General features: G+C 47.1%; 32 protein-coding genes and 8 pseudogenes (1 of these 40 running past the window's edge). 33 read left to right on the top strand and 7 right to left on the bottom strand.

The genetic code is table 11. From position 1 onward, the window contains the following. From aspS to DXA20_RS11700, 6 genes and pseudogenes are all read left to right on the top strand, one after another. A protein-coding gene (gene aspS, locus DXA20_RS11725) for an aspartate--tRNA ligase (RefSeq protein ID WP_022305751.1) crosses the window boundary here: on the top strand, window positions 1-1,580 show its 3' portion. It extends 217 nt beyond the left edge of the window; only the last 1,580 of its 1,797 coding nucleotides appear in the window; its start codon lies beyond the left edge, outside the window; it ends in the stop codon at window positions 1,578-1,580. Then, entirely contained in the window at window positions 1,567-2,058 is a 492-nt protein-coding gene (locus tag DXA20_RS11720; RefSeq protein WP_118560980.1) for a phosphatase PAP2 family protein, read from the top strand. Before aspS ends, DXA20_RS11720 begins: the two co-directional genes overlap by 14 nt. 49 nt (window positions 2,059-2,107) lie before the next feature. Continuing rightward, window positions 2,108-4,526 (top strand): annotated as a pseudogene (leuS, locus tag DXA20_RS11715) (leucine--tRNA ligase). A 273-nt stretch (window positions 4,527-4,799) separates the two neighbouring features. Beyond that, a complete protein-coding gene (locus tag DXA20_RS11710; protein ID WP_158577224.1) occupies window positions 4,800-5,171 on the top strand; it encodes a MarR family winged helix-turn-helix transcriptional regulator in 372 nt (123 codons plus the stop codon). A gap of 2 nt (window positions 5,172-5,173) precedes the next feature. Beyond that, window positions 5,174-6,913 (top strand): ABC transporter ATP-binding protein, encoded by a 1,740-nt coding sequence (locus tag DXA20_RS11705; protein WP_118560976.1) that lies wholly within the window; start codon window positions 5,174-5,176, stop codon window positions 6,911-6,913. A gap of 65 nt (window positions 6,914-6,978) precedes the next feature. Continuing rightward, complete coding sequence (locus DXA20_RS11700) at window positions 6,979-8,928, top strand: ABC transporter ATP-binding protein (protein ID WP_022305756.1); 1,950 nt, start codon at window positions 6,979-6,981, stop codon at window positions 8,926-8,928. Window positions 8,929-9,143: 215 nt separating this feature from the next. Here the strand turns inward: DXA20_RS11700 and argH are convergent. From argH to DXA20_RS11680, 4 genes and pseudogenes are all read right to left on the bottom strand, one after another. Continuing rightward, window positions 9,144-10,516, bottom strand: a pseudogene (argH, locus tag DXA20_RS11695) (argininosuccinate lyase). Between the two features lie 156 nt (window positions 10,517-10,672). After that, complete coding sequence (locus tag DXA20_RS11690) at window positions 10,673-10,939, bottom strand: hypothetical protein (protein WP_334294593.1); 267 nt, start codon at window positions 10,937-10,939, stop codon at window positions 10,673-10,675. 46 nt (window positions 10,940-10,985) lie between these two features. Continuing rightward, complete coding sequence (locus DXA20_RS11685; RefSeq protein ID WP_118560974.1) at window positions 10,986-13,442, bottom strand: ATP-dependent helicase; 2,457 nt, start codon at window positions 13,440-13,442, stop codon at window positions 10,986-10,988. A gap of 56 nt (window positions 13,443-13,498) precedes the next feature. Continuing rightward, entirely contained in the window at window positions 13,499-14,389 is an 891-nt protein-coding gene (locus tag DXA20_RS11680; protein WP_118560972.1) for a prephenate dehydrogenase, read from the bottom strand. Window positions 14,390-14,551: 162 nt separating this feature from the next. Here DXA20_RS11680 and DXA20_RS11675 point away from each other — a divergent pair, with 162 nt between their 5' ends. The 10 genes from DXA20_RS11675 (at window position 14,552) to DXA20_RS11630 (ending at window position 29,970) form a co-directional block, all read left to right on the top strand. Beyond that, complete coding sequence (locus DXA20_RS11675; RefSeq protein ID WP_022307099.1) at window positions 14,552-17,302, top strand: transglycosylase domain-containing protein; 2,751 nt, start codon at window positions 14,552-14,554, stop codon at window positions 17,300-17,302. A 35-nt stretch (window positions 17,303-17,337) separates the two neighbouring features. Then, complete coding sequence (locus DXA20_RS11670) at window positions 17,338-17,844, top strand: hypothetical protein (protein WP_022307100.1); 507 nt, start codon at window positions 17,338-17,340, stop codon at window positions 17,842-17,844. An 87-nt stretch (window positions 17,845-17,931) separates the two neighbouring features. Continuing rightward, entirely contained in the window at window positions 17,932-19,131 is a 1,200-nt protein-coding gene (locus tag DXA20_RS11665; RefSeq protein WP_158577223.1) for a recombinase family protein, read from the top strand. 95 nt (window positions 19,132-19,226) lie between these two features. Then, window positions 19,227-22,541, top strand: a complete 3,315-nt coding sequence (locus tag DXA20_RS11660; RefSeq protein ID WP_118560968.1) for a hypothetical protein — start codon at window positions 19,227-19,229, stop codon at window positions 22,539-22,541. Between the two features lie 63 nt (window positions 22,542-22,604). Next, entirely contained in the window at window positions 22,605-25,256 is a 2,652-nt protein-coding gene (locus DXA20_RS11655) for a putative Ig domain-containing protein (protein WP_118560966.1), read from the top strand. A 286-nt stretch (window positions 25,257-25,542) separates the two neighbouring features. After that, on the top strand, window positions 25,543-25,977 hold the full coding sequence (locus DXA20_RS11650; RefSeq protein ID WP_118560964.1) for an RrF2 family transcriptional regulator: 435 nt from the start codon (window positions 25,543-25,545) through the stop codon (window positions 25,975-25,977). 233 nt (window positions 25,978-26,210) lie between these two features. Continuing rightward, the gene (locus tag DXA20_RS11645) at window positions 26,211-26,591 is read left to right on the top strand and encodes a BlaI/MecI/CopY family transcriptional regulator (RefSeq protein WP_022307105.1); all 381 of its coding nucleotides are present in this window, start codon (window positions 26,211-26,213) and stop codon (window positions 26,589-26,591) included. Window positions 26,592-26,823: 232 nt separating this feature from the next. Further along, a complete protein-coding gene (locus tag DXA20_RS11640; RefSeq protein WP_158577222.1) occupies window positions 26,824-28,149 on the top strand; it encodes a tetratricopeptide repeat protein in 1,326 nt (441 codons plus the stop codon). Window positions 28,150-28,168: 19 nt separating this feature from the next. After that, window positions 28,169-29,470, top strand: coding sequence for a GTPase HflX (hflX, locus tag DXA20_RS11635; protein ID WP_330420859.1), 1,302 nt, complete (start codon window positions 28,169-28,171; stop codon window positions 29,468-29,470). Beyond that, the gene (locus DXA20_RS11630; RefSeq protein WP_022307108.1) at window positions 29,470-29,970 is read left to right on the top strand and encodes a dihydrofolate reductase; all 501 of its coding nucleotides are present in this window, start codon (window positions 29,470-29,472) and stop codon (window positions 29,968-29,970) included. The genes hflX and DXA20_RS11630 overlap by 1 nt, the downstream gene beginning before the upstream one ends. Window positions 29,971-30,175: 205 nt before the next feature. Here the strand turns inward: DXA20_RS11630 and DXA20_RS11625 are convergent, their stop codons facing one another. Next, a complete protein-coding gene (locus DXA20_RS11625) occupies window positions 30,176-30,676 on the bottom strand; it encodes a hypothetical protein (protein WP_118560960.1) in 501 nt (166 codons plus the stop codon). Between the two features lie 159 nt (window positions 30,677-30,835). Next, window positions 30,836-33,276, bottom strand: a pseudogene (locus DXA20_RS11620) (GH36-type glycosyl hydrolase domain-containing protein). Window positions 33,277-33,475: 199 nt separating this feature from the next. On the opposite strand from DXA20_RS11620, the gene DXA20_RS11615 reads away from it, so the two are divergent. Next, window positions 33,476-34,258: a polysaccharide deacetylase family protein gene (locus tag DXA20_RS11615; RefSeq protein ID WP_118560958.1), complete on the top strand. Its 783-nt coding sequence runs from the start codon at window positions 33,476-33,478 to the stop codon at window positions 34,256-34,258. Window positions 34,259-34,285: 27 nt separating this feature from the next. On the opposite strand, the gene DXA20_RS11610 is transcribed toward DXA20_RS11615, so the two are convergent. Further along, window positions 34,286-34,639, bottom strand: a complete 354-nt coding sequence (locus tag DXA20_RS11610) for a helix-turn-helix transcriptional regulator (RefSeq protein WP_118560956.1) — start codon at window positions 34,637-34,639, stop codon at window positions 34,286-34,288. A gap of 260 nt (window positions 34,640-34,899) precedes the next feature. On the opposite strand from DXA20_RS11610, the gene glmM reads away from it, so the two are divergent. The 16 genes and pseudogenes from glmM (at window position 34,900) to DXA20_RS11525 (ending at window position 57,483) form a co-directional block, all read left to right on the top strand. Beyond that, window positions 34,900-36,243, top strand: a complete 1,344-nt coding sequence (glmM, locus tag DXA20_RS11605) for a phosphoglucosamine mutase (protein ID WP_022307113.1) — start codon at window positions 34,900-34,902, stop codon at window positions 36,241-36,243. Window positions 36,244-36,345: 102 nt separating this feature from the next. Next, complete coding sequence (gene tig, locus DXA20_RS11600; RefSeq protein ID WP_118560952.1) at window positions 36,346-37,632, top strand: trigger factor; 1,287 nt, start codon at window positions 36,346-36,348, stop codon at window positions 37,630-37,632. Window positions 37,633-37,762: 130 nt separating this feature from the next. Further along, window positions 37,763-38,349 (top strand): annotated as a pseudogene (gene clpP / locus DXA20_RS18470) (ATP-dependent Clp endopeptidase proteolytic subunit ClpP). 37 nt (window positions 38,350-38,386) lie between these two features. After that, complete coding sequence (gene clpX, locus DXA20_RS11590; RefSeq protein WP_022307116.1) at window positions 38,387-39,676, top strand: ATP-dependent Clp protease ATP-binding subunit ClpX; 1,290 nt, start codon at window positions 38,387-38,389, stop codon at window positions 39,674-39,676. 97 nt (window positions 39,677-39,773) lie between these two features. Next, a pseudogene (gene lon / locus DXA20_RS11585) lies at window positions 39,774-42,121 on the top strand (endopeptidase La). A gap of 40 nt (window positions 42,122-42,161) precedes the next feature. After that, window positions 42,162-42,779, top strand: a complete 618-nt coding sequence (yihA, locus tag DXA20_RS11580) for a ribosome biogenesis GTP-binding protein YihA/YsxC (protein ID WP_022307118.1) — start codon at window positions 42,162-42,164, stop codon at window positions 42,777-42,779. A gap of 121 nt (window positions 42,780-42,900) precedes the next feature. Continuing rightward, window positions 42,901-43,953 (top strand): annotated as a pseudogene (locus DXA20_RS18465) (D-alanine--D-alanine ligase family protein). A gap of 63 nt (window positions 43,954-44,016) precedes the next feature. After that, window positions 44,017-45,422, top strand: a pseudogene (locus DXA20_RS18460) (UDP-N-acetylmuramoyl-tripeptide--D-alanyl-D-alanine ligase). A gap of 522 nt (window positions 45,423-45,944) precedes the next feature. Continuing rightward, window positions 45,945-46,962: pseudogene (pheS, locus tag DXA20_RS11560) on the top strand (phenylalanine--tRNA ligase subunit alpha). A 41-nt stretch (window positions 46,963-47,003) separates the two neighbouring features. Beyond that, window positions 47,004-49,442: a phenylalanine--tRNA ligase subunit beta gene (pheT, locus tag DXA20_RS11555; RefSeq protein ID WP_118560948.1), complete on the top strand. Its 2,439-nt coding sequence runs from the start codon at window positions 47,004-47,006 to the stop codon at window positions 49,440-49,442. Window positions 49,443-49,444: 2 nt separating this feature from the next. Then, window positions 49,445-49,921 (top strand): VanZ family protein, encoded by a 477-nt coding sequence (locus DXA20_RS11550; protein WP_118560946.1) that lies wholly within the window; start codon window positions 49,445-49,447, stop codon window positions 49,919-49,921. A 20-nt stretch (window positions 49,922-49,941) separates the two neighbouring features. Beyond that, window positions 49,942-50,271 (top strand): DUF6142 family protein, encoded by a 330-nt coding sequence (locus tag DXA20_RS11545; protein WP_022307124.1) that lies wholly within the window; start codon window positions 49,942-49,944, stop codon window positions 50,269-50,271. 193 nt (window positions 50,272-50,464) lie between these two features. Next, entirely contained in the window at window positions 50,465-51,256 is a 792-nt protein-coding gene (locus DXA20_RS11540) for a hypothetical protein (protein ID WP_022307125.1), read from the top strand. 232 nt (window positions 51,257-51,488) lie between these two features. Then, the gene (locus DXA20_RS11535) at window positions 51,489-53,249 is read left to right on the top strand and encodes an ammonium transporter (RefSeq protein WP_022307126.1); all 1,761 of its coding nucleotides are present in this window, start codon (window positions 51,489-51,491) and stop codon (window positions 53,247-53,249) included. 289 nt (window positions 53,250-53,538) lie between these two features. Beyond that, on the top strand, window positions 53,539-54,228 hold the full coding sequence (locus DXA20_RS11530; RefSeq protein WP_022307127.1) for a response regulator transcription factor: 690 nt from the start codon (window positions 53,539-53,541) through the stop codon (window positions 54,226-54,228). 39 nt (window positions 54,229-54,267) lie between these two features. Next, window positions 54,268-57,483, top strand: a complete 3,216-nt coding sequence (locus DXA20_RS11525; protein WP_118560944.1) for a sensor histidine kinase — start codon at window positions 54,268-54,270, stop codon at window positions 57,481-57,483. Window positions 57,484-57,671 lie beyond the last annotated feature (188 nt).

The following is a 57,671-nucleotide window of genomic DNA, read 5'->3' as shown; positions in this document are numbered from 1 at the left end:
TTCGAAGCGAGTTTGTGATCGCTGTCGTTGGTACTGTTGTGGCACGGGAGGGTGGCATCAACAAGAACCTTCCAACCGGTGCGATTGAGGTTGTGGCAACTAAGCTTCGTGTCCTTTCTGAGGCACAGACACCACCGTTTCCGATCGAGGAGGACATTAAGACCAAGGAGGATCTTCGTTTAAAGTACCGTTATCTGGATCTTCGTCGTCCGGATCTTCAGAGAAATCTGATCATGAGAAGTAAGATCGCGACATTGACAAGACAGTTTCTTGCGGATGAGGGATTCCTTGAGATCGAGACACCGATGCTCAATAAGAGTACGCCGGAGGGAGCCAGAGATTATCTGGTGCCGAGCCGTGTGCATCCGGGCTGCTTCTATGCACTTCCGCAGTCACCACAGCTGTTTAAGCAGCTTTTAATGTGCTCCGGATATGACCGTTATTTCCAGCTTGCAAGATGCTTCCGTGATGAGGATCTTCGTGCAGACAGACAGCCGGAGTTTACACAGATCGATATGGAGCTTTCCTTTGTCGATGAGGATGATGTTATGGATGTCAATGAGCGTCTTCTTCAGAAGCTGTTCAAGGAGATCCTTGATATTGACATTGAGCTGCCGATCCAGAGAATGACCTGGCAGGAGGCAATGGACCGCTTCGGAAGCGACAAGCCGGATCTTCGTTTTGGCATGGAGCTTACCGATGTGTCTGAGGTTGTGGCAGGCTGTGGCTTTGGTGTATTTACCGGAGCTTTGGAAAACGGTGGCTCCGTTCGTGGTATCAATGCAAAGGGACAGGGATCCATGCCTCGCAAGAAGATCGATGCTCTTGTGAAGTTTGCAAAGGATTTCGGTGCAAAGGGTCTGGCATATCTTTGTGTGAATGAGGATGGCACATATAAATCTTCCTTCGCCAAGTTTATGACAGAGGACGAGTTATCCGCACTTGTTCAGAAGATGGACGGACAGCCGGGAGATCTGCTCTTATTTGCAGCCGATAAGAATAAAGTCGTTTATGATGTACTCGGTAACCTGCGTCTGGAGCTTGCAAAGCAGCTTGATCTGCTGGACAAGAACGAGTACCGATTCCTCTGGGTAACAGAGTTCCCTCAGTTTGAGTATTCGGAGGAGGAACAGCGCTATGTGGCAATGCATCATCCGTTTACAATGCCGATGGAGGAGGATCTGGATCTTCTCGAGACAGAGCCAGGTAAGGTTCGTGCGAGAGCTTACGATATCGTGTTAAATGGTACCGAGATCGGTGGAGGTTCCATCCGTATCCATCAGGATGACATTCAGGAGAGAATGTTTGAGGCACTTGGATTTACCAAGGAGTCTGCGTATGAGCAGTTTGGTTTCCTGATGAATGCATTCAAGTATGGTGTACCGCCACATGCAGGACTGGCATATGGTCTGGATCGTCTTGTTATGCTGATGGCAAAGCAGGACAGCATCCGTGACGTGATCGCCTTCCCGAAGGTAAAGGATGCATCCTGCCTCATGACAGAGGCTCCATCCAGAGTCGATGAGAAGCAGTTAGAAGAGCTTTCTATTGGAATAAAGGAATCGAATGACGAAGAATAGTTATCAGAAATGTATGGATTGGACAGAGAGGAATATAGGAATTGGATCGGTACGGCTGATGGTTCGTGCACTGACAGCGGTGACGGCAGCCATATACTGTGTGATGGCGGCGTTTCTGTTGGTTGGACGGGACGGGCGGTTGATCCGGTTTATCCTGGTGCCGGCGGTTGGCTTTGTGATTGTCACACTGTTTCGAAAGGTGGTTGGTGCAAAACGTCCGTACGAAATTTATGACCTTACGCCGCTTTTGAATAAGGATACAAAGGCAAATTCCTTTCCGAGCCGTCATGTTTTTTCAAACATGATCATTGCAGCAGCCGTATTCTGGATCAATCTGCCGCTTGGCATTGCCACAGGATCTTGTGGCGTGGCACTGGCAGTTTTTCGGGTGATCACGGGAGTGCATTTTCCGAAGGATGTGGCAGCAGGAGCAGTCATAGCAGTTTTGTTTGGATGGATCGGCTTTTATCTGATCTGAGATACAGTACACATTAAGATTGTAATAAATGTAGAATTGGAGGATTATCATGGCAGAAATGTACAATCACCATACGGTGGAAAAGAAATGGCAGAAAATCTGGGAGGAGGAGAAAGCATTTAAGGTTTCTGAGGATTACTCAAAACCGAAATTTTATGCTTTGGTTGAGTTCCCATATCCATCCGGTCAGGGACTTCATGTAGGTCATCCAAGACCTTACACCGCTCTTGATATCGTTTCCCGTAAGAGAAGAATGCAGGGCTACAATGTATTATTCCCGATGGGCTGGGATGCGTTTGGTCTGCCGACAGAGAACTACGCGATCAAGAACCATATCCACCCGAAGATTGTTACAAAGAATAACGTAGCACGTTTTAAGGGACAGCTTCAGTCACTCGGATATTCCTTTGACTGGGATCGTGAGATCAATACGACGGATCCGGATTATTATAAGTGGACACAGTGGATCTTCTTAAAGCTGTTTAATGCAGGTCTTGCATATAAGAAGGAGATGCCGATCAACTGGTGTACCTCATGTAAGGTTGGTCTTGCCAACGAGGAGGTTGTCAACGGTGTCTGTGAGCGTTGTGGTGCACCGGTTGTCCGCAAGGTAAAGAGCGAGTGGATGTTAAAGATTACAGAATATGCAGATAAGCTGATCAAGGATCTGGACGATGTAGATTATATTGAGAAGGTTAAGGTTTCCCAGAAGAACTGGATCGGACGTTCTGAGGGAGCTGAGGTTGATTTTCGCCTGAAGGATAAGGACGAGAAGCTTCGTGTCTATACAACGCGTCCAGACACGCTGTTTGGAGCAACCTATATGGTTATCTCTCCGGAGCATCCGCTGATCGATAAGTATAAGGATGAGATCACAAACTGGGATGAGATCCAGAAGTACCGTGAGATGGCAGCAAGAAAGTCTGATTTTGAGCGTACTGAGCTTGCAAAGGATAAGACAGGTGTGATCCTTGGTGGTCTGAGTGCAGTCAATCCGGTAAACGGCAAGGAGATTCCGGTATGGATCTCCGATTATGTTCTGATGTCCTATGGTACCGGTGCGATCATGGCAGTACCTGCTCATGATACCCGTGACTGGGAGTTCGCAAAGAAGTTTGATCTTCCGATGATTCAGGTTGTAGAAGGCAAGGAGGGTCCTGTTGATATCAACGAGGCTGCATTTACGGATGTGGCAACCGGTAAGATGATCAACTCTGACTTCCTCGATGGTCTGGAAGTAACAGAAGCCAAAGAGAAAATGAAGGATTTCCTGGAGGAAAAGGGAATCGGTAACCGTAAAGTAAACTATAAGCTGCGTGACTGGGTATTCTCCAGACAGAGATACTGGGGTGAACCAATTCCAATTGTACATTGCGAGAAGTGTGGTTATGTGCCGCTCGATGAGAGCGAGCTTCCATTGCTGCTTCCTGAGGTGGACAGCTACATGCCGACCGATAATGGGGAGTCTCCACTCGCAGCTATGACAGAATGGGTCAACACAACATGTCCGTGTTGTGGCGGTCCGGCAAAGAGAGAGACAGATACCATGCCGCAGTGGGCCGGTTCCTCATGGTATTTCCTGCGCTACACCGATCCACACAATACGGAGGCACTGGCAAGCAAGGAAGCACTGAAATACTGGCTGCCGGTAGACTGGTATAACGGTGGTATGGAGCATACAACACTCCATCTTCTGTACTCCCGTTTCTGGCATAAGTTCCTGTACGATCAGGGAATCGTACCAACAAGGAGCCATATCAGCGTCGTACCTCCCATGGAATGATCCTCGGAGAGAACGGTGAGAAGATGAGTAAGTCCCGTGGAAACGTAGTAAATCCGGATGATATCGTTCAGGCATACGGTGCAGATACACTGCGTACCTATGAGATGTTTATCGGAGCCTTTGATCTGAGTGCATCCTGGTCAGAGGACGGAGTAAAGGCTGCCGCCGTTTTCTGGAGCGTGTATGGAAGCTGCAGACGATCATGACAGATGAGGAAGGATACTCTTCTGACATGGAGACAAAGATGCATCAGGCAATCAAGAAGGTAAGTCTTGATTTCGAGAATCTGAAATACAACACAGCAATCGCAGCAATGATGTCACTGATCAATGACTTCTACAAGAAGAATGCAGTGACAAAGGGCGAGTATAAGACACTTCTTACTCTGTTAAATCCGGTTGCACCTCATATCACAGAGGAGCTGTGGGAAATGATCGGCGGAGAGGGTCATGTATATCAGACTGCATGGCCGGAGTATGATGAGGCAAAGACAGTAGAGTCTACGGTTGAGATTGCTGTCCAGATCAATGGAAAGACCCGTGCAACATTGAGCATTGGCAAGGATGATGCCAAGGAAGATGTGCTTGCAAAGGCAAAAGAGACGATCGCAGACAAGCTTGAGGGCAAGAATATCATTAAGGAAATCTATGTTCCGGGCAGAATTGTTAATATCGTTGCGAAATAAATTGTGATCAGTATTTGACAATCCTTAAAAAAAGATAAAGTCTATTGACTTTATCTTTTTTTTGTCTATAATAAAAATCACGCCTATTGTTGAAATGGAAACAATCTACTTTTCAACAATGTATTTAAAACAGGAAAACAATACATACAGAAGGGAGGAAGAGCCGATGAAGAAGGATGGAGCGGTTGGTATGCAGATCAACTGTGTTTCTAATCTGATCCGGAGAAGCATTGATCTGCGTATCGCCGCATGCCGGGAGAGAAGCTCTCCAGAATGGACAGCTGGATCATCCATTATATGCTGGATCATCAGCAGGAGGATGTGTTTCAGAAGGATGTGGAGAAGGCTCTTGCCATGACCAGATCAAATGTATCAAAGGCAGTGGATCAGATGGTTTCCAAGGGTCTGATAATGCGTTCCCCGGTAGATTATGATGCCAGATTAAAGAAGCTGACGCTGACGCCGAAGGTTTTAGAGATACACCGGCAGATCGAAGGAGAGATCGCAGAGTTTGAGAAGCTTCTGGTGGAGGGGTTTACCACCCGGGAGCTGGAGCAGTTTAAGGACTATCTGGAACGCATTGCGCATAATATCAATGACAACACAAAGCGGCAGCAGGATGAGAGAAAAAGGAGGGATTTCTGACTATGATCAAGACATTAGCATCACAGATCAAGGAATACAAAAAGGTGTCGATTGCAACGCCGATCTTTATGATCCTCGAAGTCATCATGGAGACGATCATTCCGATGATGATGGCGTCGATCATTGACAACGGTGTTTCGGTAGGAGATGCCGGACACATTTATAAAATGGGAGCATTAATGCTGCTTGCAGCATGCTTCAGTCTTTTCTGTGGATTTATGGGCGGTAAGTACGGTGCAAAAGCCTCCACAGGCTTTGCGAAAAACCTGCGAAAAGCAATGTATGAAAACATTCAGACATTCAGCTTTTCCAATATTGATAAATTTAGCACAGCCGGTCTTGTTACGAGACTGACAACCGATGTCACCAATATTCAGAATGCATATCAGATGCTGTTGCGTATGTGTATGCGCGCACCGTTCAGTCTGATCTGCGCCATGGTGATGTCCTTTGCAGTAAACACAAGGATTGCCACCGTGTATCTCATTGCGGTTTTGATCCTGGGAGCAATTCTTGCTGTGCTTCTGACAAGAACAACCAAATATTTCAACAGTATTTTTAAGAAGTACGATGACTTAAATGAGAGTGTGCAGGAGAATGTATCTGCAATCCGTGTTGTAAAGGCATATGTCCGTGAGGACCATGAGAAAGAGAAGTTTACAAAAGCAAGTGGCAATGTATGCCGTCTGTTTACAAAGGCGGAGGCAATGATCTGCCTGAATATGCCGATCATGCAGTTCGCCGTATATACCTGTATCCTTGTGATCAGCTGGATGGGAGCACATATGATCGTCAGCAATACACTGACCACAGGTGATCTGTCAATGCTTCTTACTTATTGCATGAACATTTTGATGAACCTGATGATGCTCTCCATGATCTTTGTTATGGTTACCATGAGTGTGGCAAGTGCGAGACGTGTGGCTGAGGTATTAAATGAGAAGCCGGATATCACAAATCCGGAGGATCCGGTTATGGAAGTGGCAGATGGTTCCATTGAGTTTCGACATGTGGACTTCAGCTATAAGAAGGATGCTAGGGAGCCGGTACTTAAGGATATCAACTTATCGATCAAATCCGGAGAGACGATCGGTATTCTCGGAGGAACCGGAAGCGGTAAATCAAGTCTTGTTTCTTTGCTTAGCCGTCTTTATGATGTGACGGACGGAAGCGTTATAGTCGGCGGCAGAGATGTCCGTGAATATGATATCGACGTGATCCGGAATCAGGTTGCCGTTGTTTTACAGAATAATGTACTGTTCTCCGGAACAATCCTTGACAATCTCCGCTGGGGTGATAAGGAGGCAACGAGAGAGGAATGTATGCATGCCTGTGATCTTGCCTGCGCCAGCGAGTTTGTTGAGAAGCTGCCAAAGGGATATGACACTTATATCGAGCAGGGCGGTACGAATGTATCCGGTGGACAGAAGCAGAGACTTTGTATTGCAAGAGCACTCTTAAAGAAGCCGAAGGTTCTTGTCTTAGATGATTCCACAAGTGCGGTGGATACATCCACAGATGCAAAGATCCGCAAGGCATTTGCGGAGGAGATTCCGGGTACAACGAAGCTGATCATTGCACAGCGTGTTTCCAGCATTCAGAATGCTGATCATATTATTGTGATGGAAAACGGAACGATCAACGGATACGGAACACATGATGAGTTGATGGAGAATAATGAGATTTATCGTGATGTATACGAATCTCAGACCTCCGGCAGCGGAGATTTCGATGAAATGTAACAGATGGTTTCGTAAATCGGAAATGTACCTGTTGGGACAGGATAGATAGAAAGGTGGAATGAGAAATGGCAGAAAACCGTTCACAGAAACTGCGTGGACCAAAAGGACCCGGCGGACGAAGAGGGATGGGACCGAAGGTAAAGTTAGAGCATCCCGGACAGACAATAAAACGTCTTTTGAAATATATCGGTAAGAGTTATGGTGTGTACATGGTGCTGGTGCTGATCCTGATCATTGTCAGCGTGCTTGCAAATGTACAGGGGACTATGTTTACCAAATCGCTGATCGATGATTATATCACACCTCTGCTTCACGCAAAGGAGAAGAACTTTACGCCGCTTTTGCACAAGATTATTCAGGTCGCATGTATTTACGGCGTTGGTGTTTTTGCAACCTGGGCTTATAACAGATTGATGGTTAATGTCACACAGGGAACCTTAAGAAAGCTTCGTGATGAGCTTTTTGTTCATATGGAGTCCCTGCCGATCAAATACTTTGATACACATTCTCACGGTGATATCATGTCAATCTACACCAATGATATTGATACACTCCGTCAGATGATCAGTCAGAGTATGACACAGTTTTTCTCCAGTCTGATCACGATCATCAGTGTGCTTGCGGCAATGCTGATCATCAATGTTCCGTTGACCGTGGTTACGCTGGTTATGGTTGGAGTAACGCTGATCGTTACCAAGAAGGTGGCAGGTCTTTCCGGTGCATACTTCATCCAGCAGCAGAGAGATCTGGGTAAGGTAAACGGTCACATTGAGGAGATGATGAACGGACAGAAGGTTGTCAAGGTATTCTGCCGTGAGCAGGAGAGCATCGATGAGTTTAATGCATTGAACGATGAGCTTTTCCACAGCGCGGACAATGCCAATACCTTTGCCAACGTCATGGGACCGATCAACGCACAGCTTGGAAATGTCAGCTATGTACTCTGTACCATGATCGGAGGAATTTTAGCCTTCAATAAGATCGGCGGTTTTACCGTAGGTGGTCTTGTGGCATTCCTGAACTACAACAAATCCTTCAGTATGCCGATCAATCAGGTCAGCATGCAGTTAAACAGTATCGTTATGGCACTTGCCGGCGCAGATCGTATCTTTGAGCTGTTGGATGAGAAGCCGGAGGTTAATGACGGCTATGTCGAGCTTGTACGTGCCAACGAGGCAGCGGACGGAACGATCACGGAGAGCGAGAAGAGAACCGGTGTGTGGGCATGGAAGCATTATCATAAGGATAATGATACCGTGACCTATCAGAAGCTTCGCGGCGAGGTTGTCTTTGATCATGTGGATTTTGGTTATAATGATGATAAGATCATTCTGCACGATGTGGAAATGTATGCGAAGCCGGGACAAAAGATTGCATTTGTAGGAGCTACCGGAGCCGGTAAGACAACGATCACAAACCTGATCAACCGTTTTTATGATATTCAGGACGGAAAGATCCGTTTTGACGGGATCAATGTCAATAAGATCAAGAAAGAGGATCTTCGTCATTCTCTGGGAATCGTTCTGCAGGATACACACCTGTTTACCGGAACGGTCCGCGATAATATCCGCTACGGAAAGCTGGATGCAACCGATGAGGAGATTGTGGCAGCAGCAAAGCTTGCCAATGCAGATTCGTTTATCCGTCATCTGCCGCAGGGCTATGATACGGTTCTGACCGGTGACGGTGGCAATTTAAGTCAGGGACAGAGACAGCTTCTTGCGATTGCCAGAGCAGCGATCGCAGATCCGCCGGCACTGATCTTAGATGAGGCGACAAGCTCGATCGATACCCGTACCGAGAAGCTTGTCCAGGATGGTATGGACCGGCTGATGAAGGGAAGAACGACCTTTGTGATCGCACATCGTCTTTCCACAGTTAAGAACAGTGACTGTATCATGGTTCTGGAACAGGGAAGAATCATTGAGAGAGGAACGCACGACCAGTTGATCGAGCAGCAGGGCAAGTATTATCAGTTATATACCGGAAAGCTTGGAACAGGGCTTGCGGGATAAGAAATGCGGCAAGCTCCGGATCTTATTCCTATACTAAAAAAGGGCAAAACCAGCGTTTTGCCCTTGCATCCCACCATATTGCGAGCATTTTTGTATATACTAAAAAAGGGCAAAACCAGCGTTTTGCCCTTGCTTCCCACCACATTGCGAGCATTTTTCTATACCCTAAAAAGAGGTATGCTTTTTGAAAGCATACCTCTTTGCGTTAAACATTATTATTCTGCGAGATATTTCTCGTAGGTGTCGATCACCTTTGCCATGGCATCCGGACCCGGAGCGCCGATCGTATTTCTCTTGTTGACACAGGTCTCCATAGAGATCGCATCGTAGATATCCTCCTCGAATACCGGCTGATCGCCTTGTATTCATCAAGACTCATCTCGCCAAGAGAAATGCCCTTGTCGATGCAGTAGAGTACAAGCTGACCGATAATGCCGTGTGCATCACGGAATGGAACACCGTGGTTTACCAGATAGTCTGCGGCATCTGTTGCATTTGTAAAGCCGCCCTCTGCGCTGGCACGCATGCGGTCCTTACGGAAGGTCATGGTATCAAGCATACCGTGGAATAAAACGATACATCCCTTTGTCGTATCGATCGCATCAAAGACAAATTCCTTATCCTCCTGCATATCCTTGTTGTATGCGAGAGGCAGGCTCTTCATGGTGGTCAGAAGAGACATCAGTGCACCGTATACACGACCGGTCTTGCCACGGACAAGCTCGGCAATATCCGGGTTTTTCTTCTGTGGCATGATGCTGCTGCCGGTGGAGTAGGAGTCGTCGATATCGACAAACTGATATTCATTGGTATTCCAGGTGATGATCTCCTCGCAGAAGCGGGAAAGATGCATCATGATAATGGACATATCATTCAAAAACTCAATCAGATAATCGCGGTCGGAAACGGAATCCATACTGTTGAGTGTCGGACCGGTAAAGCCAAGCAGCTTTGCGGTCTCTTCACGGTCGAGTGGATATGTTGTGCCGGCAAGTGCACCGGAGCCGAGCGGGCAGTAGTTCATACGCTCTAAGGTATCGGAAAGACGGGAACGGTCTCTTTTGAACATCTCAAAATATGCACCCATATGATGTGCCAGAGTGATCGGCTGCGCCTTTTGCAGATGTGTAAATCCCGGCATGATCGTATGAAGGTTCTCCTTCATGATGCGCAGGATGCTTTCCAAAAGACCCTTTAACAGATCGTTCATTTCCTCAATCTCATGGCGTGTGTATAGCTTCATATCAAGCGCTACCTGATCATTACGGCTTCTGCCGGTATGAAGACGTTTGCCGGCGTCTCCGATGCGCTCGATCAGATGAGCTTCCACGAAGCTGTGAATGTCCTCATGCTCTGCCGTAAATTCAAGCTTTCCTTCGTCGAGATCCTTACGGATTCCCTCGAGCCCCTGAATAATGCTGTCCTTGTCCTCATGGGAGAGGATACCCTGATCGGCAAGCATAGTTACATGAGCGATGCTTCCCTGAATGTCCTCATGATAAAACTTCTGGTCAAAGGAAAGTGATGCGTTGAAATTGTGTACAAGTTGATTTGTTTCCTTGGTAAAACGTCCGCCCCAAAGCTTCATATTATCCTCATTTCTGTACTGCATGTATATTCGTTAGACGATGGGAGAGCAGGCAGTACACCGTCCCCTGTGTCTCATATGTTCGCAAAAACAAACCGAAATGGAGATCCATTTCGGTTTGGCATTGTCTGTCGTCTATTCCGACGCGTTGTCTGATTAGTTCTCAGCCTCCGGCTTGCTGTCGGAAAACTCGATATAATCATCATCAAAGTCATCCTCGTAATCATCGTCGAAGTCATCGAGATAATCCGGTGTAAAATAACGGTAAACTGCATAAGCGATCGCTGCGACTGCTGCAATTGCGCCGATGATGGCAAGTGCGATTATGATACCGTTTTTATTCTTCTCTTCTAATTCCTTTTTGTGAAGAAGTTCGTTGATACGTGCAGTGTTTAAAAGTTCTTCCAGTTTTGAATTATTCATCATAAAATACCTCCTGTTCGCTTGTTTTTCTTTGAGGATCATTATATCATACCTTTTTTAGCTTTGCAAACGAAGAAAGCATTTTTCGGGTGTTGCCATTGTCGAAGGCAACGGTCACTTCAAAGTCGGCTCCGCTCGGCGTGATCTTCTGTACACTGCCCTCGCCGAAGCGCATATGGCGGACACGGTCTCCTTCGCTGTAGGAGAGCGTCTGGGAGTTGCCTGCGGCAGAGGATGACTTGGCAGAAGGTGTTTTGTAAGAGCCTCCAAAGCCTTTGGAGATCATCGGGTTTCCGGCAAGCAGATCAAGTCCGCTCTTGCCGCGGGCATGACCTGCCTGCTTTGTGCGCTGTTCCATTGCAGGATTCCAGGTGCCGGTTCCGTAGCCTCCCGTATTGGAGCGTGTAGAACCGGATCTTCGCGTGGAAGAGCTGCCGGTCCCGGCACCGAAGGAGAAGGAGCCGCCCGGCTGATGCTTTAAAAACTCAGCGGCACTGACTCCGCCGGAGGAGGCGGTAGAAGAGTTGCTGCCTGCATGCAGCAGGTAACGAGGGATCTCGCTGATAAAGCGGGATGGACGGTTAAACTGATGCTCTCCGTTACGGAAACGGCTGCGGGCACAGCTTAGGGAGAGCTTTTTCATGGCACGGGTGATGCCGACGTAACACAGGCGTCGTTCCTCCTCCATCTCTTCGGCTGCCTGATCGGGATCCTCGCCGTACACGGCCATGGCACCCGGGAAGATGCCGTCCTCCATGCCGACCAGATAGACATACGGAAACTCAAGTCCCTTGGCGCTGTGGAGCGTCATGAGAAGGACGATATCCGTGCTGTCATCCACATTGTCGATATCTGCGACGAGGGCAACCTCCTCCAGAAAGCCGCCCAGAGTGGCACCTTCTTCCTCGTGATCCTCCTCGTAGGAGGCAGCCTTGTTAATAAGCTCCTCGATATTTTCCAGTCTCGCCTGGGATTCTTCGCTGTCATCCTCGGCAAGCATCGCTTCATAGCCGGACTGCTCAACAACGTCACGGATGAGCTGTTCGATCGAATAGTCCGGATCTTCCAGATTCGTGCGGAAGGATTCGATCAGACCAACGAAGCTGCCGAGCTTTGCGGCACTTCTGCCGATATTTTCGATGTATTCATAATCCTGCAGGGCACTGTAAAAGCTGGTGCCGTGTATGATCGCATAATTGCTGACGCGATCGATCGTGGTCAGACCGATGCCGCGCTTTGGCACGTTGATAATACGCTTTGCAGATATATCATCCATGCCGTTTTCAATTGTTCTGAGGTAGGCGAGGATATCCTTGATCTCCTTGCGCTGATAGAAATTAACGGCACCGACGATGCGGTATGGAATGTTATAGTTGATCAGCTTCTCCTCAAATACACGGGACTGTGCATTGGTGCGGTATAAGATGGCAAAGTCCTTATAATCAGCCTTGCCGTTACTGACGGCGTGGGCAATCGCAGAGGAAACGGATTCTGCCTCCTCGTATTCATTTTCAAACTGTGAATAGTAAATGGAATCGCCCTTGTCCTTCCTTGTCCAGAGAGCCTTCTCCTTACGCTTTGTATTGTTGTGGATCACGGCATTGGCGGCATCCAGAATATTCTGGGTGGAGCGGTAGTTTTCTTCCAGACGGATCACACGCGTGTCCGGATATTCCTGCTCGAAATTCAGGATGTTCATGATATTGGCACCACGGAATTTGTAGATCGACTGGTCATCGTCACCGACAACGCAGAGATTGTGTTCCACACCGCCATCGTCGGAAGGAGTACTTGCCAGAAGACTGATCAGCTTAAACTGTGCCGTGTTGGTATCCTGATACTCGTCCACCAGAATGTAGCGGAAACGGTTCCGGTAATAGGAGAGAATGTCTCTGTTCTCCTGGAACATCTGGATCGTTTTGCAGATGAGATCATCAAAGTCAAGTGCATTGGCATCGTGGAGACGCTTTTCGTATTCCTGATAGGCTCTGGCGTAGATCTCGCGCATACCGTCGCCCTGTGCGCGTGCGGCGTAATCTTCGGGACCGATCAGCTCGTCTTTGGCGTTGGAGATGACATTTAAGAAGGCACGTTCCTTATACTTCTTAGGGTCAAGATCAAGATACTTAATGATCTCACGCATCAGAGCACGCTGGTCATCGGCATCGTAGATCGTAAAGCTGCGTTTGTAGCCGAGCACCTCAATGTAGCGGCGCAGAATGCGGACGCAGGTAGAGTGGAAGGTGCTGACCCAGATATTTTCAGCACCGAAGCCTACGATCTGATCGACACGCTCGCGCATCTCGCCGGCAGCCTTGTTGGTGAAGGTCAGTGCCAGAATATGGTATGGGTTCACATCGTAGTGGTCAATCAGATATGCGATCCGGTGTGTCAGAACTCTTGTCTTACCGGAACCGGCACCTGCAAGAATCAGGAGAGGTCCCTTGAAATGTTCTACCGCTTCCTTCTGCTGGGGATTTAAACCCTCTAATATATTTTCCATAATCAATGAAAGATCCTTTCTATGTATAGCACACTGTGGCAGTCTGGTTCAAATGCTTATTTACTGTCATCCGAAAAGAGCTGATCGCGGTATTCCTTTGCAGTGGCAAAAAAATGCTCGATATCTTCCTCTTTGCCTTCGCGGATCGCCTGCTCCATGGTACCGAGAATATTCCGGTACTCCTGCAGAAATTCGAGAATGGCATCCCGGTTGGCAAGACAGATGCTTTTCCACATCTCAGGAGAGGAGGAAGAGATCCTTGTAATGTCCCGGAAGCCGCCTGCGGCAAGAAGCCGGTACATGCCTTTATCGTCTCTGGCGCGGACGGCATTGACTAAAGCGGCGGAGATCACATGCGGTGCGTGGCTGATGCCGGCAGTTGCCTCATCGTGTTCGTTTACATCGATCGTGACGCAGCGGGAATGTGTGACGCTGCGGACAAATTCCTGCATCCATGCGATGCTTTCCTCAGGAATTCTGTCCGTCGGTGTCAGAATATAGTAGCAGTCCCGCAGAAGCTCCGCAAAGGAGTATTCGTAACCGATGTGTTCTGTTCCTGCCATGGGATGACCGCCGATAAAGCAGTGGTCGAGTCCAACGTTACGGATCGCATGGTAGATCTCGCCCTTCACGCTTCCTACATCGGTCAGAATGCAGTCCGCTTTCAGGTATGGCTTTAATCTGGTAAGATATGCCACATTTGTGCGGACAGGAGCACAGAGAAAGATCACATCCCAGTCTGAAACGCGGGAAATATCTGTTGTAATATCTGTAAGTACGCCGTCTGCGAGTGCCTTTTCCAGACGGGGGTGTTTCTTTGTTTCGTAGTAATTATAAGCGCTGATCCGGGCATCCGGAAGCTCTCTGCGGATGCAGCGGGCAACCGAGCCGCCGATCAGACCAAGTCCGATAAAGCCAAAGTGGCTGCGCGAATGTAATAAATCCATGAATAATCAATGCCTTTCTGTATAGGTTTAAATAAATCACAAATTACATTCTAATCGACAGAAATTAGGGTGTCAACTTGATAATTTCGCCGGATGGCGGTATAATGAAAAGACGTTTGAGAAAAGAGATTTTACAAATCGCTTCAAAATGGAGGAGCACGAATGAAGAAGGGGTTAAGTCGTATTAAAATGGGGATCCGGGCACTCGTTGGAGTGGTCGGCGGATATCTTGGTGTAATATCAACTATTCTGGGGACAATTTTCGGAATCCTGGCATCGATCCTTGTCGTGGGTCTGATCGCGGGAATCTGTGTATATGTTAAGGTGATCCCGATGTTTACGGAGGCAAGGGAGGTCGTTTTTGACAACCTTGTGAATATGACCGAGGAAGATTTTGTCATGAATGAGGATACGCTGGTATTCGATGACAAGGGGAAGAAGATCGGTTCGGTCAATGCAGGACGGTTTACTTATACGAAGATCTCCAAGATCTCGCCGTATATTTATAATGGATATATTGCGGTGGAGGACAAGCGTTTCAAGACGCATGGAGGTGTGGATCTTTTAGCGACAATGCGTGCCAGTGTGGCACTGCTTAAGAACCGCGGAGAGATCACGCAGGGCGGAAGTACCATTACCCAGCAGGTGATCAAGAACAATCTGCTGTCTCAGGAGCAGACCTTTACGAGAAAGGTTGCGGAGATTTTGCTCGCACCGACGGTGGAGCAGAAGTTTGGCAAGGATAAGATCATGGAGTTTTACTGTAACAGCAACTATTACGGAAACCGCTGTTACGGTGTGGCAGCGGCCAGCAAGTATTACTTTGACAAGAAACCGGCGGATCTGGAGCCGGCGGAGGCGGCGATGCTGATCGGTCTGTCCAATTCGCCGTCCGCTTATAATCCGGTCGCCCATCCGAAGGCAGCGAAGCAGAAGCGTAACGAAGTGCTTCTGAAGATGTATGAGGGCGGTGCGATCACCAAAAAGGAATACAACAAGGCGGTCAAGACAAAGCCGAGTGCACTGCAGATTACCGAGAAAACCTCCAACGAAAGTTACCTGGTCAGCTATGCGGTACATTGTGCGGCGATCTCTCTGATGGAGAAGGAGAATTTTGAATTTAAATACACCTTTAAGACGAAAAAGGAGTATGAGAAATATCAGTCGCAGTATTCTTCCGTATACAGCACCAAATGTGACGATATCCGTTCCGGAGGTTATAAGCTGTATACCTCGTTAAATCAGGCAAAACAGAAAAAGCTTCAGAAGGCAATTGACAGCGGACTGGCTTACAACACGGAGAAGAACTCCGATAACGGCAAGTATGCATTGCAGGGGGCTGCTGTCTGTGTTGACAATAACACGAATTATGTCGTGGCGATCGTTGGAGGAAGAGGCACAAAGGATGCCTATAACAGGGCATATCTGTCAGCGCGTCAGTCCGGAAGCGCGATCAAGCCTTTGATCGATTACGCACCCGGCTTTGAGTCAGGTAAGTTTTCTCCGTCAACGGTAGTAAACGATCATCCGATCAGCAACGGGCCAAAGAACTCCGGCGGAGGATATCGTGGAAGCGTGCATATCCGTGAGGCGGTGGCGCGTTCCATTAATACGATCGCATGGCAGGTGCTTGAAGTGATCACACCGGAATATGGTCTTTCCTTTCTGGATAAGATGCATTTTCATAATCTCAGTTATGTGGACAACGGTAATATGGCACTGTCGCTCGGTGGTTTTACCGAGGGTGTCCGAGTTGTGGATATGGCAAAGGGGTATGCGACACTTGCCAATAATGGTGAGTACAGCGACCGTACCTGTATCAGGAAGATCAGTCACGTTTCCGATGGTGTGATCTATAAGGATGCCGAGGAAAAGACACAGGTATATTCCAAGGGTGCGGCATGGATGATGAGTGATGTACTTAAGGGAGTATTTAATGAGGGCTATGGTACAGCGCGTGCGCTGAAGCTGAACGGCGGACAGATTACAGCCGGCAAGACCGGTACCACGAACTCCAGCAAGGATGTGTGGTTCTGCGGTTATTCGGCTTATTATACGACAGTTGTATGGTGCGGTTATGATACGCCGAGAGCAATGCCGGGTACATACGGTGCCACACTTTCCGGTGCGATCTGGAAGAATTACATGAACCAGATACATGCGAAGCTGACGCCGAAGGATTTTGAGAAGCCGGAGACGGTATGTCTTGCCAAGTATGACAGTAAGGGACGTATCATTGAGGGCACCGAGGTAAACGGTAACCGTAAGCGCAGCTATGGAATGGATTATTTTGCGCGGGATATTCTGGAAGATACTACGGAGTATGTGGATAATGAGACCGATCAGTCCAAGCAGGAGAGGGCACTTAAGAAACTTGAGAAGTTCGAGAAGCTGACAATCACCAGTATGGCGGATTACTATACGTTCACCGAGACATACAACAGTCTCAAAAATATGATCGCATCGATCCAGGATGATGATGTACGCAAGGATTACAGCACCAGATGTAAGGATAAATATGACAGCTTAAAGGATGATTCCGTAAAATGGAAGGACGTCGTGAAGGCATATCAGGAGCAGCAGTCCGAAGAGAACCAGCGTCTTGCCGAGGAATCGTCTGCAAAGGCGGAACAGGCAAGAGAGGAACAGACAAAAAAGACAAGGATTGCACTGGCAAGGACACGACTGAAACGTATGACAGGGCATAAGTACCAGCCGTCCAATATGTCGGATCTGATCCAGAAGGCATTACAGGCAGTGGAGGCATGTAAGAGCTATGCGGAGTATGATGATCTTCACAGTGATTATGTCAGCTACCGGGCAAAGCTTATGTCTCTTCCGACAAAGGAGCAGTATCAGGCAGCCAGCCAGCAGAATGATCCGTCTGATACCGAAGATACCGATACGGAATAATAGAGGAACAGTTGCAGCAGACAGGGAGGATGAGCGTGGAAAAGAGGGAACAGGATTCGTTGATCGCCAAGCAGGAGCGGGCGGTCAGACAACAGCAGCTTCTCGAGAAGAAACGACAGGCGAGAGCGGAATATAATACTTCAGACGGCAGTACGGCAAGACAGGAGAAGAAACTGGAGAAGAGACAGGAGCAGCACCGGAGAAAAGAACGAAAGGCGATTCGTGTACAGGAAAAGAAGCAGGAGAAAAAGAAGCTCAGATTTATGAAATCGTTTCAGAGCGCGGTGGCATTTGATGATGCAGAGGGTGTTTCTGTCAGCGAATGGTTTTTAAGTATCTGCTGGATTAAGATACCGGTTATCGGGTTTGTTTATGTACTTATTCTGGCACTCAGTAAGAAGATACATCCGGCAAAGAAAAACTTTGCCAGAGGCTATCTGGTATACAGATGTCTTGTGCTGATCTTATCTTTGACGATCATGTATGTATTATATCAGGTGGGCTTAAGTTTTATTGATGATATGCTTGCTTTTGTAAAATAATTCTGCCAACACAGACAGGGGATCTTGTGAAATAAATGGAGTCTGCCATACATATAATATGGCAAGATAATGGTGGAAGTGCAGAGTATGAGTAACACACAGACAAGATCAGAGGATGGAGAGAGCGGTGTGACGGCAGTATACTGCCGTGTGTCGAAAAAGTCCGGAAACAGCAGGGAGTCCGGAGACAGTCTCGCCAATCAGGCAGAGCTTGCTATGCGGTGGATCGGGCAGGACGCAGGACTGCGTGGCGGAGAGATCCGATATTTTCAGGACGATGGATATACAGGGACGAATATGAAACGGCCGGCGGTGCAAAAAGCACTCGCCGGCATTTTTTGTGGAAAAATACAAGCTCTTGTTGTAAAAGATTTTTCCAGATTGTCAAGAAATCATCTTCAGTTGTCGGAACTGTTGGAATTAATCCTTCCGGGTTATCCGGTCCGCGTGATTTCAATCGCTGACGGCTATGACAGCGCACGCAGCTCTTACAATATGGACAGTGCCATCAAAAACCTGTTTTATGAATATTACTGCAGAGATATTTCTCATAAGACAAGAGAAGCGCTTTACGGGAAAAGCAGGGAAGGCATTTATGCTGCGGGTCGAGTACCGTACGGATACCGCAGAGACAGACAGGGAAGGCTTGAGATCGTTGAAGAGGAGGCGTTGCTTGTCAGAAAAATTTACGAGCTGTCCTGTCAGGGAGAGAGTTGTCCGTCAATTGCAGCGTATATGAATCAGTCCGGCGGTGGCGGAACGAACCGGAGAGTATGGCAGGCTGCTGCGGTATGGCGTATTCTGCATGATCCGGTTTATGCCGGAAACGATGTGTGGCACAGGTACGAGAACAGATACCGGGATGGCTTTATAACGGAGTCAGTGCCGAGGAGCGGGTGGTATTTACAGAAAAATAAGCGGCTTGCGGTTATTTCGCCGGAAATTTATATGGAAAATAAGCGGTGTCATCCGTTCCCGACTGCAGACGGTCATAAAAAAGGACCCCGTCACATATTTCACGGACTTACAAAATGCGGATGGTGCGGCAGGGCACTCTGTCGTGCGGAAAAGGGAAGTGACCTTTTGGTCTGTAAAACAGACCGGCAAAAAAATAAAATTTCCTGCGACCGGCTTTTGCAAATATGTAAAAGGGTTTTTACAAGGCGGCTGGAAATGGGGGATCTGGAAATAAATGAGGAGATTTTCTTACGGATATTCATAAGTAAAATCGTTGTAAAAGGCGGTGAAATAAGGATTTGTGCGAAAGTGACAGTTGCGAATACATAAACCGTATGATATAATAAAAGACAATTGTAAGCACTTGCATTTACACATGCTTAAATGGTTAAGTGCCTGCAAAATAATATTAAAGGAGAGAAAAAATGAAGCGTATGAACATTGCGAAGCGTGTGCTGGCATGTGGTCTTGCGGTAGCTATGGTTGTAACCGGTGGAAATTATTCCTCAGTGAATGTTTCTGCTGCAAAGAAGACCAAGAAGGCTGCCAAAAAGACAAAGGCAACTCTGTCTAAGAAAAAGGTCAGCATGACGGCGGGCGGAACCGTAACCTTAAAGGTGAAAAAAGCAAACAAAAAGGTTAAATGGTCTGCAAAAAACAAGAAAATTGTGAAGATCACAAAAACAAGTGGTAAGAAAAAGGACACCGTAGTAATTACCGGTCTCAAAAAGGGATCTACCGTAGTTACCGCAAAGGTAGGCAAGCAGAAATTAAAATGCAAGGTTACCGTAAGTGTAAGCCAGCTCAAATCTGTAGCTGTTGACAAGCTGGATTACTCTGCATTAACCGTTAAGCTTGCCAAGAAGAAAGCACTGAACGTAGGAGACATCAAGGTAGCCGTTAAGGCATACAAGTCAGGTGCCTACAATGGGAACCCGAAGGTAGAGGCACTTTCCACAAAGGACCAGAAGACATACCGTGTTTATCTGACATCCTCTGTCGGACTGAACGACTACGTCCGTGTCACCGTAGGAAAGTCCTCCAAGGAAGTTCAGAACAAGCAGAAGTTCTATGTCAAGGAGGGAAACAAAAATCTTCTTTTAGAGAAGGATGTGATTGCTCAATACGATCTTGACGGGTTCTTTGAGCAGTCCGTTGGCTATATTTCCTACTCTTTGAAGAAGGGAAGCAAACTGCCGAAGGGATTGACTCTGGTTGGTAAGAGAGGTCTTCTTAAGGGGATTGCCACCGAGGCAGGTGTGACAGAGTCTACACTGATCGCTAAGGATGAGGCAGGCAGAAAAGCAACACTCAAGCTTACCTTTAAGGTATACGATGAGACAACGATCGCCGCTGCTGATTCTTCCGACAACAAGATCAAGCTGGATGATTACATGGCTTCCATGAATGCCAGCAGACTTGCAACAGCAGTACCGACAGCTGCTCCAACTGCAGCACCTTCCGTGGATCCATCTGAGTCAGAAGCTCCATCTATCAAGACAGCAGCACCGGCTCCGACCGCTACTGCTACCGTAAATCCGGAGGTTACACCGGATCCTGAGAAGGTATACACAAGTTATGATATTCAGCCTAAGGGAGGCTCCGGCAGCTACAAGTATGATCTGGTTCAGACCGGTACCGATGCAGGTGTTACACTTTCTACAGATGTAACAGATGCTAACAATCAGGTTACCAAGAAGGCTGCAGGCAGCACCAAGCTGTACATTCCTTATGGTCTTGCAGCAGGAGATCATGTATACACGATCAACATTACCGATGCAGCAGATGCGGCACGTACAACAACGGCGACTGTTACAGTGAAGGTTGTTGAGAGCTTCAACATCAGCGGTACGATCAAGGATACAGCAGATACGCCGCTTTCCGGCAATGAGAAGATCTACTTCTATCCGGCAGAGGCGAATAGCAGCAGCGATTATGTAGCAGGACGTACATTCCTGAAGCGTTCTCCAAAGCAGAGTACGGGAAGCTTTTCTTACAGCTACACAGAGCTTACGGCAGGAAACCATCCAAAGGGATATACGAATGGAGCAAGCCGCAAAGACTATGAATGTGCAAATGGAGATAAGTATGAGGTATATACGCATACAGATACTGCACAGGCAGGTCCGTTCCCTCAGCCTACGATCCTGACAGAGGCACCGACAGCGGCTCCTTCTGCAGCGGCACCGACAGCAGCACCGGCAGCTTCCGCAGGTGCAACACCATTTACACAGCCGGTTATCGAGGCCGGTAATTATGCGGCAGAGGTACCTGCAGGTACATACACCGTCAAGGTACAGGGTGCCAACGGCGTGAGATATCAGCTTGACGGAAGCGTATCCGTAGCGGCTGATGCACTTGCAGCAGTGAACCTGACAATGCCGGTTCGTTTTGCAAATATCAAGGCAGTTGCCAAGTTTGCAAATGATAAGGTAGTTGCAAACAGCACGGTTTATTTTGAAACAACCAACAAGAAATACGAGCGCATGTCCTTCCAGGCCAGAACAGATTATCAGGGTGTATTTACAGCATCTCTTCCAGCCGGAACTTATGAGGCTTACTGGCTTGATGAGCATAAGCAGAAGCAGTATTTTTCCGGTCAGATCAAGGTTCAGGATGGCATGAATGCAGAGCTTGGTGATATCAAGCTGGCAATCTCAAGATTTGAGGTATCCGGAACATATTCAGTACATACCACAGAATGGGACAGTGCTTCCGGCAAGGATGTTGAGGTTGATAAACTTACCGGTAACAGAACACTGTATTTCTTTGATGCAACCGGAAATGTGACAAAGGTACGCACCAGGTATGACAAGACTTATGATTCAACGCAGCATAAGACAGTATCCGGACCAAATGACGGTAAATATTCAAACGTCCTTCTGGACAACGGTACATATACCGTTCGCTGTGATAGCAGCTATGATGGTCTTAGTACACTCGGAACAGTTACGATCAATGGTGGAGATGTACAGCAGAACTTCGTATACAACGAGATGTCAGCAGGATTGACTGCTGAGTTTGCAAATGCAGCAGTTCTTACACTGGAGCAGGAGAGCGTCTTTACTTCTACCGGTAACAACGATCTGCTTGTGAAGTTTGCAATTCCTGAGACACAGGGACAGACAGAGGTAGCGTATGATGTAACTGCTATGCTCAATGGCGGAGATATGCCGTCATTCATCTCTGTTTATAAGGAGCCGGCAGGAGATACAACTTATTATCAGTATGTTGATGATTTCAGCACGAACGGTAAGATCGATCTTTCTGCAGGAACTTATATCATGAGATTAACACCGGCAGGCAGCTACGGACAGAAGCTTGGTAATGTGAGTGTTAAGGTATCCAAGCATCTGGCTGCATATGAGAAGAGTTCTACTGCGCTGACAATTGGAACTCCGACGTCTATCGTGTGTGCCAAGAATGTGGCTGATAAGGACTTCAAGTATACGGCATATGTGAAGATTTCCGTTGAGAAGGGTAAGAAGTATGAGGTGAACTATGCATCCAAGACAATCGGCGCAAGTCAGATTTCCGTTTCACCGGTTTCTTATCAGTATATTGATGATTTTGAGAAGGTAACAAAGAATTCTGACAGCATCGATGATGCCATCAACGGCATGGGTGAAGGCGCCGGAAAGATTACATTTACGGCATATGAATCCGGCGATGTTTATCTGGAATTCTATACCGATGCAGCACTTTACACAACGATCGATGTGAGTGCAGTGGTAAAATAAACCACGGATCAGGTAAATTGCAATGAAATAACTTGCTTCATTTATAATAAAGGAGATGAACCGATGAAATTAAATAATTTCGCAAAGCGCGCATTCGCCGTAGGTTTAGCTCTGAGCATGGTGGTATCCGGAAGCGGTGTCAATACAGACATCGCTACGGCTGCCAAAAAGCCAAAGCTTAGTAAAAGCAAACTTACGATCAATGCTGGTAAGACAGCAACCTTAAAGGTCAAGAATGCGAAGAAAAAGGTAAAATGGTCAACCAATAAGAAAAAGATCGTGAAGATCACAGTAAGCGGCAAGAAGAAAGAGACAGCTGTTATCAAGGGTCTCAAAAAGGGTAAGGCAGTTGTTACGGCAAAGGTCGGCAAAAAGAAGATCAAATGTAAGATCGCAGTAAAGGCACAGAAGCCAAACTTCAAGTCTGTTTCTGTAGATACTTACGATGATTCCTGTCTTGTACTGAACCTGAAAAAGAAAGACAGTTCTCTGAAGGCAGAGGATCTTACCGTAAATACAAAGTCTGAGACAAACGGTGCATTCAATAATGCAGTCAATGTCCAGAAGATCGTTGCAGTAAACGCAAAGAAATACCGTGTATATCTGATGGACTCCATTAACAATGGCGGATATGTTCAGATCACCTCCGGTGTCAGCAAGGCTTCTACACAGTATAAGCTTCCGTTCCAGGCAAAAAGCAAAACCGGTTCGGTAGATGTTCTGCTGGAAAAGGGCGAAAACTGTGTGGAGAGTTTGAGCCGTCTGTTTGAAAACCAGATCGGAGACGTGAAGATCGCTATTACAAAGGGAACTCTTCCTGCAGGTCTGGAGCTTGATAAGAAGTTCTATATGATCAAGGGAATCCCTACAGAGGCAAAGACCTCACAGGTAACGATCAAAGCAACCGATGAGTTGGGAAGATCAGCAACACTCAAGGTAAACTTTGGTATTTATGACAATACGACACTTGCAGTTGGAAACAGCAACGGTGAGATCGCATGGACTCACACGATGCAGGAGAATGCAGCTGCACAGGCAGCAGCCAACACAACAAAGCTTGATATCGACAAGCTGGATGATCCAAGCGACTGCTATGCACAGACTTACAGGATCACACCAATGGGTGGTTCCGGAACCTATACATATACTCTGGATACACCGGATAATGCAGATGTCAGACTGACAACCGATAAGATCGCTGATGATGCATCCAAGACAGTGACAAAGAAGGCTGCCGATGAGACAACGCTTTGCATTCCATATTCTATTACAGCAGGAACACATACCTACAAGGTAGTGATTGCTGATGTGATGGATGCAAACCGCACCTGTACTGCAACAATCACTGTAAAGGTAGTTCCTTACTACACGATCAGCGGTGTTGTAAAGAGTAACAATGGTCTTCCGATCAGCGGTGTGTGTGTAGACTTTATCTCACCGAAGGAAGGCGAGGAAGTAGACAGTGCGTATACTTCTCGGAGATATAATGGTGCATCACTCCGGCATGGTAACGGATATGCTACCGTTGCTTACTACGAGGCAGAGCTTCCGGCAGATACCTATATCGTTAAGGTAGAGGGAGACGTTACATATGAGGCAACAAGCAAGCTGAAGGTTGCTAAGGCAGACAAGATCGCAAATGTTACAGTTCCGGAGCGTTTCTATACAGTAAGCGGAACGGCTGCCTATTCTAATGGCAACAAACTGAAAAAAGATGTGATTGAATTTGAGTGGAAGAATCATCAGTATGAGACATATAGTGGCGATTTCGGTGTTGATACCAACGAAACAGGTAACTTCAGCGTTGCACTTCCGGAAGGAACCTATACCGCATATGTGAAGGATGAGAAGGGCAATAGAAAGTACTTCAGCAAGAATATCAATGTTACCAATAAGGATGTTTCCGTTGGTACGATCAAGGCAACACTGGCACGCTACTCTGTAGAGGGTCTTGTATTCAACGGAACCTCCATTGATGCACAGACACAGTTTGCAGATAAAATTGCTGATACACAGCTCTACTTCTACAACGATAAGGGACTCTGTGTTGCACAGCCTAAGACGGATTCAGAGGGATATTACAAGGTATTTGTACCGGGTGATGCAACATACACCGTGAAGATGCGTTATGCAAATGCAGTTCGTACACTGGGAACCGTTGCAGTTGCAAAGGCAAATCAGAAGGATATCAATCTGACATACGCAGTTGCTACCGATATTGCAGGTGCTACCGCTTATACAGCAAATCCTCTTGCACCGGAAGCAGTTCTGAATTCTGTTGGCGGCAGCGATGTGATCTGGAGCTTTACACCGGCTGAGACAGGCATTTATAACCTGGCTGCATCAACCGCAGTAAACAACGGCGCTGAGCTTGCACTGTTTGATGCCAATATGCAGTATATCGCAGGAAGTACAACTGCTAAGGACGATGATTCACCGGCAGTTCTTACCACAAAGATCTCTAAGGTTGTACTGGAAGCAAATAAGGTATACTACATCAAGGTTCAGCCTACAGGCGTGAAGGGATCTAATCCATACACTCCTCAGGCTCAGGGTGAAGTGAAGTTAGCAATCACCAAGGAGGCAGTAGCAACACCGACTCCTGCACCAACCACAACACCGGAACCGACCACAACACCGGATCCGGATAAGACACCTGCTCCTGCATCGACCGCAACCGCAGAACCAACCGGTACACCTGATGTGATCGGATAATTGACTGCATTAGAGCTGGTGCTTTGCAGAACAATGTAATACATGCATCTGTCTTTCGGACGGATGATCTGGAGACTGTGCTTTTGCACAGTCTCCTTTTTTGTGGCATAGGAAAATGCTCGTAATGTGGTGGGAATCGAGGGCGAAACACTGGTTTTGCCTTTTTGGCTGAGTATTCCGCTAATTCATAGATAAATACTATGGAAAAATTCGGGTAAATGAGTTATAATAATAAAGTTATCAGGAATGCAGTGCGCCCCAAGTGCGCAGAAAGGGTTGATCATATATGAAGATATCATCAAAGGGAAGATATGCATTACGTCTTATGCTGGATATTGCACAGCATGATAATGGAACTCCGATACGCATCAAGGATATTTCCATGCGTCAGGAGATTTCCGATAAATATTTGGAGCAGATTATTTCTATTTTGAATAAGGCAGGGTATGTACGCAGTATCCGCGGTCCGCAGGGAGGCTATCTTTTGACTCGCCTGCCGGAGGAATATACGGTCGGCATGATCCTGCGGCTGACAGAGGGAAGCCTTGCACCGGTAGCCTGTCTGGAGAGCGATGTCAACACCTGTGATCGCAGCGAGAACTGCGTGACGCTTCGTGTCTGGGAGAAATTAAAGGATGCGATCGATGGTGTGGTCGATCATATCACACTCGCTGATCTGTTGGAATGGAGCCGGGAAGGTGGGGACAATTACTGTATCTGACCCGCACTCGAATGGAAAAATTCTACTTTTATGAGTTATGTACTATTATGAATTGTTTCTTAGTTGTCATTCACAATTTGGACAAAGAAAGTTCAAAAAGAAATCACAGGAAAGTGCTTGACCCATATAATACGATTTGTTACATTATAAATGTAAAGCATATAATAGTTCTTGCAGACTAAATTATGCATAATGGTGAGAGGACTAAACAGATATACTAGGAGGATTTCATTATGAGAGCAAAGCCATTGACGGAGAGTGAGAAGATCACTATGAAGTGCGTATGGGATATAGGGGATGGAGCAAGATTATCACGTATTATGACTCTTGCAAACGACAAGTATGGTAAGGAATGGAAACCACAGACAGTTTCTACATTTCTTGGCAAGCTGGTTCGCAAAGGTTTTGTTGAGCAGTACAGAGACGGAAGATATTTCTATTACCGTATTCTGATCGACAAGCATACCTATCGTACCCAGATGATCCGTGATGATGTGGAGTTCTGGGATGATGACAGTTTAGAGATGTACATTTCTGAGTTGTTCGACAAGAAGACATTTACAGCAAAGGAACGCAAGCAGTTAAAGAGCCTTGTTGCAGCAGCAAAGGATTGATTTTGAGCCTGAGAGGATCATTTGTACAGACCTGAGGTCACAATGAGAGAGAAAGGGAGCCCTTCCGTTATGGAAGGGTTTTCTTTTTACCTGTGTATGGAAAATGCTCGTAATGCAGTGTGAATTAAGGGAAAAACGCCGGTTTTGCCCTTTTGCTGTTTTTATGCTATACTTTTAGGACAGAATGTGTTAACCAGAACGATACGATTTGTATAGATAGATGGAGGCAATTATGAGAAAACAGACATGGCTGGCAGCGGTAATCTTAAGCTGTGGCGTATTGATGGCAGGCTGCGGTTCCGGCAACCGTTCCTACCAGAAGGGGATCAAGGCGATGCAGGCAGGAGAGTATGAGGATGCCGGTACATTTTTCAAGAAGGCGATCAAGGAAAATGATGAGCGTGCCGAGTATTATATTGCTTATGGCATGTACCTGAATGAGCAGGGCGAATATGAGGAGGCTGTCAAGCAGTTTGAGCGTGCTTATCAGGATACGGAGAATACCATTGCCAATGTAAATAACAAGCAGGTGTACCTCGGTGAGGCAATCGCTTACACGCATCTGCAGAAGTACGAAAAGGCATTGTCTCTTTGCAAGAGAGCATTGAAGCTTACGAATACAGCCTCTCTTGATAACAGGATATGGTGCAGTGAGGGAGTTGTATTAGAGGCACTGAACCGTCCGGATGAGGCGCTTACAGCGTACCGGAATGCAGTAAAGGGTAACAAAGAGAACTGGCAGGCATATTTCCGCATGGGTGTGATCTATCAGAACAATGGCGATTCCGATGCGGCAGGGCAGGCACAGGAGTATCTGCTTTCAGCCAGTCAGAAGGGAGACCGCGAGGCAGGATATTATCTTGGCATGCTCTATCTGGAGCAGCAGGATAAGGTCAAGGCGAAGAAATATCTGGAGAAATATATCAAAAACGGCAGTGGGGAATATCTGCTTAACGCTTATAATTCATTGGCAACGCTTGCGATTGAGCAGGAGGATTACAGTCAGGCGGATGAATATCTGTCAAAGGCACGCCGTGCGGCGAAGGGCGCTGCGGCAAAGCAGCTCTGGAAGAATCAGATGCTGCTGATGGAACGTCAGGGACTTTTCGGTGAGGCACTTTCGATCGCACAGGAGTATTTAAAGCAGTATCCGGATGATCAGGCAATGAAGAAGGAGTGCCGTTTCTTAAAGACGAGAAATGAAGTGGCGAAGGGCAATGAGGCGGTACAGAGCCAGACGTCAGATGCAGGTACATCACAGACAACAGGCAGCGATGACACAGGAGATAACACAGCTGCGGGTACCGGAGCGGATAATGATAACGTGTCAACGTCAGCAACAAGAGCAACTGCTACGAAAGCTCCACAGTCGCAGACATCAACAATGGGAACCACCGGAAGCACGGCAGCACCTAAAAGTACAGCAGATACAGGACGTACCGGTACAAGCACGACAACGGCACCAACGGCAACGAGACGGCCGGCAGGAACAACGTCGACGGCGACACCGGCAGGTACCGCCTCCTCTTATATTGATACACAGGAGAGCGTAAATTAGCCGGTACGGCAGAGTGTGAATGGCAGGAGACAGAAAGGGAGCAGTTATGGCGGACAGATTATATGATACCGAAGAACGGCAGGAACGTATCATTCTTGTCGGGGTAGAGACGGCAGAGGGCGATGATACCAGACAGTCCCTGGAGGAGCTGGAAGAGCTTGGTCAGACAGCGGGAGCAGTTACGGTTGGTATGGTGATACAGAAGAGGGAACGCATGCATCCCGGCACATATATTGGTAAAGGAAAGATCGAGGAGGTAGCGCAGCTTGTCCGCAGCAGACAGGCGGATACCGTGGTTTGTGATGATGAATTAAGTCCGGCACAGCTTCGCAACCTTTCGGATGCACTGGATGTCAAGGTGATCGACCGCACGGTCATGATCTTAGATATCTTTGCAAAGCATGCGACTACCAATGAGGGGAAGCTTCAGGTGGAGCTGGCACAGCTTCGCTACCGTTCTTCTCACCTGATCGGTGAACGGTCAGAGCTTTCCAGACTTGGAGGCGGAATCGGTACGAGAGGTCCCGGAGAGCAGAAGCTGGAGCAGGATCGCCGCCTGATAAGAAATCGTATTTCCCAGCTTAAAAAGGAACTGGAGCAGGTTACAAGAACGAGAACATTGACAAGGAAGAAGCGTCAGGAAAATTCCATTCCGGTTGTGGCGATCGTTGGTTATACTAATGCCGGTAAGTCTACGCTTTTAAATTATCTGACCGGAGCAGGGGTATTGTCGCAGGATAAGCTGTTTGCAACGCTGGATCCAACGACAAGGAAGCTGACCACTGAGGAGGGAGAGGAATTTCTTCTTACCGATACGGTCGGCTTTATCCGTAAGCTGCCGCATCATCTGATCCAGGCATTCCGCAGTACGCTGGAGGAGGCAAAATATGCAGACATCATCCTTCATGTGGTGGACTGCTCCAATCCGGATATGGATGCACAGATGTTTACTGTGTATGAGACACTTCACCGGCTGGAGGTCGGTGACAAAAAGATCATCACGGCATTTAATAAGATCGATCTTTCGGACGGAGCAGATGTGCTGAAGGATCTGAAGGCAGACAGGACGGTTCGTATTTCTGCCAAAACGGGAGACGGAATCCCGGATCTGATCGAAGCAATTTCAAAGACTGCCAGAGAGGGAAAGCTTGTCGTGGAGAAGACGTTTTCCTATGCGGAGGCGGCTGGAATCAGTACGGTGCGAGGCATTGGAAAGATCCTGGAGGAGGATTACCGGAACGAGGGGATTTATATTAAGGCAGAGATCCCGGCAGAATATGAATATTTATTTGTAGATAAGAAACCGAAGGAGGAATGGTAATGAGACTGATCGCAGCGGTAGACAGCAATTGGGCGATAGGCAATAAGGGGGAGCTGCTCGTAAGCATCCCGCAGGATAAGAAGCAGTTTCAGGAGCTGACGATGGGCGGTGTGATCCTTGGCGGTCGAAAGACGATGGAGGGACTGCCGGGAGGAACGACATTAAAGGGACGAAAGAATGTGATCCTCACCCGAAAACAGGATTATCGGTACTCCGATGCGGTTATTGTTCACAGCATTGAAGAAGCACTGGAGGAGATCAAAGCCTATCCGGAGGAACAGATCTATATTATCGGAGGAGAGCAGATATACCGCCAGTTTCTTCCATACTGCGACAGAGCATATATCACAAAGATTGATTATCATTATGAGGCGGATACGCATTTTCCGAATCTCGATGAGGATCCGGAGTGGGAGATGACGCACATCTCCGACGAACAGACCTATTATGATCTCGAGTATTATTTTACGATCTATCAGAAGAAACAAAAGAGCAATTAGACTTTTGGAAGATAAGAAAGATTATGGGTACAGTGATATATTCCATGTGTGGAGTTTGTGACTGTATCAAAACAAGGCAGTTCCTTTTCCTTTAAGAAAAGGGGCTGCCTTATCTGTTTATATCGTGTTATACTGTAACAACTGTTGTCGGATCATCCCTTTGCATCAAATACCGGAAGTGCATCATACACCTCCGCAAGCGGTGTTACATCGCTGTCTGAGTCAATATCTCCGGCATATTGTCGTTTCTTGCCGCGTTTTTCTTCCTCCTCGGCTTCCTTTCTGGTATCCGGAAGTCTGCAGTAACCGGGAGTTTTGCGAAACTCCTTGTAGCTTCCCGGTAGGTTGCAATGATCGCATTGCGGTCCGGATCCTTCTCGGATACATGTGCGATCGCATCATTGACCACATCCGAAACCTCCTGCTTTGATTTGCACTTCTTCATCTGCTCCGTCAGCCACTGGCGTTTCTGTTCCATGCGGCGTGCTTTCTGATATGCTGCAGGATCGTTCGTCCGCAGAAATGCCAGCTCCTGTGAGGTCAGCTTCTGACCACTCTCCAGTTTCGCAAGAAGCTTCCGATGATAGCTTTCCCGCTCCTCATCCGTCATGTCCGGTGTCGGATCGGACATTTTAAACAGTGCTTCCTTGATCACCTGATTGATATTCTGTGTGCTTTTTTCTTCTTTGTTTACAGATGCATCCATTCTATTTCCTCTATTCTGTCATGATATGGTGAATGCCATCCTTTGCCTTCCCGGATATAATATCGGCATGATCGGAGAATCTCTGAATACCAACAAAAAACGATCCGGGATTTTCTTATCCCGGATCGTTCTCAATCGGTCAATATAAAGGAGAATGGATTAGCCCATTACAACAGTTACGTTGTACTCGGTCTTACCCTTCTCATAAGGAACAACAGTTGTTCCGGTAAGCTCTTTGCCGTCTACGATCAGCTTGGCAACGCCCTTCTCAACCTTATTGTCGTTCTCAACGGTGATGTTATAAACACCCTCGCGGTACTTTCTTGTCATGGTGAACTTCGTTCCCATCTCGGCAGGGATACAAGGATCAATGCTAAGTCCCTTCAGAGTAGGAACAACACCGAGAATGTACTGGGATACATTGACAAATGTCCATGCAGCAGTACCTGTCAGCCAGCTGTTCTTAGCCTGACCGAAGAAGTGTGCATCCTTACCGGCGATCATCTGAGAATATACATATGGCTCTGTGCAGTGGATCTCACTGATGTCCTCGATGTAAGCAGGGCATGTCTTGCGATAGATCTCAAATGCACGGTTACCGCGACCGATCACTGTCTCTGCACAGGAAACCCAAGGGTTGTTGTGGCAGAAGATACCGGCGTTCTCTTTATATCCAGGTGGGTAAGAAGAAATCTCACCAAGCTCTACATGATATTTGGTGTATGGAGGCTGAAGGAGGACAATACCGTACTTGGAATCAAGCTTCTCCTTAACGGAATCCAGTGCCTTTTTGGCTTCACCGGTCTCCACACCGACACCGGCAAGTACACAGAAGCCCTGTGGCTCAATGTAGATCTGACCCTCTTCACATTCCTTGGAACCAACCTTGTCTCCATGTGCATCGTAAGCACGAACGAACCAGTCGCCATCCCAGCCGTCCTTGAGGATCGCATCGTTCATGGCAGAAACCTCAGCGCGGGCACGGTCAGCTTCATCCTGCTTGCCGATGAACTCACAGAGATCTGCATATTCTTTACCATATTTCACGAACATACCTGCGATAAATACAGACTCTGCAACAGGTCCCTCACTTGGACCGAAGGTCTGGAAGGACTCGCCGGGCTGCTCAGAGAAGCAGTTTAAGTTCAGACAGTCATTCCAGTCAGCACGACCGATCAGAGGAAGGTTGTGAGGTCCCTTGTGATTTACGATGTAATCGAAGGATCTCTTCAGATGCTCAAGAAGAGGTACTGCGGTTGACTCATCATTATCGAATGGAACCATCTCATCGAGAATCGTTGTATCACCTGTCTCACGGATGTAAGCAGATACACAGGCAACAAGCCACATTGGATCATCGTTGAAGCCGGATCCGATATCTGCATTACCTTTCTTGGTCAGTGGCTGGTACTGATGATAAGCACTTCCGTCCTGGAACTGGGTAGAAGCGATGTCAATGATTCTCTCACGGGCACGCTCAGGAATCAGATGTACGAAACCGAGCAGATCCTGACAGGAATCACGGAATCCCATACCACGACCGATTCCTGACTCATAGTAGGAAGCGGAACGGGACATGTTAAAGGTAACCATACACTGATACTGGTTCCAGATATTTACCATACGGTCTAATTTCTCTTCATCAGACTTTACGGTAAACTTGGAAAGAAGATCTTCCCAGTTAGCTTTCAGGGCAGCAAGGGCAGCATCAACCTGTTCGTCTGTCTGATATTTTGCAAGAAGCACATCGGCAGGCTTCTTATTGATAACGTTTGGAGCAACGAACTTCTCATCCTTTGGATTCTCGCAGTAACCGAGAACGAAGATGAAGCTCTTTGTCTCACCCGGCTCAAGAGTAACATTGATCTGATGGGAGCCGATCGGATACCATCCACTGGTGATAGAGTTGTGGGACTTGCCCTCCTCTACAACCTGAGGATCTGTTACTCCGCGGTATGCACCGAGGAACTCGTCGCGGCTTGTATCAAAACCGTCAACCGGAGCATTTACAGAATATACTGCAAAATGATTACGACGCTCGCGGTACTCTGTCTTGTGATAGATCGTAGAATCAACAACCTCAACCTCACCGGTATTTAAATTACGCTGATAGTTGGTCATATCATCCATCGCATTCCAGAGACAGAACTCAATGTAAGAAAAGAGAGTAAAGCTCTTCTTCTCGGATGACTTGTTTGTCAGTTTGATCTGATTGACTTCACAACTGTCGTTCAGAGGAACAAATGCAAGGAGAGATGCCTCCAGACCGTTCTTCACAGAAGTGAAACGGCTGTACCCCATACCATGGCGGCACTCATAAGAGTCAAGCTCTGTTTTGACCGGCATCCAGCCGGATTCCATACGGTATCGCCGTCCTTGATGTAGTAATAACGTCCACCCTCATCATTTGGAATATTGTTGTAACGATAACGGGTCAGACGCAGAAGCTTTGCATCCTTATAAAAGCTGTAGCCTCCGCAGGTATTGGAAATCAGCGAGAAAAAATCGGTGCTTCCCAGATAATTGATCCAAGGAAGTGGCGTCTTCGGTGTGGTGATGACGTACTCCTTATTTGGATCATCAAAAAAACCAAATTTCATATAGTCCTCCATTCCGCCGTAGCACGGCATATAGTATAATGTCGGTCTGAAACAGACCTAAGTAATTAAAGTATATCGTAATATGAGGGGGAAATCAAGAAAATACTTAAAGATTTTCGCAAACATTTTCGGCATTCCCGGCATAGAAGGAAAGAAAACAGAATAGGGTGAAACAAAGGGTGATATTCAGGATGGAAAAATGACGGAAAATAAGAAAAAAATGATATGTCTGGCAGGGCTTACACTACTGACCGCTGCAGCAATACTCGGGTTTGAAAGAAAACAGGTGAAGAGGTATACCGAAACGCTCAGCGTAAATGTGACAACGCAGCCGGCAAGTGCTGTCCCGAAAGGAGCAGCGACATCACAGCCGGTAGTCTATCTGACCTTTGATGACGGACCAAGCTGTCTGACACAGCAATATCTGGATATTCTGAAAAAGCATGATATTCCGGCGACGTTTTTTCTGATCGGGCAGCAGGTGGAAGAGATGCCGGAGGTGGTTGAAAGGGAATTGAAAGAAGGGCATGAGGTCGGAGTTCACACTTATACACATGAATCGTGTGATATCTATCAGTCCTGTGAGGCATATTATGAGGATGTTCATAAGGTAAAGGATCTGCTGGAGGAGAAATTCCGGTATCAGCCGAAGCTGTGGCGGTTCCCGTGGGGGAGCGCAAACTGTTATATCCGTTCTTATAAAGAAGAAATCGTGGAAAGACTTCATGAGGAGAAGATGGAATTTGCGGACTGGAACGTCAGTGCGGAGGATTCCGTCGGGCATCCCGGCGTTGAGAGCATTCTTGCTAATGTGAAAAAAGATGCCTTCCGGGTACAGGATCCGGTGGTGCTGATGCATGACTCCGGCAGTAACCGGGCAACGCTTGACAGTCTGGAGGCAGTCATTACTATGTTTGAAGAGAAAGGATACCGGTTCCAGACATTGTCGCAGCGCAAAACCTGCTGTCATTTCGGAGAATGACAGCAGGTCCGGTACGGCCGGGACGGATCAGGGGAGAAAATCCCGGAGAAGATAATACAGATAACTGACCTGACGCGGAGTCAGCTCGTCACACAGGGGAAGCAGTACTGTCAGAAGCTTGGATGGCGAAATAACCTGAAGGGAAGCCGAATCCGAAGCGGAAAGAAAAAGATCATTGGGAGTGGCATTCAGGTAATTGCATATTTCAATAAATTCCGTAAACGAGGGAAGATATTTCTGGAGCTCAATTCCATTGATATAACTCCGGTTGTGCCCGAGATCGTAGCTCATGGCACATGCGCTGATCTCTCTGGCTTCCCGCAGCTTGGCAAGCTGGAGTGCAAAATCTTGGGTCTGAAGTGCGACAGGATTTTTTTTCATTTGTTTGTGTACCTCCTAAAAGTTGGTGATTATAATACTATTTTATAGAAATTATGCTAATTTTACCAATAAATTTTTACTATATGCCGTGTTGTACACGGCAATTTTAAATTTTGAGAAAGACAGGGAGATTTTTTCAGGGGACAGGGAAATGTTTACCGTGCCGGGTAAAAGCATTGATTTCAAAAAATGAATATGATATGATTGAAATACTGCGATAATTACAAGAAACGTGTTTTTGGAAAGGAATGAAATCAGTTATGAAATATTTTGGAACAGATGGTTTCCGCGGAGAGGCGAATGTAAACCTTAATGTGGTACATGCATATAAAGTCGGACGATTTCTGGGATGGTATTATGGACAGGAGCACAAGGCGAAGATCGTTATTGGAAAGGATACCAGACGCTCCAGCTATATGTTTGAGGATGCACTTTCCTCAGGACTTACTGCCAGCGGAGCAGATGTTTATCTGCTGCATGTCACCCCGACACCGAGCGTGTCCTATGTTGTGCGTACCGAGCAGTTTGACTGCGGTATCATGATCTCAGCAAGCCACAATCCGTATTACGATAACGGTTTGAAGGTGATCAACGGAAACGGTCACAAGCTGGAGGCAGAGGTTGAGGAGAAGATCGAAACTTATATTGACAGTCCGGAGGATACGATCCCGTTTGCGACAAGGGATAATATCGGACGCACGGTTGATTATGCGATCGGAAGACACCGCTACATTGGTTATCTGATGTCACTGGCGACACGTTCCTTCAAGAATGTCCGTGTTGGTCTGGATTGCGCCAACGGCTCCTCTTATTCCGTGGCAAAGGGTGTGTTCGATGCACTGGGTGCCAAGACCTATGCGATCGGTATGGAGCCGGATGGAACCAATATCAATGATAACTGCGGCTCCACTCATATCGAAAACCTTCAGAAGTATGTTGTGGACAATGATCTGGATATCGGCTTTGCCTATGACGGTGATGCGGATCGCTGTCTTGCCGTAGATGATAAGGGTCAGGTAATCGATGGCGACTGTATTCTTTACCTTTGCGGCTGTTATCTGAAGGACAAGGGAGAGTTAAACAACAATACCGTTGTGACAACCATCATGTCAAACCTTGGTCTGTATAAGGCATTTGATAAGGTTGGCATTTCCTATGAAAAGACGGCGGTCGGTGACAAGTACGTCAATGCCAACATGATGCAGTATGGACATTCTCTCGGAGGAGAGCAGTCCGGACATATCATCTTCAGCAAGTATGCAGTGACCGGTGACGGCGTGCTTACCTCTTTGATGCTGATGGAGGTCATGCTGGAGAAGAAACAGAAGCTTTCCGAGCTTCGAAAGGGCCTGACGATCTATCCACAGCTTCTTAAAAATGTCAGAGTCGGGGATAAGCCGACAGCCAAAAACGATCCGGATGTGGTGGCAGCTACTGAGGAGGTCGCAAAGGCACTGGGCGATAACGGTCGTATCCTGATCCGCGAAAGTGGCACGGAGCCGGTGATTCGTGTGATGGTTGAGGCAGAAACGCAGGAGCTTTGCGAGAAGTATGTCGACCGGGTTGTCAAAGTATTGTATAAAAAGGGGCATGTAATCCCATAAATTTGTGAAAAAGACTTGCTAATGTGGAATTATTCATGCTATAGTATATCAATGGTTAATTGCGGCGTATTGTCCGTGAAATATTAAGGAGGAAATTATAAAATGAGTGTACAGGTAGAAACTTTAGAAAAGAGTATGGCAAAGCTGACGATCGAGGTGAGCGCAGAGGAGTTTGAAACTGCATTAGATAAAGCATATAAGAAAAACAAAAGCAAGATATCTCTTCCGGGCTTCCGTAAAGGTAAAGCACCACGTGCGATGATCGAGAAAATGTATGGCGCAGGTGTTTTCTATGAGGATGCTGCCAATGATCTGATCCCCGGAGCATATGAGTCCGCAGCAAAGGAGAGCGAGCTTGAGATCGTAGCACAGCCTTCTATCGATGTGACTCAGATCGAGAAGGGCAAATCATTCATCTTTACAGCAACTGTTGCCGTAAAGCCGGAGGTTACTCTTGGAGACTATAAGGGAATCGAAGTAGAGAAGAAGACAGCAGAGGTGACCGATGAGGAGCTTCAGGCTGAGATCGATAAGGTTCGTGAGAGTAATTCCAGAATGATCACGATCGAGGACAGAGCTGTTGAGGATGGCGATATCACAACAATTGATTTCGAGGGATTTGTAGACGGTGAGCCGTTTGAAGGCGGAAAGGGAGAGGATTATCCTCTGACCATCGGATCTCATTCCTTCATTGATAACTTTGAGGAGCAGCTCATCGGCAAGAAGATCGGTGAAGAGACAGAGGTCAACGTAACATTTCCGGAGCAGTATCAGGCTGAGGAACTGCAGGGTAAGCCGGCAGTATTCAAGGTGACGGTAAAGGAGATCAAGGTGAAAGAGCTTCCTGAGGTGGATGATGATTTCGCACAGGATGTATCTGAGTTCGATACCGTTGACGAGTACAAAGAGGACTTAAAGAAGAAGCTTCTTGAGAACAAGGAAGCAGCTCTTAAGAGAGAAAAGGAAGAGGATGTCGTAGGAAAGATCATCGAGAATGCAACAATGGAGATTCCGGATCCTATGGTAGATACACAGGTTCGTCAGATGGTACAGGAGTTTGCACAGCGTATCCAGTCACAGGGGCTGTCTCTGCAGCAGTATATGCAGTTCACAGGCATGACACCGGAGAGCCTTACCGCAGAACTTAAGCCACAGGCATTAAAGCGTATCCAGAGCCGTCTTGTTCTTGAGGCTGTTGCAGCAGCAGAGAACATTGAGACATCTGATGAGGATCTTGAGAAAGAGCTTGAGAAGATGGCGGAGATGTATCAGATGGAAGCAGACAAGTTAAAAGAGCTGGTAGGCGAGGAAGAGAAGAAGCAGATTTCCCTTGATTTGGCTGTACAGAAAGCAGTTGAACTGGTTGTTGACGCTGCCGTTGAGAAATAAATCATGTATTTCAGGCGTCAGTCGCTGTCCTGCCCTTCCGGCAGGCGGGACTGGCGTTTTTTACAACGAAAACGCATAATTGTGCCCGCAGCGTGAGTTTTGCGGGCGGAGAAAGGAATGAAGGGTTAGTATGAGTTACAGTATACCGTACGTCATTGAGAAAACGAGCAGTGGAGAGCGTTCGTATGATATTTATTCCAGATTATTACAGGATCGTATCATTTTCCTGAGCAATGAGGTCAATGATGATATTGCGAGTCTGATCGTGTCCCAGCTTCTGTTTCTGGAGTCTCAGGATCCGGGCAAGGATATCAGTCTTTATATCAACAGTCCGGGAGGCTCTGTGAGCGCCGGATTTGCGATTTATGATACCATGAACTACATTAAGTGTGATGTGGCAACCTACTGTATGGGACTTGCTGCCAGCATGGGCGCATTTCTTCTGGCAGGCGGTGCCAAGGGCAAGCGTTATGCAATGCCGAACGCAGAGATCATGATCCATCAGCATCCGGCGGCGCGAAGGGACAGGAGACAGAGATCCGCATCGTTGCAGAGCAGATCTTGAAGACAAGAGAGCGCCTGAACCAGATCCTGGCAGAGAATACAGGAAAACCGCTTGATATCATTGCAGCGGATACAGAGCGCGATAACTATATGACCGCCGAGGAGGCAAAGGCATATGGTCTTGTAGATCATGTTATTACAAAGCGTTCATAAGTGGGATATCATTAAAATTATATGATTGGAGATTAGAATGGCAGGAAAGAAAGACGAAGGCAGATTAAAATGTTCTTTCTGTGGCAAGACACAGGATCAGGTACGAAAGCTGATTGCCGGACCGGGGGTTTACATCTGTGAGCAATGTGTTGATCTGTGTAACGAGATCATCGAGGATGAGCTGGAAAGCGGCAACTTATCTTACGACAATGGAACAGAGATCAATCTTCTGAAACCAAAAGAAATGAAGGAATTTCTGGATGAGTATGTGATTGGTCAGGAGGATGCCAAAAGGGTATTGTCTGTCGCTGTTTATAATCATTATAAGAGAGTATTATCAGAGAAGAGCATGGACGTGGAGCTTCAGAAGAGTAACATCATCATGCTTGGACCAACCGGTTCCGGAAAGACATTTCTGGCGCAGACACTGGCAAAGATCTTAAACGTACCGTTTGCGATTGCCGATGCGACAGCATTGACGGAAGCCGGTTATGTCGGTGAGGATGTGGAGAACATTCTTCTTAAGATCATTCAGGCAGCAGATTATGATATGGAACGTGCACAGCACGGTATCATTTATATTGATGAGATCGACAAGATCACCCGCAAGGGAGAGAATGTTTCCATCACGCGTGATGTATCAGGTGAAGGTGTTCAGCAGGCTCTTTTAAAGATCCTTGAGGGAACCGTGGCAAGCGTGCCGCCGCAGGGAGGCAGAAAGCATCCGCATCAGGAGTTTTATCAGCTTGATACGACCAACATCTTATTTATCTGTGGAGGAGCCTTTGATGGTCTGGATAAGATCATCGGTTCGCGTATCGGACAAAAGTCCATCGGATTCAATTCTGAGATCGCAGATAAGCAGGATGAGAATGTCGGTGAGCTTTTCAAGCAGGTTCTCCCGGAGGATTTTGTCAAGTTTGGTCTGATACCGGAGTTGATCGGACGTCTTCCGGTAAACGTAGGTCTGGATCTTCTGGACGAGGAGGCTCTGGAGCGCATTCTTGTCCAGCCGAAAAATGCGATCACCAAGCAGTATAAAAAACTGTTTGAGTTAGACGGCGTGAAACTGACCTTTGAGGATGGGGCAATCCGTGCAATTGCGGAGAGAGCAATTGAGAGAGGCACCGGTGCGAGAGGTATCCGTGCGATCATCGAGTCAGTCATGATGAATGCAATGTATGAGGTACCATCGGATGAGGATGCCGTAGAGTGTATCATTACTGAGGAAGCGGCGAAGGGAAATGCAGAGCCGATCCTGGTAACGAAGGATGATGAGCGCAGAGAGATTTCTTCAGAGTCAAAGCCGAAGGATGAGATTGCGTAAGAAAAGATAAAAGAGAGGGCTGCTTTTTGGCACCCTCTTTTTGACAATAAATCGGTCACAGAGGATATCTGTGAATAGAAAGGAAACAAGAAGTTTTATGATCAAGAAACCTTTAATGGCGCTGCGGGATGTGGTGGCACTGCCAGGGGTTACAGCATATATCGAGGTGGCTAAGGCAGAGACGGTCAGCGCAATGGAAGCAGCGATGAACGATGACCAGATGGTTTTTACCGTGGCAAAGAAAGATGCAGAAAACAGTGACGTCAATATGGATAATCTGTTTGAGGTGGGAATTGTTGCAAAAGTAAAGCAGATCGCAAGAATGCCGGACAAATATGTCCGTGTTGTTCTTGAGGGCGGGAAGAGAGCACATCTGTTGGCGCTGGAGACGGTTGATGCAGGCTACATCATGGCAACGGTGCAGGTGGATGAGGACGAAGAGGACGTCTGGGATAATGTCCAGATTCTGTCAAACCACGGAGAGCCGACGAAACAGCTTAAGCGTGTGGCTATGATCCGCCAGATCAAGCAGCTTTTCCGGGAATATGCCGAACGGCAGGGCAAGATGGGGCAGCAGCTTCAGGATATTGTCAGCGAGAGTATTGACCTGGATCAGATTATTTATATGATCACGGCAAATCTTCCGATCCATTATCATTTAAAGCAGAGTATTATTGAACATGATCAGATAGAGGATCGTTTTACGGAATTAATGATCGTGCTGGAACGGGAACTTGGAATCCTAAGACTGCAGGGGGAGATTACGGAGATGGTGAAGCAGCAGGTGGAGGATAATCAGAAGGATTATTACCTGCGAGAACAGATCAAGGCGATCCACAAAGAGCTTGGCGAGGATGATGCCGAGTCAGAGGCAGATAAGTTTGAACGCAAGCTTGAGAAACTAAAGGCACCGGCAAAGGTTAAGAAAAAGATCAAAGAGGAGATTGGACGCTATAAAAGGATCAGTTCCAACAATTCCGAGAGTGCAGTGATCCGTGGTTATCTGGAGACACTTCTTGCAATGCCGTGGAAGAAAGCAAGTCAGGATAATACCGACGTGGAGCACGCCAAGGAGATCCTTGATGCCGATCATTACGGGCTGGAAAAGGTCAAGGAGAGAATCCTGGAGTACCTTGCGGTCAAGAAGCTTAATAAAGAGGGAACAGGAACAATTCTTTGTCTCGTCGGACCGCCGGGAACCGGTAAGACCTCGATCGCAAAATCTGTCGCAAAGGCACTTGGACGCAAGTATGTCAGGATCTGTCTTGGAGGCGTCCGGGATGAGGCAGAGCTTCGCGGACACCGCAGAACCTATGTGGGGGCAATGCCGGGAAGAGTCATCACGGCGGTCAAGAATGCCAAGGTCAAGAATCCGCTGATTCTTTTTGATGAGATTGATAAGATGGTCAGTGACGGAAGAGGAGATCCTGCAGCAGCACTTTTAGAGATTCTGGATCCGGAGCAGAATAAGCATTTCTCCGATCACTATCTGGAGCTTCCGTTTGATCTTTCCAAAGCATTTTTCATTTGTACCGCCAATGGGACAGATACGATCTCCAGACCGCTGCTTGATCGTATGGAGGTGATCGAGCTTCCGGGTTATACCGAGAATGAGAAGTTCCATATTGCGAAGGAGCATCTGTGGGCAAAACAGTTAAAGCAGAACGGAATTACAAGATCACAGCTTACTATTACGGATAAGGCGCTGCGCACCATGATCCTTCGTTATACCAGAGAGGCGGGCGTGCGTGGACTGGAAAGAAAAATCGCCTCTGTCTGCCGCAAGGCTGCAAAGGCAGTGGCGCAGGCGGATGAGGGAACGAAGACAAAGCTTCGCATTTCAGACCGTAACATCAAGGAATATCTTGGCAAGCCGGTTTATAAGCCGAATGCTGCCAATGAAAAGCCCGAGGTCGGCATCGTGCGCGGATTAGCCTGGACCAGTGTCGGAGGCGAGACGCTGGAGATCGAGGTCGTTGCATTAAACGGCACCGGCAAGCTGGAGCTTACCGGAAAGCTTGGCGATGTGATGAAGGAATCAGCTAGGATCGCACTGACCTATGTCCGTTTTCTGGTACAGGATGAGGTGGATGAGGATTACTTTGAAAAGCATGATATACATATTCATGTGCCGGAGGGAGCAACCCCGAAGGATGGTCCGTCTGCCGGAATTACAATGACAACAGCAATCTATTCTGCTGTGACAGGAAAGCCGGTCCGTGCGGATATTGCGATGACCGGTGAGGTGACGCTGCGCGGCCGCGTGCTGCCAATCGGAGGATTAAAGGAGAAGCTTCTTGCTGCAAAGCAGGCAGGTATCAAGGAGGTTCTCGTTCCGAAAGAAAACAGCAGAGACGTTGAGAGATGGAAACGGAGATTTTAGAGGGAATCATACTGCAGTATGTACACTGTGTGGAGGATGTCCTGAAGGAAGCTCTGGCATAGAAGAGACTATATTTGAACAATCAAAGAAATGGAGACTGTCATGAAAATAAAGTCAGTAAATCTGGAAACGGTATGTGGAATCACCAGCAGGATGCCGGAGAATGACAAGCTGGAGGTGGCGTTTGCAGGTCGTTCCAACGTGGGAAAGTCCACGCTTATCAACGGGCTGATGAACCGTAAATCTCTGGCAAGAACATCCTCACAGCCGGGCAAGACACAGACCGTCAACTTTTATAATATCAACGATCTTCTTTATTTTGTGGATCTGCCGGGTTACGGCTATGCCAAGGTATCCCAGCAGACCGTGGAGAAGTGGGGCAAGATGATCAACCGTTATCTGGACGGTTCAAAGGTACTGCGCCTGATCTTTCTTCTGGTGGATATCCGCCACAAGCCGAATCAGAACGATCTGCAGATGTATGAGTGGTGCACCCATTATGGGTTTAATCCGATCATCATTGCCACAAAGGCGGACAAGATCAAACGCTCCCAGAAGGCAAAGCAGATTAAGCAGATCAAGGAGACGCTGGGCGTTGTTGAGGGAACGCCGGTGATTCCGTATTCTTCCATGACAAAGGAAGGCAGGGAGGAAATCTGGGAATATATTGATATGGTGTATGATGGATTTATGCAGGAGCAGGATTTGCAAAGTGAATAACATTTTCCGTATATTTATTGCATATTTTGTCCCGTATACTAGTCATTATACGGAATTATAGAGAAGAAGGAACGCCGGAGCGTTTCCGACAGACGGAAGCAGCGGAAAAGGAGGATTAGTAATGAAAATAGTAGTATTAGCAGGAGGTCTCAGCACAGAGAGAGACGTATCGATCAATTCTGCAACACAGGTTTGCAAAGCACTGCGTGAAAAGGGACATCAGGCGGTGATTCTTGATATATTTCTTGGACACGGGAAAAGCGGTGACGATCTGACCGGTATTTTTGACGGGGATCCACAGCTTACAAAGCTGTCCGATCAGATTCAGTCTGTCGATCCGGATCTGGATCAGATCCGTGCCATGAGAGAGGGCGATCCGAATTGTCTGTTTGGACCAAACGTGATCGAGATCTGTCGTATGGCGGACATTGTGTATATGGGACTTCATGGTGCCGAGGGAGAGAACGGAAAGGTGCAGGCGGCATTTGATGTGATGGGCATCCGTTACACAGGCTCCGGTTATCTGGGCAGTGCCATGGCGATGGATAAGCGTTGCCAAGAAGATGTTTCAGGCAGCGAATGTTCCGACGCCGAAGGGCTTTTCCTTCAAAAAGGGAGCAAAGGACACTGCGGAGAGAGTGAAAGAGGAGCTTGGTTTCCCGTGCGTGGTAAAGCCTTGCTGCGGTGGTTCCAGTGTCGGTGTAAGCTTTGCGGAGAACGAGGAGCAGTATGAGGAGGCATTAAAGCTTGCTTTCCATTATGAGGATGAGGTCGTCGTTGAGGAGTGCATTCACGGAAGAGAATTTTCTGCCGGCGTTGTGGCGGGGAGGGCACTTCCGGTGATCGAGATCATTCCAAAGACCGGCTTTTATGATTATAAGACAAAGTATCAGCCGGCATGGCAGAGGATGTATGCCCGGCTGAGTTAAGTGAAGAGCTTACAAAGAGAATGCAGGGGTATGCGTTGGACGTTTATCATGCACTCAAGCTTGAGGTATATGGAAGAATTGATTTTCTGTTAAATGATAACGATGAGATGTACTGTCTGGAAGCCAACACCCTTCCGGGCATGACACCGACCAGCCTTCTTCCGCAGGAAGCAAAGGCAGTTGGTGTTGATTACGGCACACTCTGTGAGACGATCATTCAGGAGGCAATGAAGAAATACGAATAATACAGCAGAGATGATGAAGCATTCACAATGGATATGAAGATATTGACCAGAAAGGACCGGATTATGAAGGGAATGACTTTGGAGGCAGTAACGCAGGCGGTCGGCGGTGTTTATACCGGACCGGAGAGCCGGAAGAATACGGAGCTTACTGCCATTACGATCGACAGCCGTCAGGTAGAAAAGGGCGGACTGTTTGTGGCGATCAAGGGTGCGCGCGTGGACGGCAATACATTTATCCCGGGGGCATATAAGGACGGAGCGTGCTGCTGTATGTCAACAGAGCCGCCGGTGGATGAGACAAAGCCGTATATCCGTGTAGAGTCCTGTGAGCAGGCGTTGAAGGATATGGCGGAGTTTTACCGGGAGAATCTGACGATCCCGGTAGTCGGCATCACGGGAAGTGTCGGCAAAACGACAACCAAGGAAATGATCGCCGCGGTTCTCTCACAGAAGTACGATACCTTAAAGACACTCGGCAATTTCAATAATGAGATTGGTCTGCCGTTAACGATCTTCCGGATCAGAGAGCATCACGAGGCAGCAGTGCTTGAGATGGGAATCAGTGATTTCGGAGAGATGACACGTCTTGCCAGGATGGCTAAACCGGATTACTGCGTGATCACCAACATCGGGCAGTGCCATCTGGAAAATCTCGGCTCCAGGGACGGTATTCTCAAAGCGAAGACAGAGATTTTTGATTATCTGAAGCCGGACGGGACTGCTGTATTAAACTGGAATGACGATAAGCTTAGTACACTTGATAAGGATCCGCGGATCACGGAGCCGGTATTTTATGGAATCAGTGGGGATGAGAGTGCGTCAAAGGCACCGTCTGTTCAGGCAAAGGACTGTGAGAGTCTCGGACTGGCCGGAAGCGTTTTACGCTGCATACTCCGGAGGGAGAAATCTCAGTGACGGTACCGGCACCGGGAAAGCATATGATCTCCAATGCGCTTGCAGCCGCATCAGTGGGACTCCTTCTCGGACTTTCTCTGGAGCAGATCAGGCAGGGCATTGAGTCCTATGAGCCGGTGGGCGGTCACGGTCATATCATACAGACAGACGGTATGACAATCATGGACGATTGCTACAATGCTAATCCGGTCTCCATGAAGGCAGGCATTGATGTACTTCATGAGGTCGAGGATGCCAGAACGGTCGCTGTGATCGGAGATATGTTTGAACTGGGTACGGATGAGACGAAGCTGCATTATGAGGTCGGTCAGTATGCGGCACAGAAGGGCATTTCCGTGATCATTTCCATCGGCTCCCTTGCGAAAAACTATGAGGAGGGCATTTGTGATGTCAGCAGCCGGGGCGGATATAACGGAACACATCTGTATTATCCGGATCTGGATGAATTTCTGGAAAAGGGGATCGGCGAGATCCGAAAAGGGGACGCAGTGCTTGTCAAGGCTTCCCATGCGATGCACTTCGAAAAGATCGTGAAAAAGCTGCAGGAGCAGTAAAAGCCACAAAGACAATTACGGGAATGATAAAGTATACAGGAACGATGACAGGAACAACAAAAGGGTCTTGCCAAAGGATTCAAAGTATGCTATCATACAACCAAATGTAAAGGCTGTGATCGTGTTTAGTAGACAGTGCCAATCCGGTCAGAGAGAGGATGCCATCGGCTGAAAGCATTCTTACGTTCCCGGCAGTGTTGAATTTCCCATGTGAGCTGCAGACAGGAAAATCGTATCTGATATGATCCGGGTTCCGGTGTACAGATTCGTTTGAGTATTGTCTGACGATTCGCACACGTTACGTGCAATGAAGTGTTTATGTGAAGTATACAGTGTATATTTTTGCTTACATAAGAAACAGGGTGGTACCGCGGTTGACTCCGTCCCTGACATGTCTGTGTCGGGAGGAAGCCGGATACCTTATGATATTTAAGCTCCTTGCGATGCAGGGAGTTTTTCTTTATTTTAGGAAACTTTTGTTTCCGCGTTCTTTTATTTTACAATAATTACTGGAGGTTAATGATGAAAGACAAGTTAAAACAGATCATGGATGAAGCAATGACACAGATTGACTCCTCTGATAAGCTGGAGAAGCTCAATGAGATCAAGGTGTCATTTTTGGGAAAGAAGGGAGAGCTGACATCAATCCTTAAGTCAATGAAGGATGTTGCACCGGAGGATCGTCCGAAGGTTGGTCAGATGGTCAATGATGCCAGAAGCAAGATCGAGGAGCACCTTGAGGAGAAAAAGAAAGCTTTTGAGCAGGCACTCCGCGAGGAGAAGATGAAGGCGGAGACAATCGATGTAACGCTTCCGGGTCAGCGCATTCCGGAGGGACATCGTCATCCGAATACCAAGACCTTAGAGGAAGTAGAGAATATTTTCGTCGGCATGGGCTACGAGGTTGTAGAGGGACCGGAGATTGAGCACGACTATTACAACTTTGAGGCACTTAATATTCCGGCAGACCATCCTGCAAAGGATGAGCAGGATACCTTCTATATTACACAGGATATTCTTCTTCGTACCCAGACCTCTTCTGTTCAGGTACATGAGATGGAGAAGGGCAAGCTTCCGATCCGCATGATCGCACCGGGAAGAGTGTTCCGTTCCGATGAGGTGGATGCAACACATTCTCCGACTTTCCATCAGATCGAGGGACTTGTTGTCGATAAGAACATCACCTTCTCTGATTTGAAGGGAACGCTTCAGGAGTTTGCAAAGAGACTGTTTGGTGAAGACACAAAGGTTAAGTTCCGTCCGCATCATTTCCAGTTCACGGAGCCGAGTGCCGAGATGGATGTACTGCTTCAAGTGTGGCGGTAAGGGCTGCCGTTTCTGCAAAGGAGAGGGATGGGTTGAGATCCTTGGCTGCGGAATGGTTCATCCGCATGTGCTTGAGATGAGCGGCATTGATCCGGAGGAGTATACCGGCTTTGCATTTGGTGTCGGTCTGGAGCGAATTGCATTGTTCAAGTACGAAATTGACGATATGAGACTGTTATACGAGAATGATACCAGATTTTTAAAGCAATTCTAATCACATAGAGAGAAACAGCGGAAAGAAAGGAAGGAAATAACATGAATAGTTCAATGTCATGGACAAAGGCATATGTGCCGGATCTGGATTGTACGGCACAGGAATATATGGATGCAATGACCTTATCGGGAACGAAGGTTGAGGGATACACAGAGTTAGATAAGAATCTGGACAAGATCATCGTTGGAAAGATCAATAAGATCGAGAAGCATCCGGATGCAGATAAGCTTGTGATCTGTCAGGTACAGATCGATGAGGCAGGCAGTGAGGTACAGATCGTGACCGGTGCTGCCAATGTAAAGGAAGGCGATAAGGTGCCGGTTGTTCTGGATGGTGGTCATGTGGCAAGCAGCCATAAGGACGGCGAGTCCGAGAACGGCTTTAAGATCAAGAAGGGTAAATTAAGAGGTGTTGATTCCTTTGGTATGATGTGTTCGATCGAGGAGCTCGGTTCAAACTGTGATATGTATCCGGATGCGGCCGAGGATGGAATTTATATCTTAAGCGATAATCCGGAATATGCAGACGCACCGGTTGGCTCTGACGCTGTTGAGCTGTTAGGTCTTCATGATGTTGTATTCGAGTACGAGGTAACATCAAACCGTGTGGACTGCTTCGGTCAGATCGGTATTGCCAGAGAGGTGGCAGCAACCTTCCGTAAGGATCTGGTGCTTCCTGAGGTGACTGTGACCGGTAACGGTGAGGACATCAATGATTATGTATCCGTAGAGGTGCAGGCACCGGAGCTTTGCTCCCGCTATACCGCACGCGTTGTTAAAAATATCAAGATTGCTCCGTCACCGGAGTGGATGCAGCGTCGTCTTGCTTCTGTCGGTATCCGTCCGATCAACAATATCGTGGATATCACAAACTATGTGATGGAGGAGTATGCACAGCCAATGCATGCGTATGATCTGGATAAGCTGGCAGATCATAAGATCATTGTGCGCAAGGCGAAGAAGGATGAGCCTTTCATGACACTGGATGGTCAGGAGAGAGTTCTTGATGATACCATGTTAGTGATCTGTGATGGCGAGAAGCCGGTTGGCGTTGCCGGTATTATGGGCGGCGAGAATTCCAAAATCACCGATGACGTTACAACAATGCTGTTTGAGGCGGCAACTTTTGATGGAACTAACATCCGTAAATCCGGTAAGAAGCTCGGAATGCGTACCGATGCACAGGCGAAGTTTGAAAAGGGTCTTGATCCGAACAATGCGATCGATGCAATGAACCGTGCCTGTCAGCTGATCGAGGAGCTTGGTGCAGGAGAGGTTGTCGGCGGCGTGGTTGATGTTTATCCGGTCAAGAAGGAGCCGATCACGATCACCTATAATGTAGATAAGATCAATGCACTGCTTGGAACAGACATTGATGAAGATACCATGGTCGCTTATTTTGAGAAGCTGGAGCTTACGGTAGACCGTGAGAAAAAGGAAGTATTAGTACCAACCTGGAGACAGGATCTGGAGCGTCTTGCAGATCTTGCAGAGGAGGTGGCACGTTTCTTCGGTTATGATAATATTCCGATGACCCTGCCTTCCGGTTCTGCAACAGCAGGTGGTCTCTCCGAGAAGATGCAGCATGAGAATATGGCAAGAGATATTGTGGAAGCTTACGGTTTCATGGAGGGGATGACCTTCTCCTTCGAGAGTCCGAAGGTGTATGACAAGCTTTTGCTTCCTGCAGACGATGTGCTCCGCAAGAGCATCGCTATCATGAATCCTCTGGGAGAGGATTACAGCGTGATGCGTACCTCAGCCGTTGGCGGTATGCTGACTTCACTCGCAACAAACTATAACCGCCGTAATCAGAACGTACGTCTCTATGAGCTTGCCAATGTCTATCTTCCAAAGGCTCTGCCGCTTACCGAGCTTCCACAGGAGCAGATGCAGCTTACTCTTGGAATGTACGGTGAGGGAGATTTCTTTACCATGAAGGGTGTTGTGGAGAGTCTGATGCAGCGTATGGGGCTTAAGAAGGCAGCACAGTATGATCCGAAGGCAGGTAAGAGCTTCCTGCATCCGGGACGTCAGGCAAAGGTTATCTATGAGGGCTGCGAGGTTGCTTATCTGGGTGAGGTTCATCCGGAGGTACTTGACAACTTCTCGATCGGTCAGAAGGCATATATCGCTGTTGTCAATATGAAGCAGCTTTCTGAACTGGCAAACTTTGATGTGAAGTATGTCGGCATTCCGAAGTTCCCGGCAATGACAAGAGATATCAGTCTGACGATGAAGAAGGAAGTGCTTGCCGGAGATATCGAGGAGACGATCCGCACAAAGGGCGGCAAGCTTATTGAGTCCGTCACTCTATTTGATATTTATGAGGGCGCACAGCTGACACAGGGCTACAAATCTATGGCATACAAGATTGTATTCCGTGCACCGAATCGTACGCTCAAGGACGAGGAAGTTGGTAAGGCAATGGATAAGATTATCCGTGCCCTGGAGGAGAAAGATATCGTATTAAGGAGCTAGGAATGAAAAATGCGAAGAAAATAATCCGCATCCTGTCATGGTTTATCTTTGTGATCTACCTGATCGCACTGGTGTATTTCCTGTTCTTCAGTGAGCAGCTTGGGCGTGTCCCGAGTGACGAATACAAATATAGTCTTGTTCCGTTTAAGGAGATCGGGAGGTATCTGCGCTATTGGAGAGCAATCGGAGGGTATTATGTTATGTTAAATCTTCTGGGTAACATCGTATGCTTTATGCCCTTTGGATTTGTCCTTCCGGTGATCTCACGCAATCAGCGCAAGTTCTGGAAGGTCACATTGCTCAGTTTTCTGACCTCTCTGTTGGTGGAGCTGATCCAGCTTGTATCAAAGGTTGGATCCTGTGATGTGGATGATATGCTTCTGAATACACTTGGAGGAATGGCAGGTTATGTGCTGTTTCGGATATTCCACCGGATTTTGTTCTGCAGAAAGAAGGAAAGCCGGCAGCAGGAAACATAAAAGGCAGGTGAGAAAGGACAATGATAAAGAAAAAACGCAAAAAAGACGGTCTGCATCTGACCGACAAAAAGCATCCAAAGCAGGGAATTGCATCGACAATCCTGGGGCTGCTGTCACTGGTCCTGTTTCTGGTACTCTGTATTTTGTCCGGGCAGGCAGGCGGCAATGCCGGTATATGGATCGGCATCTGGGGGGTAGTCCTGGCAGTGATCAATATCTGGGGCTTTGTCCTTGGGATGATCAGCCTGAAGCTGGAGAATATCCGCCAGCTGTTTCCGTCACTTGGTGTGATCATCAACGGATTGATGGTTCTTATGTATCTGGTGATCTATATTATTGGAACGGCATGATCTGCAATTATGAAAATAATATAAATACTATTAAAAATGATTCTGTCTCCTTGTGGGGACAGGATTATTTTTGTATACTGTTAGGGTGAAAATAACGAAATTATATGGTAGACAACGAAATTTGTACACTACAACGATAGCTTTGCATATTACAGCAAAGCCGGATAAAACAACGAAAGGTACAGGGGCATATATGGCAAGAATTTTTGATGATTCCGTAGAGGATGAAAAGAGCAAGGTGAAAAAGGACGGGCTGATCTATCAGCAGCGGAATGACACAGATTACAAAGCAGAGTACGAAAAATTGGACAGTAAGGGCAAGTTCCAGTTTTTTAAAGATTATTATCTGCAGACGATCGTTGTGATCGCTGTGCTGGTGATCGTTGGCGGTTACTACCTGTATGGTTCTCTGACAAAGCCTCAGACGGTATTGTATGTGGCGGTTTGCGATGACAATCTGGATGAGAAACAGGTGGAGAAGCTTGAAAAGGCGGTTGGCACCTATCTGGGACTTGACAATAAGCATGAGATCGTGACGATCAATACCGACTACAATTCTTCCAACGGTACGCTCAGTGAGCAGCTCCAGAGTTATATTTATGCGGGAACCTGTGATGTGGTGATCGCGCCGAAGAAAGGCTTTATGAGTTATGCATCTGCCGGATATTTTCTGGAGCCGGATACCTCGGATACGGTTGCGCTGTTTAAGGACTGGCCGGAGAAGAAACGTCTCTACTGTCCGGTTGTGGACGGAGAGCAGATCCGCGGTGAAAAGGATTTTGACACGACCAAGTACAATTTTGGAATTGAGATTTCCGGTTGTAAGAAGTATAAAGAACTCGAAGGTCTGGGGAAGTCAGCATATGCAGGCATTACAAATTCCTCCAAGAAACAGGAGGAAGCGGCTGCTTTTCTTAAGTTTTTGACCGATGATACTTTAAAAGATGGCGATGTGAATCCGGATTTTGCTGTGCAGAGCAAATAGACTTTCAATTCTTTTGTTACAGCCGAACAAAATTAAGCGTATGACTTTTTAAACTTTAATTCGGAAAGAAATGTCCTTAGTTCCTTGACAGATACATTTCAATGCATATAATTAAACACATGACAAAGGTGTCACGAAGCGAAATGCAGTCGTGGCACCTTTTTCTTTTCGTTACTTAACTGTAACATTCACATGTGAAAAGGAAAAAATGAAAACCAAGGAGGAATGTTATATGTCGAAAGAAGTAATTCAGTACATCAACGATAACCTGTATGGTGTATGGTATTTGATCGGTGCTGCATTGGTATTCTGGATGCAGGCTGGATTTGCAATGGTGGAGGCTGGTTTCACAAGAGCTAAGAACGCCGGTAACATTATTATGAAGAACCTGATGGATTTCTGTATTGGAACGTTTATGTTTTTCCTGATCGGTGCTTCACTTTTATTAGGAAACGATATGGGAGGATTTATTGGAAAGCTTGATTTCAGTATCTTCTCCGGTTATGGAAATTATAATTATTCCACATTCGTGTTTAACCTTGTATTTTGTGCCACAACAGCGACAATTGTTTCCGGTGCGATGGCAGAACGTACAAAATTCATTTCCTACTGTGTTTACTCCGCAGTGATCTCCGCGATCATCTATCCGGTAGAAGCACACTGGACCTGGGGCGGCGGCTTCCTCGCACAGATGGGCTTCCATGATTTTGCCGGTTCCAACTGTATTCACATGGTTGGTGGTATTTGCGCACTGATCGGTGCCGCAATGCTTGGACCTCGAATCGGCAAGTTCAGCAAGAGAACCGGTAAGCCGCATGCGATTCCGGGACATAACCTGACGATCGGTGCACTCGGTGTATTTATCCTGTGGCTTGGCTGGTACGGCTTCAACGGTGCTGCAGCAACCTCTATCCCGGATCTTGGATCCATTTTCTTAACAACAACAGTAGCACCTGCAGTAGCAACCGTTGTATGCATGATCTTTACATGGATCAAATATGGTGCACCTGATGTTTCCATGTGTCTGAATGCATCTCTGGCAGGTCTGGTAGCGATCACAGCACCTTGTGATGTTACGGATTGTGCCGGTGCCGCAGTGATCGGTGCTGTAGCCGGACTGCTTGTTGTATTTGGTGTATGGCTGCTTGATTATGTATTAAAGATTGATGATCCGGTTGGTGCCGTAGCCGTACATATGATGAATGGTATCTGGGGTACGATCGCCGTTGGTCTTTTCGCAACAAAATCTGCACCTGGTTATCAGATTGCTTTGGATGGCGGTGCGATCAAGGGACAGGGTCTTTTCTATGGCGGCGGTTTCCATCAGCTTGGACTTCAGTTCGTCGGTATGTTCAGCACGATTGCATGGACAGCAGTTACGATCACGATCACATTCCTGATCATCAAGGCAACACTGGGACTGAGAGTATCCGAGGAGGAAGAGCTTGTCGGACTCGATGTCAAGGAGCATGGTCTTACTTCCGCATATGCAGACTTCATGCCTGCCGGCAACATGTTCTACTCAGCAGGAACAATGCCTGTACCAAAGAGCGGTCTTGCACCTGTTATTGAGAAGAGCAGCGATCATAAGCCTGCAATGAAGCCGATAGCGGATAAACCGGGTGATATGACCGAGAAATTTACCAAGATCTCCATTATCTGTCAGCAGAATAAGTTTGATGAGCTGAAGGAAGCAATGAACCAGATCGGTGTCAACGGTATCACAGTAACACAGGTTATGGGCTGTGGTACACAGAAGGGTATTACAACAACCTATCGTGGTGCTGAACTGAGCGTAATGCTGATCCCTAAGGTTAAGGTGGAAGTCGTGATCAGCTCTGTTCCGATCGAAACGGTTATTGAGACAGCCAAGAGGGTACTTTATACCGGTCATTACGGAGATGGTAAGATCTTCGTATATGATGTTGAAAATGTGGTAAAGGTTCGTACCGGTGAAGAGGGCTTCGATGCTCTTCAGGATGCCACAGAATAAGCGTAAATAAAAGGGTGGTCTTTTCTAAAATTAAATTGTGTGTGATAAACTTGTAAATGATAAATGAGCCTTGGGGGCTGCTGTATCAATGGATATGGCAGCCCTCTTTTTGTGGTATGGGAAAATGCCCGGAATGTCAGCCAAAATGGATTAAAGTGGAGAAGTCATTGGTTCTGTGTTAATATTAAAGAAATCTTAAGAATTTCATTCGGTGGACTTAAAAAAGATGATTTATGATAAATAATGTAAAGCAGCAAAGGTACCGGACCGGTACGGGAAAGAGGACAAAATGCAGACGATACTTGTATGTGACGATGATAAGGAAATTGTGGAGGCAATTCAGATCTATCTGGAGCAGGAGGGCTATGAGGTGCTTACCGCCTACGATGGAATGCAGGCGCTGGCACAGATCAGACAGAACCGGATCGATCTTCTGGTGATCGATGTCATGATGCCGAAGTTAGACGGCATCCATGCAACGATGAAGATCCGGGAGGAGAGTAAGGTTCCGGTGATCATTATCTCCGCTAAATCCGAGGATGCCGACAAGATCTTGGGACTAAACATCGGCGCCGACGATTATGTGACAAAGCCATTTAATCCTCTGGAGCTTGTGGCAAGAGTCAAATCACAGCTCAGGCGGTATGACATGATGAGCGAGGATAAGCCATCAGGGGGAATGACATATCGGCTTGGAGGTCTGGAGATGGACGACGAGCGTAAGCAGGTGTACATGGACGGACAGTTGATCAAGATGACGCCGCTTGAGTACAATATTCTTTTGCTGCTGATGAAGCATCCCGGAAAGGTCTTTTCCAGCCGGCAGATATACGAGAGCATCTGGAACGAGGACGGCTATGCTGCAGAAAATACAGTGGCAGTACATATTCGTCATATCCGTGAGAAGATTGAGATCGATCCGAAGGAGCCTCGTTATCTGAAGGTTGTGTGGGGTGTGGGGTATAAGCTGGAAGGATAGACGGTTTACAGTCTTTCAGACAGAAAGGAATGTAGGGATATGAAGAGCAGGAATAATGAGGGAAATGAACAAAAGAAAAAACAACATGGGAAAACAAATGGTAAAAAGATGATTTCGGTAGTCCTTACCCTGCTTCTGGCGGTGTCCACGATCGCAGCATCGTTTTCAGGAGTAAATTATATCGGGGCGAGATCGACTATGGATCAGCTTTCCGGGAAAAACAACATTTCGGAGAACGGAAAACTGGAGGAGAGTCTGGAATTTCAGCGGATCACGGATGGCTATCTGCAGGCATTAAAGCTTTATCTGACCATTCGATGTATGGGGAGCGCGGATGGAAGCCTTTATACCGGAAAGCTGTCGGATATGCCGTTTTTAAAGACAGGCGGTGGATCTGATACAAAGGTTCTTACGGTGCAGGAGACTGCGGAGCTTGGTGGACATAACTACGACTATTCCGGTTATTTTAAGAATTTCCAGAACGGCTTCGGGGATTATTCGATCCAGAATATCAGTATTGACAAGCTTGCATCAACGATTTTTTCGCTGAAAGATGAATATTTTGCAGGTGGCAAATGGGACAGCCGCACCTTGTATTATACTGTGGCATCCGGCAAAAATCCGACGAAAAAGCAGTGGAAAAAGGTGATGGCAGAGTCCGGACGTGTTGCCACCAACAAGCTGTATGACGGACAGGAGACACTCCTGCCGAGTCTGCAGAAGGAGAGTGGAAGAAAAACAGAAACCGTGATGGTGCCATTTGAAAAGGCAGCACAGAAGGTTCCGTTGAAATCCTCTTATGCAAAATGGCTGAATCAGGCGTATCCGGGGTATGCAAGCGGATGGCTTTTGTATCAGTCGGCACTTGCCTGTGAAAATAATTTTGAAGGGACAGGCGAGGACGGTGTTCCGTATGAAGCATACCGCAGTGCTGTAATGGCAGACTATAAGAAGGCGTATGGCGTGGGAGATATGTACGAGATTGAAGGCGATCACGTTGTCAATCAGGATGGTCTTGTGTATATTTTCGGACAGACCGATGTGGATCATGTTGTCAAGATGAATGAACAGGATACCTTGTATTACAAAGGAGGAACAAGTTCCTTTACCCTGAAGAATTTTTTCTGGGATCCAAATGCTTATTATGAAAATGTCAGTAATGACGATGATTGGTATGTGTACGAGAAAAGCTTAAAGGACTATGCGGCTAAGCTGAAGAAGACCGCAGAAAATAAGATGGGACAAACGGCGTATTATCCATGGGTAAGCAAGATGAAAAAGCCGTTGTGTAATGAGGCGGCCGCTGCAGATATGGCGCAGTTTTGCTTAAGCTTTGGAAGTGCCCTTGAAAAATTTCTGGAGGAGTCCGGTTTTTGGTACAGTGTTTCAATGATTTCCTCAGCAGATGGAGATACGCTTTCCAGTAAAAACGCACATTGGAACAATATGGCGTCACAGATCCAGCATAATCTGAATCAGGATGTCAAGGATATCGACTGTTCGTTTGCAGCTTACGATGCCAGGGGAGAGGTGTACAGCAGCAACTGGTTCTGCGAGGGCTTTCACAATTCCGGTAATCTGAAGGAATTTCTGGCGAAGCTGATCAAGCCGTGCAAGAATGCGGTGATCATGGTGGGCTATAACACCGATGAAATGCTTACTGCCGGAAAGAACAGCGTGGTTGCAAAATGGGCGGTAACCTTCAAACAGGAACAGCAGCAATATCGTCAGGCAAAGGCTGTGGTGGAAGAAAATGTGATCGCTCTGATTGTCAGTGTATTGCTTATGATCGTTGCATTTATGGGGCTTGTGCTATCAATGAGCCGTGTGGCGACGGAAACAGAAGGGGAGAGTGAAAAGAAAAGAACTATTCCGGCGGAAGTTTTTGCAGTGGTCGGAGTGGCAGGTCTGATACTGATCTGTGGAGCGGTTGAAAAGCTCATGCATCTTTCCAAGTGGGAACAGAACATGGAGAAGATTGATATCGTAGAAGATTTCAGTGTTGCAAGACCGTTGTATTCCGTTGGAATCGCTATCTTGGCAATGCTCGTGATGGCAGCCGGTTTTGAACTTTTGCGGCGGTTACGGCAGAACAGACTGGCACAGAACAGTATTTTGTGCTGGTGTGGAAGGAAAGGAAAAGCGGGCGGAGTTATTCTCATGGATGGAAGCCGTCTGTTTCTGGAGAAATATAAGGATGCAAAGGCGACGCTTCGATACGGAAGTGTGATGATCATTTATCTGATTTTGTGGATCTTTGTGTGGATCTGCTGCATCAGTATGATCCTTGGCTATGGCGGAGTGCTTGAGAAACTTACCCTGTTTATTGCATTGCCGCTGCTTTTGATCGTTGGAGAGTATGCTCTTGCAAAGACAATGTTTTCGGCGATCGCCGATGAAAAGATCCGTGAGGGTGCGCTAAAAATCGCGCAGGGGGATATCATGCACCGGATCGAACTGCCGGAAAAGGCAGGAAAGGATCAGAAAGAGTTGGCAGATACGATCAATCATATCCGTCAGGGACTGGAAAGTGCCGTTGATGAATCTGTTCGCAGTGAGCGGATGAAAACGGAACTGATCACCAATGTGTCACACGACATCAAGACACCGCTGACCTCTGTGATCAATTATGTGGATCTTTTGAAGAGAGAGCATATTGACAATGAAAGGGTGCAGGAGTATCTGGATATATTAGATCGTAAATCACTCCGCTTAAAGGAACTGATCGAGGATCTGGTGGAGGCATCCAAAGCGTCCTCCGGAACCATTGATCTTCAGATTACCACCTTAAATTTCGGGGAGTTAGTTAATCAGACAAACGGAGAGTTTGAGGAGAAATTTGCAAAGGCAGGTCTGACTCTTGTTGCTGATGTTTCGGAGAAACCGATCTGTTTTCAGGGGGACGGAAGACGGGTATTCCGGATCCTGGAAAACCTTTACGGCAACGTAACAAAATATGCACTGGAGGGAACAAGGGTATACGTAACACTGTCCCAAAAAGAGGACAGTGAAACGGGAGAGTTTCAGGCAGTATTTTCCATTAAAAATATTTCAAGAGACCAGTTAACGATCACACCGCAGGAGCTGACAGAGAGGTTTGTACGGGGCGATGAATCCAGAACAACTGACGGAAGCGGACTGGGTCTCTATATCGCAAGCAATCTGACGGAGCTGATGGGAGGAACGTTTGAGATCCATATGGATGGAGATCTGTTCCGTGTTACCGTATCCTTTCCGGCTGAAAAACGCGAATAAGCGGTTCAAACTTCGCATGTGAAATATATCATTGCGCCCATACTATTTCTTATGTCCGCAATTGAATAATCAGAATGCGAAGACAATATGTAATGACCTCCAATTTGTAGCATCGTGGATTTACCTGTATACTATGAATTGGAAAAAAACAATGGTAACAGGGATTACCGCATACAAAAGGAGGTCAC

Origin of the sequence: Roseburia sp. AM59-24XD (assembly GCF_003478445.1) — a bacterium.
Lineage (GTDB): Bacteria > Bacillota > Clostridia > Lachnospirales > Lachnospiraceae > Jutongia.
This window is presented reverse-complemented; position numbering and strand designations above follow the sequence as displayed.

Excerpts from the sequence above, each read along its gene's own strand:
- DXA20_RS11720 (WP_118560980.1), top strand. The coding sequence starts at position 1,567 with ATGACGAAGAATAGTTATCAGAAATGTATGGATTGGACAGAGAGGAAT.
- DXA20_RS11710 (WP_158577224.1), top strand. The coding sequence starts at position 4,800 with ATGGACAGCTGGATCATCCATTATATGCTGGATCATCAGCAGGAGGAT.
- DXA20_RS11705 (WP_118560976.1), top strand. The coding sequence starts at position 5,174 with ATGATCAAGACATTAGCATCACAGATCAAGGAATACAAAAAGGTGTCG.
- DXA20_RS11700 (WP_022305756.1), top strand. The coding sequence starts at position 6,979 with ATGGCAGAAAACCGTTCACAGAAACTGCGTGGACCAAAAGGACCCGGC.
- DXA20_RS11690 (WP_334294593.1), bottom strand. The coding sequence starts at position 10,939 with ATGAATAATTCAAAACTGGAAGAACTTTTAAACACTGCACGTATCAAC.
- DXA20_RS11685 (WP_118560974.1), bottom strand. The coding sequence starts at position 13,442 with ATGGAAAATATATTAGAGGGTTTAAATCCCCAGCAGAAGGAAGCGGTA.
- DXA20_RS11680 (WP_118560972.1), bottom strand. The coding sequence starts at position 14,389 with ATGGATTTATTACATTCGCGCAGCCACTTTGGCTTTATCGGACTTGGT.
- DXA20_RS11675 (WP_022307099.1), top strand. The coding sequence starts at position 14,552 with ATGAAGAAGGGGTTAAGTCGTATTAAAATGGGGATCCGGGCACTCGTT.
- DXA20_RS11665 (WP_158577223.1), top strand. The coding sequence starts at position 17,932 with ATGAGTAACACACAGACAAGATCAGAGGATGGAGAGAGCGGTGTGACG.
- DXA20_RS11660 (WP_118560968.1), top strand. The coding sequence starts at position 19,227 with ATGAAGCGTATGAACATTGCGAAGCGTGTGCTGGCATGTGGTCTTGCG.
- DXA20_RS11655 (WP_118560966.1), top strand. The coding sequence starts at position 22,605 with ATGAAATTAAATAATTTCGCAAAGCGCGCATTCGCCGTAGGTTTAGCT.
- DXA20_RS11650 (WP_118560964.1), top strand. The coding sequence starts at position 25,543 with ATGAAGATATCATCAAAGGGAAGATATGCATTACGTCTTATGCTGGAT.
- DXA20_RS11645 (WP_022307105.1), top strand. The coding sequence starts at position 26,211 with ATGAGAGCAAAGCCATTGACGGAGAGTGAGAAGATCACTATGAAGTGC.
- DXA20_RS11640 (WP_158577222.1), top strand. The coding sequence starts at position 26,824 with ATGAGAAAACAGACATGGCTGGCAGCGGTAATCTTAAGCTGTGGCGTA.
- hflX (WP_330420859.1), top strand. The coding sequence starts at position 28,169 with ATGGCAGGAGACAGAAAGGGAGCAGTTATGGCGGACAGATTATATGAT.
- DXA20_RS11630 (WP_022307108.1), top strand. The coding sequence starts at position 29,470 with ATGAGACTGATCGCAGCGGTAGACAGCAATTGGGCGATAGGCAATAAG.
- DXA20_RS11625 (WP_118560960.1), bottom strand. The coding sequence starts at position 30,676 with ATGGATGCATCTGTAAACAAAGAAGAAAAAAGCACACAGAATATCAAT.
- DXA20_RS11615 (WP_118560958.1), top strand. The coding sequence starts at position 33,476 with ATGACGGAAAATAAGAAAAAAATGATATGTCTGGCAGGGCTTACACTA.
- DXA20_RS11610 (WP_118560956.1), bottom strand. The coding sequence starts at position 34,639 with ATGAAAAAAAATCCTGTCGCACTTCAGACCCAAGATTTTGCACTCCAG.
- glmM (WP_022307113.1), top strand. The coding sequence starts at position 34,900 with ATGAAATATTTTGGAACAGATGGTTTCCGCGGAGAGGCGAATGTAAAC.
- tig (WP_118560952.1), top strand. The coding sequence starts at position 36,346 with ATGAGTGTACAGGTAGAAACTTTAGAAAAGAGTATGGCAAAGCTGACG.
- clpX (WP_022307116.1), top strand. The coding sequence starts at position 38,387 with ATGGCAGGAAAGAAAGACGAAGGCAGATTAAAATGTTCTTTCTGTGGC.
- yihA (WP_022307118.1), top strand. The coding sequence starts at position 42,162 with ATGAAAATAAAGTCAGTAAATCTGGAAACGGTATGTGGAATCACCAGC.
- pheT (WP_118560948.1), top strand. The coding sequence starts at position 47,004 with ATGAATAGTTCAATGTCATGGACAAAGGCATATGTGCCGGATCTGGAT.
- DXA20_RS11550 (WP_118560946.1), top strand. The coding sequence starts at position 49,445 with ATGAAAAATGCGAAGAAAATAATCCGCATCCTGTCATGGTTTATCTTT.
- DXA20_RS11545 (WP_022307124.1), top strand. The coding sequence starts at position 49,942 with ATGATAAAGAAAAAACGCAAAAAAGACGGTCTGCATCTGACCGACAAA.
- DXA20_RS11540 (WP_022307125.1), top strand. The coding sequence starts at position 50,465 with ATGGCAAGAATTTTTGATGATTCCGTAGAGGATGAAAAGAGCAAGGTG.
- DXA20_RS11535 (WP_022307126.1), top strand. The coding sequence starts at position 51,489 with ATGTCGAAAGAAGTAATTCAGTACATCAACGATAACCTGTATGGTGTA.
- DXA20_RS11530 (WP_022307127.1), top strand. The coding sequence starts at position 53,539 with ATGCAGACGATACTTGTATGTGACGATGATAAGGAAATTGTGGAGGCA.
- DXA20_RS11525 (WP_118560944.1), top strand. The coding sequence starts at position 54,268 with ATGAAGAGCAGGAATAATGAGGGAAATGAACAAAAGAAAAAACAACAT.